The following is a 55,942-nucleotide window of genomic DNA, read 5'->3' as shown; positions in this document are numbered from 1 at the left end:
TGGAACTCGGCGGCAAGGCCCCAGTTGTTGTCTTCCCCGACGCCGACCTCCGCGCGGCCGCCGCCGGCGTGCGAAACGCCGGCTTCTGGAATGCCGGCCAGGACTGCGGTGCCGCCTGCCGCGTGCTCGTCCACGAGTCCGTGGCTGAGGAGTTCACCGAGCACCTGGTACGTGAAGTCGGCACGCTCGTCGTCGGCGTCCCAGGCGCAGGGGACGACGTCGAAATCGGTCCCATGATTTCGCGCCCGCACTTCGAACGTGTGAAGGAATCGCTTGCCGAGGCAAAGGCTGCCGGTCTTCAGGTGGCCATCGGCGGCTCGGCCTTGGATGGCCCCGGCTACTTCATTGAACCCACAGTGATCAGCAACGTGCCGGCCGGGGCGCATATTGCTACCCACGAAATCTTTGGTCCCGTCGTCACCGTCGAGTCCTTCAGTTCCACTGAAGAGGCCATTACTCGAGCAAACGAGAGCCCCTACGGCCTTTCCGCCTCGGTATGGACCCGGGATTCGAGCCTCTCGCTCCGCGTTCCGAAGCAGCTCGATTTCGGCACCGTCTGGGTCAATTCACACCTGGTGCTGGCCTGCGAGGTTCCGTGGGGCGGATTCAAGGGATCAGGCTACGGCCGCGACCTCTCGCTGTATGCCTTGGACGATTACTCCCGGACCAAGCACGTCATGATCAACCACGGCGCATGAGCGTTAAGACCAGCATCGGAGCCCAGCGATGACCACCACGAATCATTCCCACTCCGCGTCGTCGGCGCGCGCCGCGACCCCGTCCGCTCCCTTCGGGACAGACGTAACCTGGACCAACTGGGGCGGCAACCAGAGCGCCACACCGGCCTTCACTGTCCGGCCCCGGAACGAACAGGAAGCGCTCGACGCCGTCCGGTTCGCCATCCGCGAAGGCCTGCCCGTGCGCGCAGTCGGCTCAGGGCATTCGTCCTCACCGCTTGTCCAGACGGGCGGCGTCCTGATGGACATGTCCGCACTCTCGGCAATCACCGGAACCGACCTCACGGGGCGCCGTGCGAGGGCCCTGGCCGGCACCACCATCAACGCCTTTGGCGATCCGCTGTGGGAACAGGGGCTGGCACTGGGCAACCAGGGCGACATCGACAAGCAGCAGATCGCCGGGGCACTCGCGACCAGCACCCACGGCTCCGGAAAGAACCTGGGCAGCTTCTCATCAGCACTGCGTTGGGTCAGGCTGATCAACGGCTACGGCGAAATCGTCGAAATCGGTGAAGGGCAGCTCCGCGAACTCAGGGCCGCCCAGGTCGCTTTGGGGACGCTCGGAATCTTCCTGGAAGTCGAACTGGCGGTCGAGGACCGCTATTACCTGCAGGAGGAGATTACCTATCCCACGTGGGCGGAGACCGCGGCAACCTGGCAGGCCGACATCGACGGGAACCGACACTACTCGTTCCTCTGGTGCCCGGACGACGATTCCTGCGAGCTCCTGGACCTGCCCGGTTCGCCGGGCCAGAGCATGGCAAACCGCAGTTACACCAAGCGGTACAACATCGCCCAGGTCAAGGACGAGCGTGAAATTTCCCGCACGGAAGGTGCCCGGCTGGACCGGTCGTACCGCATCTACCCGGGCGGATTCACCACACCGTTCCATGAACTCGAGTACTTCGTTCCCAGCGAACACGGCTTGGAGGCCGTCCAGGCTGTCCAGGATCTGATCCGCACCAAGCATTCCGACCAAAAGTACCCCGTAGAGGTCCGCTGGGTGAAAGCCGACGAAGGTTACATGTCCCAGTTCCAAGGACGCGACACCACCGTGATCACCCTGACCACCGAACCTGGGACCGACTACTGGCCCTTCTTCCGGGATGCGGATGCGGTGCTGCAGGAATTCGAGCCACGCGCACACTGGGGAAAGATCCATTTCATGACGAGGAGCCGCTTGGAGCGTCTCTACCCGGAGCTTGACACCTTCATCCAGATACGCCGGGAGTTCGACCCCCGCGGCATGTTCCTTAACGACCACACTCGTGCGCTCGTTGGCTAATCAGCCATCTAGGTCAAATCGGCAATTCCGGCGTATGCCCCCAAATCGTGACCGGGGCATACTGCCCGCCCTGCCACAACCAATGGGGAAGAGAAGACATGAGCCATTTTCAGGACAAGACCTACCTTGTCACCGGAGCCAGTTCCGGCATAGGTCTCGCGACCTCTCGGGCCCTTCTGGCGCAAGGGGCAAAGGTTGCGGCAGTCGGTCTCCCGGACCGTCTGCTGGATGACGCAAAACGCCAACTGTCGGGTGCTGTGATCTTCATCGAAGCCGACGTATCTGAGTCCCTGCAGGTCGATAGCGCCTTCGCCCAGGCCGAGGCAGAACTCGGACCACTGAGCGGGGCCTTCAACGCCGCAGGAGTCTCCAGTGTTGCGCCCATCGCCGAAACGTCCGACGAGCTGTGGCAGAGACTGATCCGGGTGAACTTGACCGGCACTTTCCACTTCGCCCGGGCAGCGGCGCGAACACTCACATGCAACGGCGGTGGATCGCTCGTCTGCACTGCCAGCGAGCTATCCCTTGTCGGCCAGGCAGGCTACACGGCATACACCGCGACCAAGGGCGGCGTCCTTTCGATGATGCGGTCTTTGGCCGCCGAACTCGCACCGGCCGGCGTCCGGGTCAACGCACTGTCGCCGGGCACGACAGATACCCCGATGCTTACGGCCGAGTTCGCGAACGAAGAAGAACGCGCCAGAGACGAAGCGTCCGTACCACTTGGCCGATTCGCCCTGCCTGAGGAGATTGCAGCCGCTGCGCTGTGGCTACTGGGTCCTGAATCCTCATATGTCACGGGAACAAACCTTGTTGTCGACGGTGGTCGAACCACGACGTTCCCGCTTGGGCATTGAATCCCACATCCAACGCACCTACTGAAAGGCAATATCACATGAGCTCTGTTCTGGTCACAGGTGGTGCCGGATTCACCGGACGCCACATAGTCAACCAACTCGCCGACGCCGGCCATCAAACGGTCAGCTACAACCGGGACTTCATCGAGGCGCCACGCCCCGATGTAGTTTCCGTCCAGGGCGAACTGTTTGATATCCCTCGTCTCCTCGAGGTATTCAAGGAGCACGACGTCGACACCATCGTCCATACCGCAGCCATATCCCACCCGACCTATTCCCTGAGCTTTCCCCTGGCTACGTTTGCTGCCAACGTCGAGGGAACGGTGGCGGTTTTCGAGGCGGCACGACTCCACGGCGTCAAACGGATCATCAACTTCTCTTCCGAGTGCGTGTACGGAAAGACCTCAGCACCGGTAGTTCTCGAATCGGAGCCAGTAAATCCGACGACGCCTTACGCCGTGACGAAGGTTACCGGGGAATGGCTCGGACAGGTCTATGGCGAGAGGTATGGAATCGACGTCATCTCCCTGCGCATCGGCCAGGTTTACGGACCCGGAAACCGCATGGATGAAGTCATGCGGGATATTATGCGCGGCGTAGTCCGCGACGGTTCATTCTCACAGGACCACGGAGCCGACCACCGCTACAACCTTGTATACGTCCGCGACGTCGCTCTTGCCATCCTGGCGGCAGTCCAGGCACCAGAAACGGCCTCGGCCAGGCCCCTGGCGTACAACATCTCCGGCAGCGAGTACTGGACACTCAGCGACGTAGTCAAAGAAGTTCGGATCGCATTCCCGGACGCCACTGTGGAGATCGGGCCCGGGACGGATCCAACCCTGGACTTGCAGGGCCACTTCAGCATCGCTTCCGCAGCCGCGGATCTCGGCTACGAATCGGCCTGGCCGCTGCAGCGGGCCCTCGGCGATTACGCCGACTGGCTCTCCACCCATGACTTCTGACCCATTTCTTCTGACCCATAGGGACGAACATGACATTCGATAAAAGCGGCTGGAGGCAGGGGGCGGCCTGCGTTGCCGCGTTGACCTTCGACGTCGACGCCGAGTCCCCCGTCCTGGCCGCCGGCCGGCGCTATGCCGACAATGCGATGGCGATGACTCACCAGGCGTTCGGACCCAAGGTGGGTGTTCCCCGGATTCTCCAGATGTTGAAGGACGTGGAGCAGCCGGCGACATTCTTCATTCCAGGCGTAACCGCGGAGCGATATCCCCGCATGGTTGAACAGGTCCTGGAATCGGGTCATGAGATCGCGCACCACTCACACACTCACCGCACCGCGGTGAACATGAGTTTCGACGACGAACGCGCCGACTTCGATCTGGCGCTGGCTGCACTCGGGCGCTTCGGCATTTCTCCAAAGGGGCACCGCGCCGCGCTGTGGGAGCCCTCGTGGCAGACACCCTCGTTGGTGGCTGAATACGGGTTGAAATACGATTCCAGCCTGATGGATGCGGACGTCCCGTATCTCATTGAAACCCCCGCAGGCACAGTTGCGGAGCTCCCCCCACATTGGAGTCTGGATGACTGGGAGCAGTATGCCTTCCTTCCGGAACCCAAGATCGGTGAAATCATCCAGTCGCCACTTGTCGTGGCGGACATGTGGATTCACGAGATCGACGCAATGCGACGTCATGGTGCTCTTTTCATGCTCACCTGCCACCCGTTCCTCACTGGGCGGGCAGGACGGCTGGAGGCGCTGCGGACCGTTATCGAAACTGCGCTGGAACGAGGCGACGTCCGCTTCTCGACGTGCGAAGCGCTCGCGGAAGCGGCACTCGGTGACCCTGGATTGAGTGCCGAGCCACTCAATCCAGTTACAGCGTCCGCGGAGCTCTACCCGGACTACTGAATCCGGACTAGTGAGCCGTGAGACACGGCGAACATTGATGATCCCAAAACACAACAGGCCAAGGGCGAAGCCCTTGGCCGCGCATCAGCCACGCCCGCCGCGCGTTGTGAAGCTTCCACCCTAAGACCGTCCCAGCGAAAGAAGGCTCATAGCAATGAACTCCCCGTCCCAGCTGTTGTCGGACGTACCTGGTCCAGCACAGACGCCTGATCCTGAATCCCTCCAACTCAAACGGGAGATGGGGTTCTGGTCCTCCTTCTCGTTGGCGTTTGCCTTCATGTCCCCAATTATCGGCTTGTACGGAGTATTTGGCTTGGCCCTGATGGCCGCAGGGCCGGCCTTCTGGTGGGGTCTGTTGGTCGTCCTCTTGGGCCAGGCCCTGGTGGCGGCCGTACTTGCCGAGCTCGCTTCACGTTGGCCTGTTGCCGGCGGGGTCTGCCTTTGGTCCAGGTCCCTTCTCGGGCACACCTACAGCTGGTACGCAGGATGGACCTACATCTGGACCCTCATCATCACAGTTGCCGCTGTGGCCTTCGGTGGAGGCACATTTCTGGCCTCATTGCTCGGCATCGAACAGCCTGACACGACAACGAAGATCGTGCTGGGCGCCGTCATCCTATTGGTGAGCACCATAGCCAACTCCGCCGGACGGAAATGGCTGAGTCTGCTGGTGACTGTGAGTATCGTGTGCGAGGTCATCGCGAGCCTCGGAGTCGGGTTGGTACTCATCATCTTCCATCGCCGAAATTCCCTCAGCACCATCCTGGAGTCTTTCGGAACCGCACCGGACACCACCGCCTATGTCTTTGGGCCTTTCCTTGCCGCAGTGGCAATTATCGGATGGTCGTTTGTGGGATTTGAAAGTGCGGGCGCAATAGCCGAGGAAGTTCGATCTCCCGAACGCAAGGTGCCGCGGGCAGTACTGACGTCCCTGGTCACGGTGGCATCTGTCATCACGTTTTCGTGCCTGGCCCTGCTCCTCGCAATCCCTGATATTGGTGCCGCCATGTCGGGGGCAGACCCGGACCCGATTACGACAACCCTCACTGCCAATCTTGGCGAGGGAATCACTAAACCGCTCCTGGTGACCATCGTCCTGGGATTCATCGCAGGGACAGTGGCGCTCCAGGCAGCTGTATCTCGGTCGATTTTCGCATTCGCCAGGCTGGATGCCCTACCTGCGGCCAAGTTTCTGAGGCGCCTCAGCAAGACAGACCGGCTGCCCATCAACGCACTCTTAGTCTCTGCGGTCGCTTCAATGATTGTTCTTGCCCTGTCGGCATCACAGGTTTATGGCGCCCTCATTGCGTTTGCGACGGCCGGCTTCTACGTGGCATTCATCTTTCCAGTGCTGGCCGCCCTGGTAGTTCGGCTGAAAGGAGCGTGGAAGGCCGGACCCTTCAGCCTGGGAGTTCTTGGCCCAGTAGTGAACGTGGCCGCGCTGCTGTGGTTGGGTTTTGAGATCGTCAATATCGCTTGGCCTCGGCAGCCAGAAGCGCCCTGGTACCAGAACTACGCAGTGATTGTAGTTTTCGTGATCCTTGGCCTGGCGGGTTTTGCGGTGGAGAGGCATCTGCGTCGACGCAATGGCGCCCACCTGGCGACGGAGACGGAGAGAGAGTCAGAGCCGGAACTGCTGAACGTCGGACCGTGAGCGCCGCCCGGCCTCCGTCCCGGTGATTTTGCCGGGAGGAGGGGTTTTTCATGCCCGGACATGGGGCGCGGCGGGCCGGCGTCTGGAACTCAGATGCAGGACTTGTTGTAGTCGAAGCCGCCCGAGATGTACTGGGCCATGGTGACTTTCCCGCCGCCTGTCAGCGGCGCGGCCGAACACATGCTGCTGGCGTTTTGGAGGGAGCTCCCGCCGGCGAGCCAGCTTCGTTGGGCGTAAAGGCTGCTTGTCGAGGGCACCGCGCCGACGATCTGTGCCCATTGGTAGCCGGTTGAGTAGAGCCCTGTTTTGGCGCCGATGCTGGCAAAGTAGGTGGCCATGCCCTCCAGATCGGCTCTGTTAGCGGCCTTGTTCGTTGACCAGGAGTTTTCGGTCTCGACGTCCAGCCACCAGGTGTAGGAGGCCGGGTTCTTGACCCCGCGGATGTTGGCGTCGTCGTAGGCCTTGGCGTATCCGTACATATAAGAGCACGCCGAGCCGACCGACCCCTTGGTGCACTGGCCGTACGGGTTGGCCACGGTCTTCCCGGCATAGGTGTTGCTGATGGGCCACCAGGAGCCGGCGGTCCCCGGGTTTCCGGTGTTTACGTACAGGGCCACGAGGGGCTGGCCGGTCCCGCCGGTGGACGTGGCGGCCCAGGACAGCTGGGTGGCCAGGCACGAGTTGGTGTTGTTCGCCAGACCGTTGTTCACACCGATGATCGCGAAGCTCTGACCCTTGGGCAGGGGTTTGCCACACTGCGGCCAGGACACGTCGACGCCGGGTCCCGCGGGCGTGACTGCTGCTGTGCCGGCCGAAGTCCTCGCGGCGGTGGTGTAGCCGGCCTTCGTTCCGGTGACGGTAACGGTGAGGGCCTTGCCGGTCTGGGCTGCGGCGGGTTTGTAGGTGGCGGCGGTCGCGTCCATGACGACGACACCGTTGGCCTTCCACTGATACTTCAGGGTGACCGGTGCCGGACCCCAGATGCCCGGGACCGCGGTCAGGGTGTAGCCGACCTTTGTCATGCCGGTGATCGTCGGCACAGGGGCCGGCCCGAGCGAGCCGGCGGCGATGGCTGCGGTGGGGGTCGAAGTCTTCGAGGCGGTGGTGTAGCCGGCCTTCGTTCCGGTGACGGTGACGGTGAGGGCCTTGCCGGCCTGCGCCGCGGCCAGTTTGTAGGTGGCGGCGGTCGCGCCGATGACGACGACACCGTTGGCCTTCCACTGATACTTCAGGGTGACGGGTGACGGACCCCAGATGCCCGGGACCGCGGTCAGGGTGTAGCCGACCTTTGTTTTGCCCGTGACCGTCGGCACAGGGGGCGTCTTCAACGGCGCGGCGGACGCTACACGTACCGCCGTCGTCATATCCGGCGCTGCGGATGCCGGGGCAAGCGGTGCCAGGCAAAGCATCATGACCACAACCAGGAACAACGGAATTGATAGAGGCCGGACACGGTCGAATAGCAGCATAAAAATTTCCCCCAAATTGCCGCGCCCGGAACAGGCTGCGCTAGAGCCCGCAGAAATGCAGACAGCGTGAATCTAGCACGGGGAGGTGTTCCTCAACATGCAATGGCAGCTTTGCGGGCGACGGACGCACGCAAAAACCCGCCGGCTCCGAGCTCACCCGGGCCGGCGGGTCCTTACTGCGAGGCTACTCCGGAACCACCAGCGCCGGGGTGTCCTTCCGGATGGTCTCGCCCCGGAAGAAGCCCGGATGCAGCTTTGCGGTCACGAGCATGACCACGACGCCGAGGGCGAGGATGCCGATGCCCAGGATGAACACCAGGCCAACCCCCAAGACCTCGGAGCCGCTGCCGAACTCCGGTGCCCAGCTGTCCACGGCGGTCTGGAAGAAGACCACGGTGAGGACCAGGCCGCCCAGGACCGGGAACAGCAGCCGCATGAAGAAGTTGCGGACGCTTACGAACAGGCTGTGCCGGAAGTACCACGTGCAGGCGAACGCCGTGAGGGCGTAGTAGAAGCAGATCATCAGGCCCAGGGCCATGATGGTGTCGTTGAGGACGTTTTCGCTGACCACCTTCATGACGGCGTAGAAGCCGCCGGACAGCAGGCCGGCGATCACCGTGGCGTAGCCAGGGGACCCGAAGCGCTTGCTGACGGATGCGAAGCGCGGCGGCAGCGCCCCGTAGTGCCCCATCGCCAGCAGGCTGCGGGCGGGGGAGGCCATGGTGGACTGCAGGGAGGACGCGGTGCCGGAGAGCACGGCCAGGGACATCAGGATGGCCAGCGGACCCATGACGGGGGAGGCCAGTGCTGCAAAGATGTTCGCCTGGTTGTCCGGGTTGTTCAGGCCGATGCCGTCGGCTCCGGTGCCGGCCACCATCATGGTAGCCACGATCACGGCGAGGTAGAGCGCCAGGACGGCGACCGCCGTCGTGGTTCCCGCCCGCCCGGCGGTGCCCCGGCCGCCCTTGGTTTCCTCGTTCACGGTGAGGCAGACGTCCCAGCCCCAGTAGACGAAGACGGCCAGTGACATGCCGGCGGTGAACTGCTCGAAGCTCTCGATCTTCGCCGGGTTGAACCAGTCCCAGCTGAACGCGAGCGATGTGCCCGCATCACCGGAGGCTGCATGGCCGAGCGCCATGATGATGAAGACGGCCAGGACCAGCACCTGGAATCCGACCATGCTGTACTGCACGAGCTTGGTGGCGTGCAGGCCGCGGTAGCTGACCCAGACGGCGAGTGCCACGAACACCAGGCAGGTAACAATGTTCACGGCCGTGTTCGAAGTCAGGTCCGCGAGTTCGGGGTTGTTGAACACCTGGGCCAGGAACAGATAAAAGAAGTCCACCGCGACGCCGGCGAGATTGGACAGGACGATGATGTTGGCGGCCAGCAGCCCCCAACCGCCCATCCAGCCGACAAACGGGCCGAACGCCTTGGTGGCCCACGTGAAGGTGGTGCCGCTGTCCGGGGAATCGGCGTTGAGCTCGCGGTAGGCGAACGCCACCAGGATCATGGGGATGAACGCGACGATGAAGATCGCCGGCAACTGCACGCCCACGGCGCCGACGGCCGGTCCCAGCGAACTGGTGAGGCTGTAGGCGGGCGCCACGGAGGAGATGCCCAGGACCACGACGGCGAGCAGGCCCAGCTGGCCGCCCTTGAGCCCCTTGCCCGTGATGCCGTGTTTGGAACCGGCCGGATCGACGACGTCGTGTGTGGTGGTGCCGTCTTCACGGCCGATAGTTTGACTCATGGCTGACCTTTGTTCTGGGAGGCGGACGGTTGCTGTTGGGTGATGCAGTGGATGCCGCCGCCGCGGGCGAAGAGCTCGCGGGCGTCGATGCCCACCACTTTGCGGCCGGGGTAGGCGTCGCCGAGGATGCGCAAGGCTTTTTCGTCTATCGGGTCGCCGAACGTGCAGGCGATGACGCCGCCGTTGACCACCAGGTGGTTGATGTAGCTGTAATCGACGAAGCCTTCCTCGTCACTCAGGGTTTCCGGGGCGGGGACCTCGATGATGTTCCATTCGCGGCCGGCCGCGTCCCGGGTGGTGGCGAGGTGGCTGATGATGTCCCGGCTGACTTCGAAATCGGGGTGTGCCGGGTTCTGCTGGGAATGGACCAACACGGTGCCCGGGGACGGGATGGCCGCGACGATGTCGACATGGCCGCGGGTGCCGAACCGTTCCGAATCCCGAGTCAGCCCGCGCGGAAGCCAGATGACGTGGCTGGTGCCCAGGGTCCGGGCCAGTTCTGCCTCGACGTCGGCCTTGCTCAGCCCGGGGTTCCGGCCCGGATCCAGCTGCACCGTCTCGGTGACGAGGACCGTGCCTTCGCCGTCGACGTGGATGCCGCCTCCCTCATTCACCAGCGGCGAGACGAGGTGGCTGGCACCCGAGCGTGCCGCGACGGCAGCTGCGACGAGCGAGTCCTTGTCCCAAGCGGCCCAGTCCTGGCCGCCCCAGCCGTTGAACACCCAGTCCACGGCGCCGAGCCGGCCGCCGTCGTCCACGACGAACGTGGGGCCGATATCCCGCATCCAGGCGTCGTTCAGGGCCGCGGTGACCACCTCGATGTCCGGGTGGAGGTAGCGGGCAGCGGTCTCTGCATCCGCCGGCGCCACCAGCATGGTGACCGGTTCGAACTCCACGACGGCGTTCGCGACGGCGGCCCAGACTGAGCGGGCGGCGTGGGCTTCTGCCTCTGTTTCGCCCAGCGTGTAGCCGCCGGTGGGGAACGCCATCCAGACGCGGTCCTGGGGTGCCGTTTCGGACGGCATCCGCCAGACGCTCATGCCGTGACCTTCTGCGCAGTTTCCTTATGCACAGTTTCCTTCTGCAGGGCCTCATACGGATCGAGGCCGAGCGGGGCGTCGGCGCGAACGGGTTCGGTCAGCCGGGCGTAGGTGTCCGGCCGGCGCGTAGCCAGGAATGGGAAGAGCGTGAGCCAGTCCTTGCGCTGGTCAAGGTCCAGATCCGCGACGAGGACGGCGGATTCGTCGCGAGGTGCCTGGGCCAGGATCCGTCCGTAGGGATCGGAGATGAAGGAGGAGCCGTAGAAGTTCAGCGTGCCTTCACTTCCCCAGCGGTTGGGGACAACCATGAACAGCCCGTTGGCAATGCCGTTGCCCACAATGACCTGCTGCCACAACGGCTGGGTGTCGAAGTCCGGGTGGTCCGGCTCGGAGCCGATGGCGGTGGGGTAGACCAGGAGTTCGGCCCCGCCGAGGGAGTAAATCCGCGCCAACTCGGGGAACCATTCATCCCAGCAGGTGGGCATGCCCAACCGTGCGCCGCCGAGCTCGGCGGGGGAGTGGACCGCGTAGGCGTCATCGCCGTCCGGGCCCTGGCGGAAGAACTTGTCCTCGTAGTAGCCAGCCGTGACGGGGATGTGCAGCTTGTGCGTGCGGGCCAGCAGTTCGCCGTCGGGGGAGACCAGAATGGCAGTGTTCAGGCCCAGGCCGTCGTCAGAACCGTCCGGGTTCTCCGCCTTCTGGTACAGCGAGGCGTGGACGCAGATTCCGTGCCGGCGGGCCGCGTCCGCCGCGAAGCGGAAGGTGGGGCCGGTGAACAGGTCCTCGGCGATGTCCGCGGGCCGCGGGCGCGGGGCCCCGCCGCGGGTGGTGTCATTTTCGGGCAGGGTGTCCGCGGGATACCGGGACAGTGTGAGCTCGGGCAGGAAGACGACGTCGGCCCCCAACCGGGCGGCCCGCCCGATGCCTTCGTCCAGTTCGGCGTGCAGGGCCGCGGCGTCAGGATGCCAGCGGTGCTGCACGACGCCGACCCGCAGTGCCGGCCGGCTGGACGGTGTTGTACGGGCGAGGGAGGGCGGGGTGTCGAGAGACGTGATTTCGATCATGGCTACTCCAGTGAGACGGGGGTCACATAAATGAACGTTGTTCATTTAGTATTGGGGGAATCGCGATGCGGGGCAAGACCTAATATGAATAAAGTTCATTTATTTATCCGCGGGCCTAAGGGTCCGCGTGTCCGGGCGTGCGGCCGGACACGCTGCTGGCCCTCCGTGAACCCTCCGTGAACCCTCCGTGGGCGGCGCTCTGTGGGCGCTCCGTGGGCGCGGGACGTAAGGCCCTAGACCGCGGATTGGACGCGGCAGAGTCTGGGCGTATGACTCAAACGAACCCGGGGGCGGCTCCGGACATCAAGCCCGCCCAACTCAAGGAACAGCCGACTGCAGTGGTGCGTGAGACTGTCCCGATGAATGCGCTCCGGGACTTTTTCGGCCGTGCCTTCGGCGCCGTCATGGGTGCGGTGCAGGAGCAGCATGTCCAGCTGGCCGGACCCCCGTTCGCCCTGTACCGAGGCAAGCCGACCGACGTCGTCGACGTCGAGGCGGGGTTCCCCCTCGCGGCACCCTTCACGAATCCAAGCGGCGCGGAGACTGCTGTTGTCGCCGGGGCACTCCCCGCAGGCCGGGCCTACGAGGCGATGCACATCGGGCCCTACGAATCGCTGCAGCAGACCTACGGCGCGATCATGGCGCGGATGCGGCAGGACGGCGCGAGCCCGGGGGAAGCAATGTGGGAGTACTACCTTACCGATCCCGGCGCCGAGCCCGACCCGGCGAAGTGGCAGACGCTGGTGGTCTGGCCGGTCGCCTGAACTGCCCGCGTGTTGGCCGCGGCCTGGGCCGCGGGCCCTGGCTTCCGCGCCCCCTCCGACTCATTGTGTCTGATTGGCCACACTATTCCTCAACTCCATGCATAATGTCCTAAACTGCTTCACTGAGGTGCCTGAAATGGCGCTGCGCAGCAACGAAAGTGAACCCCGATATGGCTACCGATTACGACGCCCCACGCAAGACAGAAGAAGAATCTCCCGCTGAGTCGCTGGAGGCCCTTCAGGCGTCCCGCAGCGGCGGCGCGCAGACTGCTGTGATCGACGTCGATGAGAATGACACTGCTGAAGGCATCGATCTCCCGGGTGCGGATCTGTCCGGCGAAGAGCTGACGGTCATTGTTGTTCCCGAGCAGTCCGACGAATTCACCTGCTCCTCCTGCTTCTTGGTCCGTCACAGGTCCCAGGTCGCCCTCGAAAAGAACGGCATGAAGTACTGCCGCGACTGCGAAGGCTAAGAGTCTTTCCGCGTTCCGGCTGCTCCGCAGCTGGCGACGTTCCGCTGTTGATAAGACAGCAAGCCGCACGAAGCGCCGGACCTGCGAGGGTGCCGGCGCTTCGCCGTTTGTGGCATAGCCCGCGGCTGCGCGTGTTATCTGTTCGTGAAGGTAGGTCTCGAAATCTGTCTGTGAAATCCGTCCGTGACCAGGAACGGGCCACATTAACAGTTGGGCGCCGATAAGGTTGGGGGCCTCGCCCGCCCGTTCGGCGCCGCCTACGCTGAAAGCGTCTGACCTGCACTGACTGTTCAGCCAGCTCAAGAGCTCAGGCAGCACCAGAGGGTGGCCCGCCGTGAAAAAGATCCAGTTGAAGAAGACCCACGCTTTGCTCGCGGCAGTGCTGATGGCCGCCGGTCTCGGGGTGCTTGCGCCTGCGCCGGCCGCCGGTCTCGGGGTGCTTGCGCCTGCGCCGGCCGCCGCGGACCCGTACTGCGGACAGGTCTGGGGTTCGCTGAGCAAAACGGATCCGGCCATGAGCCAGGCCAAGGTGGTGAACGTGCGGACCGGTCAGCATTACTGTTTTGACCGGCTGGTCATTGATCTCAACGGCCCTGTGGCCGGCTACTCCATCCGCTACGTGCCCGAGGTGGTACAGGACGGGTCCGGCCTGCCGATCCCGCTGGAAGGCCAGGCCTTCATTCAGCTCACGGTCAATGCGCCTGCATATGACGACGCCGGCAAACCCACCTACAACCCGCCGAACAAGAGTGAGCTGACGGACGTGGCCGGCTACCAAACGTTCCGGCAGGTGGCGTGGGCGGGCAGCTTCGAAGGCTACAGCAGCCTGGGCCTGGGGATCCGTGCGCGGCTGCCGTTCCGGGTCCAGACCTTGTCAGGGCCGGGCGCCGGGTCACGGTTCGTGGTGGATGTGGCGCACTTCTGGTGAGGCGGGGCGGCACAGCGCGGAGCTGCGCGCCTTGCCCCGCGGACTGGCTAGAGCAGGCGGGTTGGCTAGAGCGAGCCGAGCTCGGCCCGGAGCGGGAAGTCCCGGCCGTCCAGCACCAGTTGCGTGCAGCGGCCCGTGCCGCGGTTGAGAACAATCGGCGCCATGAGGTTGACCGTCGTGGAGCCGGGGGAGTGGTTGACCACGATCAGCACCTGGGGTGCCTCCCGCTCGTCAAGTTCCAGTGCATCCAGTGATGCTGCCGGGATCGGCGGAGCGTAGCTCGGCGCGAACACGGCGGCGTCGGCCAGGAACAGCCGCACCGGGCTTGACCCGGCCTCCAATGCGTACAGTCCGGCCGCGCCCTCGACGCTCCGCAGCACGAAATCGTGCAGATCCTCGAAGCCTGGCATGGGTGCGGTGAAAGTGACGGGCAGGCTAGCGACGGGAGTGTCCATGACCGGGGTGCTCACCGCAGGAAGTCCATGAGGGTGGGCTGAAGCACCCTGGCCGTCGCGGCGAGGGCCACTTGGTAGTTGGTCTCCTGAAGTTTCAGGTCCATGATGACGCTGCCAAGGTCTGCCGTTTCAATGCCGGTCTTCTGTGCGTCCAAGGAGGCCTCCAGTTCTGTGTTGGCGCTGCCAGCCCGATCCAGCCGCGCCTGGCGCGTTCCAATTTCCGAACGGCCGTTGACGATGTTCTTGAATGCAGTGTCGACGCCCGCCACTCGCGGCGAAATGTCCGTGCCTGTCCGCAAGTCGGCCGCCATCTTGCTGACGATATCGAAGACCGAGCCGTTACCGCTACCGAAGATCGCAGCGCCGTCGGCGTCGACGCGGACGGTTTCGGTGGCGCTGATGCGCCGTTCCACGGGGCTCTTGGGCAGACCGTCGAGCGCGGGAGGGGTGCCTGTGAAGGCACTGGCGGCGTCCGAGCTGCCGGCAAAGATGTTGCGGCCCAGATGCTTGCTATTGGCGATCGAAACCAGGTCCTTGTTCAAGGAGTCCAGCTCGTTGGCGATTGCGTCCTTGCCGGTTTGGTTGAGCGAGCCGTTGCCGGCCAGGACCGTGAGGTCTTTGATCCGGTGCATCACGTTGGTTGCCTGTTCGAGGGCGGAGTCCGCCGCCGTGAGCCACGTGTTGCCATCGTCAATGTTGCGGCCGTACTGAGCGTTGGCGGCGAGGAGCGCGCGGGTCTCGAGGGCCTGCGCGGTGGCGGCAGGATCGTCCGACGGGCGCGAGATCTTCTGGAGCGTGGTCGCTTTTTCCTGCAGCTCGGCCAGCCTGGACTGCTGGGTCTGCAGTGTACGCTGGGCGTTCGCGCTCATGGTCAGGTTTGTTACCCGGTTCAGCATGTGGCTACCTTCCTACCAATCCGGTGCGGTTGATCAGGACGTCGAGGGCTTCGTCGACGGCGGTCATTACCCGGGCCGCGGCCTGGTAGGCGTGTTGGTTGGTCAGCAGGCTGACGTTTTCCTCATCCAAGCTCACTGACGCCTGGGAGGACCGGCTTGTCAGTGCGGATACCTGAGCGGCTTCGGTGAGTGATTCGTGCTGCTGGGCTCCGCGGGACTGAACGCCGATGTTTGTGACAATGCCTGACCAGGCTTTGTCCGGTGAGGTTGAACCGGTGCCGAGTTGCGAGATCTTGTCCGCGATGCTGGTGTCAAGGGGGCCGCCAGTCGATGCCTTGAGGGCGATATCGGCGGTGTTTGCCGGTCCCTTGATGTTCAGCGCGGCGGGGCCGGTGCCGGGGATGGTGAAGAAACCGACGCCGGTGGCGCCGGTGCCCGTGACTCCCGTCGCGTGGATGGGGTTCACGGCCGTAGCGAGGGCCGTGGCGAATTTGTTAAAGGACTCGGCGGCCTCGGCGATGGCGCCACCAGAGCCAGGAGTGGACGGCGGTGTGGCGATGGGCGCCAGCACGGATAATGCTCCGGCGACTTGGCCGCCATCAGGGGTTGCGACTCCAGCCGGGTTCTGCCACACCAACTGCACAGTCGATCCCATCCGATCCGATGGGGAACCCGAGAGAGCGAGCGTCCGCAATGAGCCGCCCGTAACCAGCGCGTTGCCGCCGACAAGGACGTCGACTGTGCCGTCGGATTGCTCGCGGACAGTGCCCCCGACGAGGCCGGCAATCTTGTCCGTGAGCTTGGCCCGTGCATCGATCAGTTCATTGGCCGATCCGCCGGCTGCGAGGGTGGAACGGATAGTTGTGTTGTAAGAAGCGACCTGGGCAGCGGCCGCGTTCACGGCGTCCACATTGTCGGAGGCCTGGGCGCGGGTCCTGCTCCACTGCGAGTCGAGGGCCTGATAGGCGGAGGAGATCTTGTCCGTCACGGAGTTGGCAGCGTTCAGCAGGAGCCCTTTCGGGCCGTCCTCCGAAGGCTGGTTGGCGGCGGCTTGCCAAGCGGACCAAAAGCCCTGCAGCGCGGTCGAGATACCGTTTTCGCCTGGCTCCTGGAGAATTCCTTCAATGCCCTGCAGGGCAGAGGAACGAGCACTCGCGTAGCCAGCCTGGGCTCCGGCCGAGCGAACACTGCCATCGAGGAAGCTGCTGCCGAGCCGCGCGATGGCGTCCACCGAAACACCCTGCCCGGCCTGCAGTGCGCCGCCGCTGAAGAGCCCGCGGGCAGGGGCGGCCAGCGAGGACTGGTCTACACGCTGACGGGTGTATCCCTCGGTGGCGGCGTTGGCGATGTTCTGCCCTGCCACGTTCATGCCCTGCTGGGCGGCGGTCAGCCCACGGTAGGCGGTGTTCAGGGCGCCGAAGGTGCTCATGGTCGCTTCCTTAGAATTGCTGGTCGAAGATGCGGGAGCCGGCGGATTGCCCGGTCTTGCCGTGGGCGTCGTAGGTGCCCGCCGCGGCCGTGGGGTTGAGGTCGGCGAGTGACTCCTGCGTGGAGCGGACCGCTGTGCGCAGATACTGCTCGTTGGAATCCCGCAGTTCCTTGATCAGCGCCGTTTGGCGGGTCAGCGCCGTCAGGTGCGCGGTGAGGACCTCGGCCCAGGCGCCTTCCGGGGCGGCGGCGGCGAGTTCGGCCAGGGAGGCATCGGTGGGGAGTCCCCAGACCTCGGCGACGACGGCGGCTTCAATCGTGCGCGCCAGGCTGGCCTGGGAGAGGTGACCCAGCACCTGCTCCACTTCCTTGGTCCCGTGGGGCAGCCAGCGGGACTTGCCCGAGGTCAGCAACAGCTGTTCTTCCTCAAGCTTGAAAGTCAGAACGTCCAGGAGTTCACGCTCCCGCCACAGCAGGGCTGAAAGTTCGTGGATGGCCATGGTCCGGACGGCTCCCTCATGTGTGAATGGTGCGAGTTACGGGTGTCCCGAGGCGTCTATGTCATCGTGCGGACGATGCGCCAACAGCTGGGCTCGTAGAAACTATCGGCGGGGCCCGAGGATCCGTTAGCGGGAATAAGACTGATAACACGCGAAATTTAGCGGGCGAGGAAATCCAAAAACAATTCTGCATTTCTGCTTACCTGTGCTTCCCAAAGTGCGATAGCTACTGCTGAAGGCCCACGGATGGGCCATCGCTTACAGTCCCACTCACGGAGGAAACATCATGGGCTTCGTCATTAACAACAACCTCGCGGCTAACAACTCGTACCGCAACCTCAACGCCACGCAGTCCGATCTCTCCAAGTCGCTGGAGAAGCTGTCCACCGGTCTGCGCATCAACCGCGCCGGCGATGACGCAGCAGGCCTCTCCATCTCCGAGGGCCTGAAGTCTCAGGTCACCGGTTCGGCGCAGGCCGCCCGCAACGCCCAGGACGGCATCAGCGTCATTCAGACCGCTGAAGGCGCCCTGACCGAGGTCCACTCCATCCTGCAGCGTATGCGCGACCTGGCTGTTCAGGGTGGTAACGACACGAACAACACGGACGCACGTACAGCCATCCAGACCGAAGCCGACGGCCTCGGTAAAGAGCTGGACCGCATCACGACTTCCACCAACTTTGCGGGAATCAAGTTGCTGGATGGTTCCGCGGGCACGGCTGGCGTCATTAGCATCCAGGCCGGCGCCGATGGTGCAGCCGACAACGTAGTTTCTGTCAATCTCGGCAATGCTGCAACCAGCATCAACACCGGAGCTGCGTTCTCGGCCGCAACCGGCGCAGCGGGATTCAAGGTTGGGACGGCGGCTGAAGCAACGCAGACGATCGCCGACCTCGACAAGAGCATCGCGGCCGTATCCGCTCAGCGTTCGGACCTGGGTGCGTCCCAGAACCGTCTGGAGTACACGATCAAGTCCCTGAACATCGCCGGTGAAAACCTGCAGGCCGCTCAGTCCCGCATCGCCGACGTCGACATGGCTCAGGAAATGGTCAAGTTCACCAAGGCCAACATCCTGTCCCAGGCCGGCACCGCAATGCTGGCCCAGGCAAACCAGTCCAGCCAGGGTGTTCTTTCGCTCCTGCGCTAAACCGGTTCCGGCAGTCCGGTAGTCCAGAAATGAGTCTGCCACCCTGATCGGACGAAGAGACACCCCCGATCAATCATGCTGCGGAAGGGCCGGACGATGGCGAAATCATCGTCCGGCCCTTACGTGCAGTATTTGCACTAAAGAAAAAGCGTCAGCAGCAAGCATATTTCGACAGCAAGGGGAGGCAGCGATGGGGATCTCACTGGACGGACTGGCCAGCGGGCTAGACACCACCGCGCTGATTGCGTCCGTGATGCAGGTAGAGGCCATTCCTCAGACCCTGCTCAAGAACAAGTCGTCCGACATTCAGTCCATGGTCTCCGCGCTCCAGGGGCTCAACAGCAAGGTCGCAGCCCTCGCGACTCAGGCCACGGCTGCGGCCAAACCCGGCGCTACGGACCTCTACGCTGCGACTACGAGCAGCGACAAAGTTGCTGCTACGACAACCTCGACGGCAAAAGCTGGTTCGATCGACTTTCAGGTGACTCAGCTCGCGCAGACTCAGGTCACAGTGACGCCCAAAGTGAACGCCGTCGTGGGATGGCCTTACACCACTATGACTATCAACAGCGGGGGCAAGGACTATACGATCGAGCCGCTCGGGAGCAACCTCGACGACGTTGTTAACGCAGTGAACGCCGCGGGCGCCGGCGTGACGGCCAGCAAGGTTTCCGTGGGCGGAGGGGAATTCCGGCTCCAGTTCGCGGCCACGAAGTCCGGCAGTGCCGGTGCCTTCACCATTTCCGACGCCGGCACGGCCTTCACAGACGTCAAGACCGCCCAGGACGCTGAAATCGCTCTCTGGCCGGGCACAAGCGCGGCCCAGACGGTGAAGTCGTCCACGAACACTTTTACGGAACTTCTGCCGGGGGTGTCCATTACCGCCAAAGAAGTGACCTCCGCGCCCGTCACGCTCACAGTTGCCCGCGACGACGCCGGGATCACCAAGCTGGCCTCGGACCTCGTCTCAGGCGCAAACGGCATCTTCTCCCTCGTGGCGAGCAAGACCGCGGTGAGCACCACGACCAACACCAGCGGCACCACCACAAGCGCGGGGATCTTCGCCGGCGACAGCACCGTGCGTTCGGTGAACCAAAGTATTCTCTCGGCCGCATCGCTGCCGGTGGGCACCCCGCCGAGATCGCCGTCGGAAATTGGCATCAGCATCACCAAGACCGGCGCCATGGAATTCGACGCCACCAAGTTTGCTGCCGCCCTCGCCGCCGACCCCGCGGGCACTGCGGCTAAGGTCCAGGAGATCGCCGGGCGCATCGCCACCGCGGCCACCGCTGCGTCGGACAAATACACCGGCACGCTGACCACCACCATCACCGGCCAGCAGTCCGAGGTCCGCGACCTGGCCGATCGGATCAGCGACTGGGACACCCGCCTTGCCTCCCGGAAAGCAACGCTCCAGCGCACCTACTCCGGCCTCGAAGTGGCGCTCAGCAACATGAAGGCCCAGCAGTCCTGGCTCACGTCCCAGCTTTCCGGCCTCTCCTCAGGAAGTAGTTCATCATGACCACCAATGCCTACGGCAATGGTTACGGTACTGGTGGGTTTGGAGGCGCGGCCCAGCGCAACCAGTACCTCGAAGACTCCGTCCTCTCGGCGCCGCCCGCGCGCCTGCTCACCATGCTCTACGACCGCCTCCTGCTGGACCTTGGCCGGGCGGAGACAGCGCAGCAGGGAGCGAACTGGCCCGTCGCTTCGGAAAACCTCCTGCATGCGCAAGCCATCATTGCCGAGCTCGTCTCGTCCTTGAAGACTGATTCCTGGGATGGCGCCGACGGGCTGATCGGCCTCTATAACTACGCCTTTACGGCCCTGGTCAACGCCAACATCCAGCGCGACCCGGCTTTGACCCGCGAAGCCATCGAACTGCTGGAGCCCCTGCGCCAGGCCTGGCACGAGGCCGCGGCCGCCATCCCGGCGCCTGCCGCCGCCAGCCGCGGAACCGCGGCGGCATTCCCCGCCGCAGCCCCCACCGCCTTCTCGGCAGCCGGAGCCTGGAACACCCAGCCCGGTACAGGTGGGGGGAGTCTCGGTTTTGGCTGAGCGGGCTGACGCGGATACCGGCCTTGGGGAAGCCGGTTACAACCACACCGCATCAACCCTGACCGAATCCGCGGCCGATGACACAGCCCTGGCGGCCTGGACGGCTGTCCTGGATGTGCTCGAAATGGCGGTGCAGGCCGCCGAGCGTACCTTGAAGGATCCGCTGGGCCCGCTGTCCTCAGCAGTACCTGACCACGTGGCGCCGCTGCCCGTGGAACGCTGGACACCGCCCACCCGGCCCGGACCGCTGCCGGCGGCTGCGCGGCGTCGCGCCGCCGCCTTGGCCGCCGCCCAGGAACGCGTTGCCCACCGGCTCGATGAGGCCCGTATGGACGTGGCCCGCCAACTCCAGGCGGTGTCCTCGGTACCCGGTGTGGGCGAGTCTTCCGCCGCCATTTACCTCGACGTGAACGGCTGACACTTCCTCAGCTCAAATCTTTGAAAGAACTGTTGTATTTTCGCCTAACGCGGCGCTGACCAGTGCCGATAACCACTGATAGAGCACGGATCGCTCGCTTACCGGCCACGGATCGGCCACCCCCACCTTTCCCAGGCAGGACTCTGTGCTCGAATCCGTGACTTCCGCCGCCCTGGCCAGTGCCATGGACGGGCTGGCATTGCGCCAGCGCACCATCGCGAACAACATCGCGAACGTCAACACGCCTAATTACCACGCGAAGCGGGTCAGCTTCGAAGACGCCCTCGCGGCGTCGGTGAAGTCCGGGGAAGGCCGCGTCCAGGCAACCACGGCGGAGTCCCTGGAACCCACCCAGCTGAACGGCAACAACGTCAACCTGGACACCGAGACCCTGTCCAACATCGACACCGTGCTGCGCTTCCAGTTCGCCGCCCGCGCCGTCAACACCGAATTCACCGCCGTGCGCTCCGCCCTGAGGACCAGCTGATGACCTTCGACGCAATCGGCATCGCCGGCTCCGCACTCACCGTCCACCGCAAGTGGCTCGATGCTGTCTCGGACAACCTCGCCAACATGAACAACGCCTCCGCCACCAGCGGCCCTGCCTTCCAGGCCCGGTACGTCGAGGCCACAGAAGGCTCGGAGGGCTCGGGCGTGTATGTCAAGAGCACCCAGCTCGGTGACGCCGCGGGCAGGATCGTCTACCAGCCGGACCACCCTCTGGCGGACGCCAACGGCAACGTGAAGTACCCGGACATCGACATGGCCGAACAAATGGGCGCGCTCATCATCGCCCAGCGCGGCTACCAGGCCAACGCCCAGGTGGTGGACCGCGCCCGCGAAACTTACATGGCTGCCCTCGAGATTGGACGCTCCTAATGACTGTCGCCCCCATCGCCCCCGTCCCGGGTGTCCTGCCGACGAGTTACGTCGCAGGCGTAGACACAGGAGCGGCCCCCGTTGCCGGCACCGACGGCTCCGCCTTTGCAACCTCCCTCACCGGCGCGGTGGATAACCTCCAGCAGCTGCAGTCGACGTCGAACCAGCTGGCTGTCTCCGCCGTGACCGGGAACCTGGACGACATCCACAACGCCACACTTGCCGCTACCCGCGCCCAGGTGACGCTCGAGCTCATGGCCACCGTGCGCAACAAGGGCGTTGACGCGTTCAACGAGATCATGAGGATGCAGGCCTGATGCCTCCGCAGATAACCGCTTTCTTCCAGCGCTTCGGCGCGAGCCTGAAGAGCTTTACCGCTGGCCAGCGCACCTTGGCCGTGCTTGGCGCTGCCCTGCTGGTGGTGGGCATTGTGGCCTTGTCCGCCTGGCTCACCCGCCCGGTGCTCACCCCCCTGTTTTCGGGCCTCCAGACCACCGACGCCAACGGCATCGTCGAACAGCTCCGCAAAGACAACGTCCCGTACGAGCTCAGCGACGGCGGATCCACCATCCTGGTGCCGCAGGACAAGGTTTACGACGAGCGCCTCAAGGCCGCGGCTGCGGGCCTGCCGACTGCCGCCGCCACCGGGTACTCCCTGCTGGACAAGATGGGCGTGACGTCCTCGGAGTTCCAGCAGTCCGTTACGTACAAACGCGCCCTCGAAGGCGAACTTGCCAGCACGATCTCCGCCATGGACGGTGTGAAAACCGCCGCCGTCCGGCTCGCCATCCCCGAAAAGACAGTGTTTGTGTCCAAGGCCCCGGACACCACCGCCTCGGTGTTCATCGAAACCGACGCCGGCGCCACCCTGTCCAGTGACCGGGTGCAGGCGATCGTCCACCTGACCTCTGCCGCCATCGAAAACCTCAAACCCGGCAACGTCTCCGTGGTCGATTCCCAGGGCAACGTGCTTTCCACCGTTGGCGGCGGGACCGCAGGTTCGTCCACCAAGCAGGCCAGCGACTACCAGCAGCGCACTTCGGATGCCGTCAAGGCCGTCATGGACCGCGTCGTCGGCCCGGGCAACTCCACGGTCGCCGTCGCCGCCGACGTGACGGGCGAATCCGCACAGCAGAAGAGCGAAACCTTCTCCAACACCGCCGGCGCCCTGCCGCTCAGTGAATCGTCCAAGACCGAGAAATACACCGGAACCGGGGGAGGTGCCGCCGGCGTCCTCGGCCCGGACAACATCGCTGTGCCCGGCAGCACCAGCGGCAACGGCAACTTCGATTCCTCCACCGCGACCAAGAACAATGCCGTCAACAAGGTCACCGAGGACCGGGTCATCCCGGCCGGTGCCATCAAGCGGCAGACCATCTCCGTCGCCGTCAGCCAGGCCGCCGCCGGCGGCCTGAACCTCGCTTCGCTGAAGAACCTCGTCACCTCCGCAGCCGGAGCCGACACCGCGCGTGGCGATGTGGTCACGGTTGAGGTTGTCCCTTTCAGCACCGCCGCCGCCGACGACGCCGCCAAAGCGCTCGCCGATGCCAAGGCCAACGCCGAAGCCGAAAAGCAGGCCGCGTTCTTCGGCACCATCATCACCGCAGGCAGCATCCTGCTCGGCCTGCTGATCCTGGCCCTGGTGGTCACGATCATCCTGCGGCGCCGCCAGAAGCGCGAGCCCGTGGACCTCGGCGAACGCCTGGACCTGGAGATCATGCCGGTGGCCCCGCCCGTTGTGGCCCTTCCGCCCGCGCCGGCCACGTCGGCGATCCCGATCACCGCTCTGCCCCCGCTTCCCGGCCCGAGCACCGAGCAGCTGGAATCCGAGCGCCGCCGGTTTGAAATCGACAGCATGGTCGCCGCCAACCCGGAGCGGGCCGCCGACTACCTGCGCAGCCTCATGGATGACAGGCAACCGGTATGAAGCCAACCGATACGCTCCTCACCGGCACCCAGCGCGCCGCCGTCGTCCTGATGCAAATGAGCCCCGAGAACGCCGCCAAGGTCATGGCCCAGTTCACGGACACCGAGGCGGAGGAAATTGCCGGGGAGATCGTCAAGCTCCGCAAGGTGGACCCGGACGTCGCCGAACAGATCATGAAGGACTTCCACCAGACCGCGCTGACCAGCCCGCGCCAGGCCCGGGGCGGTCGGGAGCTCGCCGAGGGCCTGCTGGAGGCGTCTTTCGGCTCGGAAAGGGCCGCCGGACTCATGAACCGTCTCACGGTCAACATGGCCGGCAAGTCCTTTGAGTTCCTCGAAGACATCGAACCCGTGCAGATCCTGGCCCTCATCGACGGCGAACTGCCGCAGACCATCGCCCTGGTCCTCGCCCACCTCAGCCCGCGCAAGGCCTCGGCCGTGATGTCCGGGCTGCCCGGCTCGCTGCGCGCCGACGTCGCCCTCAGCATCGCCACCATGGGATCCGGCGCGCCCGAGGCGATCGGGATCGTCGCCGACACCCTCAAACTCCGCGGCGGCGCCGCCGTGTCCCAGCAGGCCTCCAAGGTGGTCGGCGGCATCCAGCCGCTGCTGGAAATTATCAACCGGACCGACGCCGGCACGGAACGGTCCGTGCTGGACGGCCTGGACCTGCTCGATCCCGACCTCGCGGTGGAGATCCGGGCCCAGATGGTGACGTTCGACGACATCGTGAAACTGGAGCGCCGCGACGTGCAGCTGGTGCTGCGCGGACTCGACGCCGCCGTCCTGGCGATGGCCATGAAGGGCGCCTCCGAGCCGGTCCTGGAAACCATCACCACCAACGTCTCCGGGCGCAACCTGGAAATCCTCGAATCCGAGATCGCTGGCTTGGGGCCGCTGCGGGCCTCGCAGATCGAAGAGGCCCGGGCCGCCGTCGTCCGGTCCATCCGCGAGCTCGAGGCCGAAGGCCAGATCACCATCCAGCGCGGGGACGAGGAAGACTATGTCTACTGACAGCGGCGCTGCCCCTGCCCCCGCGCGCATCGTCTTCCCCTCGCTGCGGGCGAGCGGCCCGGCCGCCGAGCAGGCCGGCTACACCGAGGGCCACGCCGCCGGCTATGCCGCCGGGGTGCGTGCCGCCGCGAAGGAACAGCGCCGCTGGCGGGACCGGATGGCCGCCGAACAGGCCGCCTCCCTGGCCGCCGGGCAACAGGACCTGGACCGTGCAGTGCGCGCCCTTGCCGTCGCGAGGACCGATTTTTCGCACCGCAATGTGCAGGCCCTGCAGGACGCCGAAGAAATCCTGGCCCGCACGGCGCTGGAACTGGCCGAGGCCATCCTCGGCTACGAATTGGCCGAAGGCACCCGGACCGCCCGCGCGGCCCTGGCCCGCGCCCTTTCCGGGAACGACTCCGCCACGGTGCTGGCCATCCGGCTGCACCCGGCGGACATCGATGTCCTCAGCCGGGAAGGCCAGGAACTGCCCGCCGGGCTGCCGCTCATCGCGGACCCCTCCCTGGGCCGCGGCGACGCGAAGGTCGAATACCAGCAGGGCTGGTTCGACGCCAGCCTCCGCACAGCCCTGGGGCGCGCCCGCACGGCACTGTTGGGAGAGTCGCTGGTGGGACAGGATGGACAGACCGGCGCCGATCCTTCCGGCGGCCTTGCCGCCGGAGTTCCCGGTGAATATCCCGGCGGCGCTTACCGGGGCCAGGCATGATCGCCGAGTGGCGCCCGAAGGGTGCCGACTATGCCGCCGCGCTGGCCGCGGCTGCCCCGCAACGCGTCGGCGTCGTCACCTCGGTCATCGGGCTGGGGCTGGAAGTGTCAGGACTGGACTGCGCGCTGGGCGACCTCGTGACCGTGGGGGAGAACCCGGGCCTTGACGCCGAAGTCGTCGCCGCGCTGGACGGCTCCGTGCGCTGCATGCCGCTGGGCCGGCTGGCCGGGGTGGCTGCCGGTGATCCCGTCCGCGCCAAGGGCAGTGCGGTGCTGGTTCCCACCGGGCGGGGTCTGTTCGGCCGGGTCCTTGACGGCCTGGGCCGCCCGATCGACGGCAAGGGCCCGCTGCTCAGCGGACCTCGCGTGCCGATCGACAACGAGGCCCCGAACGCCATGAAACGCGCCCGCATCGACACCGCGCTGCAGACCGGCGTGCGCGTCCTGGACACCATGACGACGCTCGGCAAGGGCCAGCGCATGGGCCTGTTTGCCGGCTCAGGCGTCGGCAAATCCTCCCTGCTCTCCATGATCGCCCGTGGTACCGACGCCGAGGTCTCGGTGATCGCCCTCGTCGGCGAACGCGGCCGCGAAGTCCGCGAGTTCCTCGAGGACGATCTCGGCGCCGCCGGCCTGGCGCGCTCCGTGGTGGTGGTCGCCACCTCCGACGAACCAGCCCTCATGCGCATGCGCGCGGCCTTCACCGCCACCCGGATCGCCGAGTCCTTCCGTGACCAGGGCCAGGATGTGGTCCTCATGATGGACTCCCTCACCCGCGTGGCGATGGCCCAGCGCGAGATCGGCCTCTCGGCCGGCGAGCCCCCGGCCACCCGCGGCTACCCGCCGTCGACCTTCTCCATCCTGGCGCGGCTGCTGGAGCGCGCCGGCACGGCCGAAACCGGCTCTGTCACCGGCATTTACACCGTGCTGGTGGACGGCGACGACCACAACGAGCCCATTGCCGACGCCGCCCGGTCCATCCTGGACGGCAACGTGGTCCTGGACCGCAAGCTTGCCGTCACGGGGCACTTCCCGTCCGTGGACGTGCTCGGCTCCGTGTCCCGGGTGGCCAGCAAGGTCAATTCCCGGCCCCATCTCGAGTCCGCGGCCACGCTCCGCCGGGTCCTCGCGGCCCGCAAGGCGGCGCAGGACCTGATCGACGTCGGCGCCTACCAGACCGGGACCAACCCGCTGGTGGACGCAGCGCTGAACCACGAGCACGACGTCAGCGGTTTCCTCCAGCAGCCGATGGACGAATCCACGGCCCACCCCGAGTCCTGGCAGCGGCTCGGCTACCTCACTTCGATCCTGGGAGCAGCAGCATGAACCGCGAATTCTCTCTTGCTGGCCTTCTGCGCCTCCGCCAGCTCCAGCAGGACCAGGCGGCGACCGGGCTGGCGCGTGCCCGCTCACGTTCCAGCTCCGTGCGGGTCCGCGAAGCCGCCGCCCGCCGCGAGCTGGCGGCCACGGATGACCCCATTTCCAGCTCGGCCTCTTTGCGCGCCGTGGCCGCCGCCCGGTCGTCCTCGCACAGCATGCTCGCGGACCTGCAGAACCTCACGCACCTGGCCGAGGCTGACGAGGCCAAGGCCCGCGCCGCGTTCATCGCTGCACGGACGCGGTCCGTGGGGCTGGAAAAACTGCAGGCCCGCCACGACGCCGAGGTCAACTCCGCGGACCTGCGCGCCGAACAATCGGCCCTGGACGAGATCGCCTCGACGCTCTGGCACCGCGATGAACAGCCGGTGAAACCATGAGCATGACCGAAGCGATCGGCCGGATGCAGGGCATCCAGTCGATGATTGCGGAACTGAGCCGGCCCGCGGCCACGGAAACAAGCGCCGCCAAAGCTGCGGCGGCGACCTCGCTCGCGACCGCCACAGGCACAGGCGACTCCGCCACGTTCACGCAGGCCCTTGCCGCGGCCTTGGGCGGGAACGGCGCAACGGATGTCGCGTCCCTCACGGACGGCCTGAGCCTCGGCACCTCACTGGGACTCGGCGGCACATCGGGACTGGGTAGCGCTGCGGCGGCCGGGACCGCCGCGCTCACCGGCGCCCAGGCCACGGGAACCGTACACACCGGCGGTGCCGCGACGGGCAACGACGTCGTGTCAGTGGCCAAGAAGTACATCGGTGTCCCCTATGTGTGGGGCGGAACCAATCCGGCCACCGGTATGGACTGCTCCGGCTTCACCCAGCGGGTCTTCAAAGACCTCGGTGTGGGGCTTCCCCGCGTGGTGAGCGACCAGATGCGCCAGGGCACCCCGGTGGCGTCCCTCGCCGAGGCGAAACCCGGAGACCTTCTGGTGAGCTTCGGCGGCAACCACATTTCCATTTATTTGGGCAACGGCAAGGCGATCGACGCTCCCGTTCCCGGCAAGACCATCCAGATCCGCGATGCCTGGGAGCAGCAGTCCAACCTGACCTCCATCCGGCGCATCGTTCCCGCAGGGACGGCATCATGAAGGCCGGGGCATCGACTGATTTCGCGGCTGCGCCGGCCGCGGCCATGCTGTCAGCCCGGCAGGGCGCGGAGCCGCGGGCCGGCAACGGAAGCCCGGACGCGGCGTCCTTCGACGCCGTCCTCAACGACGTCCAGGGCGCAGCCAGCAACGGCACCCCTGCCGGGCCGAGCACCGCCACTGCCGTACCGCTGGCCGACGGCGGGGCGACGGAACGTCCGGAGCGCGACGGCGGTAAGGATCTCGCTTCGCCGGCCGGCACCGCCGCGAACCCTGTGACGGCCGACGCCGCCGTTGCTTGGGCCGCGCCGGGGACCGACGCCGCATCGTCCGGCATCGCCAGCCCTGGGTCGGCGCAGTATGCCCCAGCCCAGTACGTTGCGCCCCAGTACGCAGCGGCTCAGCTCTCCTCGGCCCCGTTTGTCTCCTTTACGCAGGCGGGCCCGTCACTGCAGACCGGCGTGTCAGCGCAGGCCGTCGCGCCGGCGTCGGACCGTCACGATAGTCCCCCCGCTTCGGCACAGACCGCCTCTGCCTCCGTAACTGCGGCCGTTCTTCCGGCCGGGGTGCCGGCTGCCGCTGCTCAGGGCCCGATCACCGCGGCCACGGGATTGTCCGCCAGGGGGCGCCAGGCACCGGCCTCCGTCCTCGCTGGGACCATACCGGACCGCGAGCCGCCCGCCGCTGCGGCCGCACAGACCGCGGGCGCCTTTGCCGACGCTGCCGGGGGGTCCGTTGCATCCGGCGGCCTGCAGGTCGCTGCCCAGGTTTCCGCTCAAGTTTCCACCGGGGCAGCTGCGCCGGTCGCTGCCCAGGTTTCCGCTCAAGTTTCCGCCGGGGCAGCTGCGCCGGTCGCTGCCCAGGTTTCCGCTCAAGTTTCCGCCGGGGCAGCTGCGCCGGTCGCTGCCCAGGTTTCTCCACTGGCCACTGCACCTGCCACCGCTGTGGCCTTTGCGCCGGCCTCAACCCTCACCGGCGCGGCGGGGACCACTCCTGCGCCCGGTTCCGCCCCAGTGGCCAGCGGTTCGCCCGAGGCCGCACCTGTCGGCGCAGCCGCGGCAGCCACCGTGCAGGTCGCTTCCGCAGCCTCCGGAACACCGGCCGGGGCGGCAAAGACCGCGCAAGGATTTGGTCCTGTGCTTGAGGCTTCGCCAGCGACCAACGCCGCTGTGACCACCACCGGGGCGGCCTCCGGGCCGGTCGGTAACGGTAACGGTAACGGTAACGGTACCGACGCCGCCGCTGCCACCGCCGCCGTCGCACCGTCCGCGTCCGGGCAAGCCCGCTCCGCCACAGCCGCCAGCGCCACGGCCGCCAGCGCCACAGCCGCCAGCGCCACGGCCGCCAGCGCCACAGCCGCCAGTGCCGTGGGGGGCACCGTGGCTCCGGCGGCCGCTCCGGTGCGCGCCGACGTCCCGGCGCGTCCAGCCGCGGCAGCGGTAGGCAACGCCAAGGCGACATCATCCGATCCGGACAGCGGAGGCCCGGCGCCGGCGCCAATACCCGCCCAGCCGCCTACGGCCGCAACTGTTGCTCAGCCCGCTGGCCAGCCCGCTGCCCAGCCAGCGTCACCGCCTGCGTCCCAGCCGGCTCCCCATTTCGCGGCACCCCTCCAGCCTCAGCTGGCCAAACCGCTCTTCACACTCGTGGGGGCGCCGCACGGCCAGCACATCATGACCCTCAAGGTCAGCCCGGAAGATCTCGGCCCACTGACGGTCCGTGCCCAGATCGACGCCGCGGGCGTCCGCATTGAGCTCTTCGCCCCGGGCGACGCCGGACGTGAAGCGGTCCGCGGCATCCTGCCCGAACTCCGCAAGGAACTCCACGGCGCCGGATTCGGCGCCAGCCTTAGCCTGTCCGATCACAGCGGTCCGGGAAGCTCCGGACAGAGCGGGGGCCACAACGGCGCCGGCCAGGACCGGGCAGGCACCGGCGCCCAGTTCGCCGCCGGCCGTGACCCCGGCGGCGGCGGCCCCGGCCCCGGCGGCCGGAACGGGCAGTCCGAGCCGAAGCCCGGACACCGCTGGGACGCGTTGGCCGATGATCAAGCAATACGCACCGCCAGGATACTGAACGGCCCTCAAACCACCCTCGACATTCTTGTCTGACACGAAGGAACGCGACTTATGACGATTCAGCCGATCGCATCCCAGCCGGTAACGGCGGCAGGGGAGGCCTCTCAGGCATCCGCCGTGCGGACACCCTCGCAGAGCATGGATGCCAACGTGTTCATGTCCCTGCTCGTGACGCAGCTCAAGAACCAGAACCCGAGCGCGCCCATGGACACCAACCAGATGATGAGCCAGACACTCCAGCTCTCCATGATGGAAAAAATGACCGAGCTGACCACGAACAGCAAGGAGGGCTTCTCCCTCCAGATGCGGACAGCAGCGGCCCAGCTGATCGGCCATTCAGTCGGCTACACCCTCGCGGACGGCACCACCGGGACCGGCATCGCCAGTTCCGTCAGCTATGCGGGCTCGGTCCCGTCCGTCATGATCGGCGACCTCGCCGTTCCCCTCGACTCCGTCACCGGGCTTACTGCTCCGGCCGCTTCCTAACCAGTTCTTCACCCGTAGAAAGGCAGTTCCCATGCTCCGCTCGCTGTACTCCGGAATCTCGGGCCTTCGCGCCCACCAGACCATGCTGGACGTTACCGGCAACAACATCGCCAACGTCAACACCGCCGGCTTCAAGGCCTCTTCCACCCAGTTCCAGGACACCCTGTCCCAGCTGCAGCAGGGCGCCACCGGCCCGCAGCCCGCGGCCGGCGGCAGCAACCCGGCCCAGATCGGCCTGGGCGTCCGGGTTGCCGGTGTCAGCACCAACTTCGCCCAGGGCTCCTCGCAGAGCACCGGCCGGGCCACAGACCTGATGATTTCGGGTGACGGTTTCTTCGTCACCAGCAAGGGCGGAAGCCAGCTCTTCACGCGCGCCGGTGCGTTCAGCCCGGATGCGGCTAACCAGCTGGTGAGCCCCGACGGCGGTATCCTGCAGGGCTGGACAGCCACCAACGGCGTGATCAACGCGGGGGGCCCCGTCGGCGACATTACGCTGAACCCCAACACCATGGTGGCCAAGAAAACAGACACGGTGACGCTGGACGGCAACCTGCCCAGCGACTACACGGGCGCTCCCATGGACCGCGTCGTCAAGGTCTACGATGGCGCCGGGGCCGAGCGAAGCCTGACGCTGACTTTCACCAAGACGGCGGGTGGTTGGGCCGCTTCCGACGACGGCGGCGCCACCACCAAAATCACCCTTGCGCAGGGGACCGACGGCACCCTGACGCCCAGCGGCCCCTTCGTCAACGGCACCGGTGCGAACGCGATCACCGTGGATCTCTCCAAGGTCTCCGGCTACGCCACCATGAGCTCGCTGGCCGTCAGCGGCCAGAACGGTGCCGCCGTCGGCAAGCTTGAGTCCTACACACTCGGCAACGACGGCTCCCTGATCGGATCGTTCAGCAACGGCATCAAGCAGGTCCTGGCCAAGATCGCCCTTGCCAAGTTCACCAACCCGGCCGGCCTGGAGAAGGCCGGCGGCTCCTCCTACGTGGCAACCGGCAACTCCGGCGGCGTGCAGCTCGGTGCCGCGGGCGACCCCGGCCTCGGCACCCTGACCGGTGGCTCGCTGGAAATGTCGAATGTTGACCTGTCGCAGGAGTTCACCAACCTGATCGTCGCGCAGCGCGGCTTCCAGGCCAACGCCCGCATCATCACCACTTCGGATGAGGTCCTGCAGGAACTGACGCAGCTCAAGCGCTAGCTCCTCTAGCCCCCGCCCTCCGCGTTGCCCTATCACCTCCGGCTGTCATTTGCCACCCCCGTAGCAGCGATACCTGATAGGGCAACGGGGCCGGTGAGGCAGGGGCTGAGGGCTTGGGGCCGGGGTGAGGGCAACGGGGCCGGGGCCGGCGCCGCTCGCCGTCAGGCGGCCTGCCAGGACACGGGAAGCTGCTTCACGCCGTAGACGATCGTGCTTTCCATCCGCTCCAGCTGCGCCTCGGGATCCACGGCCAGCCCGGGCAATCGGGAGAGCGCGGCCTGCAGCGCGATCCTGGCCTCGAGCCGGGCCAGGGGAGCGCCGAGGCAGAAGTGGACGCCCTGCCCGAAGGCGAGGTGGCGGTTCGGTGAGCGTCCGACGTCGAACACCTCCGGGTGCGGGAACTGCTCGCCGTCACGGTTCGCCGAACCGATCCAGGCCACGATCGGCGACCCCGCCGGAATGGGCACCCCGCGCAGCGTCGTGTCGACGGCCGAGATCCGGTACATGGACTGCACGGGGGAGCGGTACCGCAGCACTTCTTCGATCGCCTGCGGGAGCAGAGCCGGCTCGGCGATCAGGCGCTCCGCTGTACCCGGCGCTTCGGTGAAGCACAGCACCGCATTGCCGATCAGATTAGTGGTGGTCTCGTTGCCGGCAACGAGCAGGAGGGCGCAGAATCCGAGCAGCTCGATGACGCTGAGCTTCTGCCCGTCGATCTCGGCGGCGAGGAGCGCGCTGATGAGGTCGTTGCCCGGCCGGCGCCGCCGCTGCTCGATCATGACCATGAAGTACTCCGCCATTTCCCGGTGCGCGGCCATGTGCCCGGTCTCGTCGGCGCCCGGGCGGGTCTGGCTCACGATCACGTCCGACCACTGCTTGAACCGGTCCCGGTCCGCGGCCGGGATGCCCATCAGCTCCGCGATCACGATCACCGGCAACGGATAGGCTAACTGGTCGATCAGGTCCGCGGCGCCGGCACCGACTACCGGGTCCAGCAACTCGTCGGTGAGTTCCGAGATCCGCGGGCCGAGCGCTTCCACTGACCGTGGGGTGAACGCCTGGGACACCAGGGAACGCAGCTGGCGGTGCCTGGGCGGGTCCGTGTTAATCAGGCTGGCGGCGAAGAGCTGGCCCGTTTCGGAGGGGTTGTCCCCGCCGATCCGAGAAGAAAACGTGGCGTGCTCGGACAGGACCCGCTGCACGTCGTCGTAGCGGAACACGTGCCACACCCCGGTCTCCTGATCCTGGAAAACGGGTTCGTTGTGCCGCATAGCTTCGTAGCGGGGAAACGGGTTCAACGGCTGCTCCAGAGCCGGAAATGGCACCATGGCTGGCCTTCCTGACGAGGCGGACGGCCGTCGCTTCCTGGCACTGGACCAACTGCAAGGGACGAATTGCCGCAGAGCAGGCGTCCAACGGGGCGGGCCGCGGGGCCCCGTCAGCTCCCACCCTAATACCGACCAGCAGCCTTGGCATGGGGATTCCGGCCCACCTCGGCCACCGATCGGAACCGGCGCGTTACCAAGGCGCCTAACGAAGGGGCCGCTCCTGCCGACAGTACGGAGGAGAACACCCTTCCCCTCACAGAGCAGAATCGGCCCATGATCGTCGTCACACGCCTGAACGGAACGCGCTTCGCGGTCAATCCGGACCTCATTGAACGCATCCACGAGAGCCCGGATACGCATTTGGTGACGCTCGACGGCGCCGCCTACGTGGTGCTGGAAAGCCTCGCCGAAGTGGTCGAGCTCATCGCCGACTACCGGGCGTACATCCTGAGCAAAGCCCGGGACTTTCCGGCCATCACCGGATATCCGCTCAGCCTGGTCCGGACCGACGATCAGGACGACGACCCCTCCGACGACGGCGCCGGCCCCACGGCGCCCGCGCAACCCAGAAAGTAACGATGGATCCCGCAACAGTCATCGGACTGCTCCTCGCCTTTGGCTCCGTTATCGCCATGGTGTCGCTCGAGGGCGCCAGCCTGTCAGCGCTGCTCCTCCCCGCCCCCATGATCCTGGTCTTCGGTGCCACGCTCGCCGTCGGGATCGCCGGAAACACCATCAAGGATGTTCTCCAGGCCTTCAAGGCCCTCCCCAAGATGTTCCTCGGCAAGACCGCCAAGCCGCAGGAAAGCATCGACCAGATGGTCCGCTTCGCCGAAAAGGCCCGCAGCGAGGGCCTGCTGTCCCTGGAAGAGGAAGCGGCCAGCGTCAAGGACCCCTTCCTGGCCCGTGCCCTGCAGAACATAGCCGACGGCACCGACGCCGAGGACCTCCGGATGCTGATGGAGGACGAGATCGATTCGAAGGCCCGCAGCGACCATGCCGACTCCAAATTCTTCGCGAGCCTCGGCGGCTACGCTCCCACAGTGGGCATCATCGGCACCGTGGTGTCCCTGACCCACGTCCTGGAAAACCTCTCCACGCCGGACCACCTGGGCCCGATGATCGCGGCAGCCTTCGTCGCCACCCTGTGGGGCCTGCTCTCCGCCAACTTCATCTGGCTTCCGTTCAGCGCCCGGATGGCCCGGCTCTCGGAACTGGACATCGAACGGATGACGCTGCTCATGGAAGGCATGCTGTCGGTCCAGTCCGGAGCGCAGCCGCTGCTGCTCGCCGAACGGCTCCGCGCCATGGTCCCGGAGCACCAGCTCAAGAGCTCCGGCAGTGGCGGCAAGAAGGCCGGCACGGACAAGTCCGACAGGATGGACGAGGCCGCGTGAGCCCCCGGCGGCGCGGGCGGAAGAAGCCGGAAGAACACCACGTCGACGAACGCTGGATGGCGTCTTACATGGACATGGTCACCGTGCTGATGTGCATGTTCATCGTCCTGTTCGCGATGTCCACCGTGGACGCCAACAAGTTTGAAAAGCTCCGCAACTCCCTGGCCACGGGATTCGGCGCGGTCGCGTCGGAAACCGTGGACACGGCGTCGGGCACGGTGGTGCCGCCTGAACTCGTGAACGAGGACCTGGAGGCGTTCGCCGCCGTCAAGGGCGCGGTAACCGCTTCCCCGGAGAAAAACATGGCTGAAGCGGTCAAGGAAGTAGACAAGCTCAAAGAGCTGCAGAAGAAAATGCAGGCCGGGCTGGCGGCCGCCGGGCTGAGCGAGAACGTCGAGTTCCAGATTGACCAGCGCGGCCTGACGGTCAAGCTCGTCGGATCACAGGCCTTCTTCGAACCCGACCGGCCCGAGCTCACCTCCCGGGCCACTCGAGTGCTGCAGGTCATCTCCCCGGTCCTGAAGCCGGCTCACATGGAAATCATGGTCGAAGGCCACGCCGCGAACGGCATCACGGCCTACCCCTCCACCTGGGAACTGTCCTCGGCGCGCGCCGTCAACGTCCTGCGGTACATGGTGGACAACGGCCGCATTGCCCCCGGCACCATCGGCGCCGTCGCGTTCGGATCGGCCCGCCAGGTCAACGACGACTCCACCCCGGCGCTCATGGAGCGGAACCGCCGGGTGGACATCGTGGTCATTTCCGACAAGCCGGACGTCGTCAGGGCGCTGATTCCCGAGGCCTTGAAACAGAGCGAGAAATAGGCGGGCATTGCCTTCGGGTTTTGCCTGCGGGTATTGCCTAAGCTGGATTGCTTACGCCGCGAGTTCCCTTGCCGATAGTGGCAACCGTGAGTGTTTTGGATGAGCGGGAAGTGGCACGGGAGCGGACCGTCAGCGTCTATGACTTCCGCCGTCCCGCGACGCTCGCCCGCGAACACAGCCGAGTGCTGGAGCTTGCCTTCGAAACCTTCGCCCGCCAGTGGGGCACGCAGCTCACCGCCAAGGTCCGCGTCAAGTCCGTGGTGCGCCTTGAAGACGTCAGCATGCTCAGCTACGACGAGTACGCTGCTTCGCTGCCCGCCGTCACGGCCATGGTCCTGTGCACCGTGGAGGCCCACGATTCCAAGCTCGTAGTGCAGTTCCCCGGCCCGGCCGCCCTCGGCTGGGTCAACCGCATGCTCGGCGCCTCCGCCGATTCGCCCATGCCGGACCGCAAGTTCACCCAGATCGAGCAGGCGCTGATCAAGGGCCTCATGGACGAGGCCCTCGAAGACCTCGGCTACTCCTTGGGCCCGCTGCTCAGCGAGACCGTCCGGGTGGACACGATCCAGTACAACTCCCAGTTCGCCCAGGCCGCCGCGCCGAGCGAACTGATGATCGTCGCCTCCTTCACCATGAGCGTCGGCGACGTCAACGCCCCCGCCACCCTGGCCGTTCCGGCCGGCATCCTGCTGGGACGGCTCAAAAAGGTCAACCCGACCGACTCCCGCGACGACGCCCCCGCGCGCATCAGCGCCCAGTTGGAGCAGGTGCCAGTGGAACTGTCGGTACGGCTCTCGACGTCGTTCGTTACCCCGAGCCAGGTCCTGGGACTCGCCGTCGGCGACGTCCTGACGCTGCCGCACCTGGAAAACCGGCCCTTTGACCTCACTCTGGACGGAACCCGGCTGGCCACCGCCGCCCCGGCCCGCAACGGCTCCCGCGCGGCCGCAGTAATTGTCACAATCGAGGAGAACCAACGATGAGCATCACCCTGACCAAGCACGAATTGTCGGCGGAACGGCTCGTCGAGGAGCTGCCGAGTCCGGTGGCCCTGAAGGTTGTCGCTCTGGTGCCTGCCCGGTCCGCGGCGGCCTACGCCCGGCAAGCGGTCACGGCGACCTTCGTCGGCGCGGTGACGGCCGACCTCGCCCTCATGCTTAGCGACCGCACCTTCCTTGACGAGGCCGCCGGGGCAGGGTCCCAGCTGGGGCACGTCTCCGTGACCGACGTCCTGCGTCCCGCGATGGAAAGCGCCAGCTCGGTCTTCGGCGCCGGTGTCCTGTCCGACCTGCGCGAATCCGACGTCTCCGGGCTCCTCTCGGACCCCGACACGGCTGTCTTTGAACTCTCCGACGGCAGCAACGCCGCGGCCTGGTTTGCTGTGCGGCTCCGTGAGCACGGCAACAGCCAGGACCGCGCCGGGGACTTGTTCGCCGGCGGCGACACGGTGGCCGGCCGGCTCGGCCGCATCAACAACATTGAAATGGCCCTGACCGTGGAGATCGGACGCACCCGGATGTCGGTCCGGGACGTGCTTTCGCTGGAGCCGGGCAAGATCATCGAACTGGACCGCTCCGCCGGCGCCCCGGCAGATGTCCTGCTCAACGGCCGCCTGATCGCGCACGGCGAAGTTGTGGTCCTCGACCAGGACTACGCGGTGCGGATCACCCGGATCCTCGATGTCGCCGAGGGGCTCAGCTGAATGGACGCACTGATCCTCGGGCTACGGGTAGTCGTGGCCCTGGGCGCGGTGCTTGGCCTCATGTGGTTCCTCCAGCGCCGGCTGGGCCAAGGCGCCGGGCGGCGCCGGGCTGACCGCGCCTTGACCATCGTCAGCCGGCAGAGCCTCGGACAGAAAGCCTCCGTTGTGGTGGTCGACGCCGCCGGGCAGCGCTTCCTCCTGGGCGTCACCGAGCACGCCGTCAACGTCCTCCACACAGGGGACATCCCGCCCGAACCCGTAGAAGTCCCGGTCCCCGGCATCAGCCGCGGCCTCGGCGATTTCGCCCGGATCCTCGCCGAGGCCAGTCCGCTCGCCGGAAACCACTTCAGCAGCCAGCCGGCCGGGCCCCCCGGTGACGGCGCCGACGGCGCGGATGACGCCGCCGACGGCGTCCTGGACCTGCCGCCGTCCCGCCGCAGTTCCCTTCACCGCAACTCCCATGCCCGCGGCCCCGCCGGCCCCGCCGGCCGCGGCGGCGCAAGCGGCGCGTCGGGCCATCCGCCCTTGCACGGCTCCATCCTGGCCGGCTCCACCTGGAAGCAGGCTGCCGCCGCTCTCAGGAGCGGACGCCGCAATTGATCTTCCCGCTCGCCACCGGCACCACCCGTCCGCGAACAGTTGTCGCACGATCCCTCAGGCTCTTGGGCCTGGGGGTCGCCGTCGTGCTGTTTGCCGTCCTCCTGCTGTGGCTCAACGCCCCGGCCGGCCACGCCGCACCCATCGACCCGGTGGCGCCGGTGCCGCCGACCGACCCTGGCACTCCCGACGGCGGGAACGTCAACATCCAGATCAACGGGATGGACGGCAAACCCTCCACCGCAGTCCTGACCCTGATCGGGATTACACTCCTGGCCGTTGCGCCCTCGCTCCTGCTGATGATGACGTCCTTCACCAAGATCTTTGTGGTCCTGGCGATGACCCGCAACGCGCTGTCCCTGCCGTCCATCCCGCCAAACCAGGTCCTGGCCGGGCTGGCCCTGTTCCTCTCGATCTTTGTGATGTGGCCCGTCATCAACGAGATGAACAATCTCGGCATCCAGCCCTACCTCAACGGCAAGCTGGACTTCAACGGTGCGGTCAGCGCCGCGTCGGGCCCGCTGCAGCACTTCATGCTCGCCCACACGCGGGAAGAGGACATCGCCCTGATGTCCCGCGCCGCCGGCGCCGAGAACCCGGCCACTCCTGAGGCCGTCCCGCTGCAGACCCTCATCCCGGCGTTCATGATCTCCGAACTCCGGGCCGCGTTCATCATCGGCTTCGTCATCTTCATCCCGTTCCTCGTGATCGACCTCGTGGTGTCCGCTGCCCTGATGTCCATGGGCATGATGATGCTGCCGCCGGTCATGATCTCGCTGCCCTTCAAAATCCTCCTGTTCGTCCTCGTGGACGGCTGGGGCCTGATCATCACCGCGCTCGTCCAGAGCTATGCGGGTTCAGGATGAACGCCAACGCGGTCCTGGACATCTGCCTCCAGGCCATGATTGTGGCCGCGAAGCTCTCCGCTCCGGTACTGGTCACGGCGCTGGTGGTGGGCCTGGCAATCTCCCTGCTGCAGTCCATCACGCAGCTGCAGGAAGCCACCCTGTCCTTCGTGCCGAAGGCGGCCGCGGTGGCCGTGGCCCTGATCGTCTGCGGACACTGGATGATCTCGGAGATGGTCGCGTTCACGAACGACCTCTTCGCGAAGATCCCGTCCCTGCTCGGAGGCCTGTGAGGTGGGCATCCCCATCGACCCGACCTGGCTGGAAGTACTGCTGCTGGCTACGGTCCGGATGACTGCCTTCCTGATCGTGGCACCGCCCTTCTCCCACCAGGCCTTTCCGGGGCGCGTGAAGGCCATGCTGGGGCTGGGGCTGGGCCTGGCGGTGACGCAGCGCATGGTCGGCGGCTACACGCCCCGCGACACCGCCGGGTTCGTCACCGGTGTGGTCCTGGAGCTCGTCACGGGGCTCGTCCTGGGTTTCCTGGTCCTGGTGATCTTCTCCGCTATCCAGTCCGCCGGCAGCCTGATCGACCTTTCCAGCGGATTCCAGATGGCGCAGGCCTTTGATCCCCAAATGATGGTCAACGGCGCTCAGTTCACCCGGCTTCTGCAAATGGCGGCGCTGGCCCTGTTGTTCGCCTCTGACGGCTACCAGCTGGTCATCACGGGCCTCACCGGCAGCTTCGCGGCCCTGCCCCTGGCCGGGGGTATAGACCTGGCCCAGCCGGTGCAGGCCATCATTGCGGCAGTGTCCGGCATGTTCCTCGCTGCCGTGCAGATCGCTGGCCCCCTCCTGGTGGTCCTGTTCCTTGCCGACGTCGGCCTCGGCCTGCTGACCCGCGTGGCGCCGGCGCTGAACGCGTTCTCGCTCGGTTTCCCGCTCAAGATCCTGCTCACCCTGATGCTGGCCGGCTTCATGTTCCTGGCGCTGCCCCGGATCGTTTCCAGCCTCGCCGGGCAGGCGGCCAAGGCCGTGCTGGGGGTGGGCTGATGGCGGATTCACAGGAAAAAACCGAGCAAGCCACCGACAAACGGATGAAGGAGGTCCGCTCCAAGGGCCAGCTGTCCCGTTCCCAGGACCTCACTGCGTGGCTCGGGGTCGGCGCGGCCGCGCTCATGCTGCCCAGCACGGTGGACCGTGCCGCCAACGCCGCCACAGACCAGCTCTTCAGCGTCCGCGGGATCATGTCCGCCCCGGATCCCGGCAAAGCCGTCCGGGCGCTGGAAGATGGCTTCGCGTCCATCGCCGGGATCATCGGACCCTTGCTGATCGTCGTGTTCCTGGCTGTCCTCGCAGGTTCCGCCCTCCAGGGCGGTGTCCACCTGAAGAAATTTAGGCTCGAATTCGAACACTTTAACTTGCTCGGCGGGATCAAGCGGCTTTTCGGCGCCCAGGCGGTGTGGGGTGGCCTCAAAGCGCTGCTGAAGGCCACCGTCGTGGGGCTGGTGCTGTACAGCGTGGTGCAGGGGCTGGTCCCGGTGCTGCTGACCGCGGGAGGACTGCCGGTTGCCGGCGTCACGGCCGCCGCGGCGGGCGGCGTTGCATCACTGGTCCAGTTCGCGGTGGCCGCCGGAATCGTGCTGGCCGCGGCCGACTTCTTCGTCGTGATGCGGCGCAACCGCAAGAAGACCCGGATGTCCAAGAAGGAAGTCCAGGACGAGAACAAGAGCAGCGAGGGCGACCCGCTCATCCGGTCCCAGCGCCGGGCGCGCCAAATGGCCATGAGCCGCAACCGCATGATCGCCGCCATCGGAGATGCCGACGTCGTCCTGGTCAACCCCACGCACGTGGCGGTGGCGCTCAAGTACGATCCCGGCAAGTCCGCGCCCCGCGTGGTGGCCAAGGGCTCCGGCCATGTAGCTGCGAGGATCAGGGAAGAGGCCGAACAGAAGAGCGTCCCCATGGTCCAGGACATCCCGCTGGCCAGGGCCCTGCACGGGGCCTGTGAGCTGGGGGACGAGATCCCGGTGGACTTTTACCGGGCGGTGGCCGGAGTCCTTGCTTTCGTCATGGCTCTCAAGGCCCGGGGTGCCGGCGCCGGGATGCACCGCATGACCAGCCCGGCCGCGGCCATATGAGACGCGACGGGCAGCACACCGTGAAACACGGCAAGCACCACAGCACGCAGCACACCGTGACGCGCGGCATGAACACTTTGGGAACCAGCGTCTGTGAAAGGACCGCACCATGAACAACAGGCTGAACCGGCTGGCGGTGCCCATCGGCATCGTGGGGATCGTGCTCCTGCTGGTGGTTCCCGTGCCCGCGCCCCTGCTCGACTTCCTCATTGTCTGCAACATCCTGCTGGCGCTGCTGGTCCTGCTGACCAGTATGTTTGTGAAGAAGCCGCTGGACTTCTCCGTGTTCCCGTCCCTGCTGCTCGTCGCCACGCTGTTCCGGCTGGGCCTCAACGTCGCCTCCACCCGCCTGGTCCTGGGCAACGGATACGCCGGGCAGGTCATTGAGGCCTTCGGCAAGGTCACGGTGGGCGGCTCCATGATCATCGGCGCCGTCGTGTTCCTCATCCTCGTCGTGATCCAGTTCGTCGTGGTCACCAAGGGCGCCGAGCGCGTGGCCGAGGTTGGCGCGCGGTTCACCCTCGATGCCATGCCCGGCAAGCAGATGGCAATCGACGCCGACCTCAACGCCGGACTCCTCACCGACACCCAGGCCAGGGAGCGGCGCGCCGAGGTCTCTGCCGAGGCCGATTTCTACGGTGCCATGGACGGCGCCTCGAAGTTCGTGAAGGGCGATGCCATCGCGGGCATCATCATTATCATCATCAACTTCATCGGCGGCATCGCCATCGGCATGCTGCAGCGCGGCATGGAAATCGGCGATGCGCTGAACACCTACGGCCTGCTGACCATGGGCGACGGGCTCGTGACACAGATCCCGGCGCTGCTTATGGCCGTCTCTACCGGCATGATCGTGACCCGGTCCAACGCCGAGTCGGACATGGGCCGGACGGCCTCCACGCAGCTGCTGCAGTCACCGAACGCGCTCATGATCGCCGGCGTCGCCGCCGTCGCCATGGCCTTGATTCCCGGCATGCCGCCCCTGCCGTTTGTCCTCGTCGGCGCTGGCCTGATCATTGCCTCCCGCCGGACCGCCGCAAACCAGAAGCAGGCGGAGACAGCCCGGGAGGCTGAGTCGACCGCGCTGAACTTCCCGGAAATGGATCCCAACGAGAAACTGCTGGAGGACATGCGCGTCCACCCCGTGGAGATCCTGCTGGCACCTGACCTCGTGGACATGGTCTCCGGCGCGTCCGACGACCTCCTGGCCCGGGTCCGGTCCCTCCGACACAAGATCGCCATGGAACTGGGCCTCGTCATCCCGCCCGTGCGCACGAGGGACAGCGTGGACCTGCCGCCGGCCACCTATTCCATCCGGATCGCCGGCGTGGAAGCCGGGCGCGGCACGGCCCCGAGCGGCCAAATGCTGGCGCTGGGCGAGAACCTGGACTCGCTGCCCGGCCCGGCCATGATCGAGCCCGTGTTCGGCCTTGCCGGCAAGTGGATCCCGGGGGAAATGCGCCACAACGCCGAAATGACGGGCGCCACAGTGATCGACCGGGTCTCCGTCCTGGTCACCCACCTGTCCTCGATCGTCTCGGCGAACGCTGCCCGGCTGCTCTCCCGCGAGGACGTCCGCGTGCTGACCGAGGGCGTGCGCAAGCAAAGCCCCTCCGCCGTCGACGAACTGACCCCGGCCCTGCTCTCCCTGGCCGAGCTGCAGCGGGTCCTCCAGGGCCTCCTGGATGAGCAGGTGCCCATCAACGACCTCGCCCGGATCTACGAGGCCCTCACGCTCCGGGCCAAGATTTCCACGGACCCGGAATCGCTGGTGGAAGCCGCCCGGCAGGCCCTCGGCCCCGCCCTTACGGCCAAGTTCATGGACGGGCCCGTGCTCAACGTCATCATGATCGACCCCGTCCTCGAACAACACATGCTCGAGGACATGCGCCCCGCGGAAGGCGGCAGCCAGATCGTCATGGGGCAGGACAAGCTCGATGCCGTGCTGCGCTCGGTCGGCTCCGCCGTCGACGCAGCGGCGGCCGCCAACCGCCAGGCCGTGCTCGTGTGCGCACCGGCGCTCCGGCCCGCCATCCACCGCCTCATCGGTGCGCAGCCCGGGTCCGTGCCCGTGTTGTCCTACCGCGAGGTGACCTCTGCCAACGTCCGGATCGAAACAGTAGGAGTGGTGCGCCATGCCGAACCGCTATCGGCTTAAGGGAGCCTCGCTCGAGGAAATCCGCCGCAAGGCAGAACAGCTGTACGGACCCGCGGCCCGAATCGTGTCCGCCGAACGCGTCATCAGCCCGGGAATCGCCGGGCTCTTCGCCCAGGACCGCTACGAGGCCATGATCGAGATCCTGTCCAAGCACGAGGTGATCACCGGCGAGGTAGTGCCCGACGCCGACATCCTGGCCGGGGCCGAGCCGGGCACGGCGGCCAGTGGTCCGGCAGGGGGTCCCGCAGGGGGTCGCGCCGGGGAGAAGACTTCCGGGAAGGACGACGCCGGCACGGCTTCCGCAACGCCGGCCCGGCCGGCAGTCCAGGCCGGAGCGCCGGCGGGCCCTGCGACGGCACCGGCCGCCCCCGGCCCGACCCATCACCTGCCGTCCCATCAGCTCCCGTCCCATCACTTTCAGGGCGCCGCCATCGCCGCACTGCTGGAAGAGGCAGACGCCGTTGAGCTGAGCCTGCACCGGCCCGCAACTGTCGGCGTATCCACAGAGTCGCGGGACTTCGCTGAAATTCTGGAACAGCTCGGCGCCGGGCTCCGGACCCCGGCGGAACCGGCCGCCGCCGCCGGTAACCCCGGGCGGCCGGCACCCTCCGTCGATCCGGGCCCCGCTGCCGTACCGCCCGCTGCCGGACCTTCCGCAGCCAGCGACGCCGGTCGGCTGGCCTCCGCTTCCGCGCCGCCCGCCGCGCCGGGCAGCGCGTCGGGCCGTGCGCCGGACGCACCGGCTCCGCTGACCGGCGTCGGCGATCTCGTGGTCCTGATCGGGCTGGGGGAGGACGCCATGGACGCCGCCCTGACAATGTCCATGGCGGCCGGCGGTGCCGATGTGCGGACCGCCGGCGAGCTCTCCGCGTATGGCCACCTGCATGTGGACGGACGCCAAAGCGCCACGGCCGCGCGCGCCCACGCCGTGGTGACGGAGCGCACGGTCCTGGTGGCGTTCGGACTCGGCAGAGCCCGCAACGCCCTGGCCCGCGTGCAGTCCGTGGCCGCGCTCTCGGCCGACCAGGTCTGGGTGGTGGTCGACGCCGGACGCAAGCATGAGGACACGGCACGCTGGGTCAGCGTGCTGTCCGCCCAGCTCAACGTCAGTGCCGTAGCAGTGGTCGGCGCCGCGGAGACCGGGTCACCTGAAAGCGCCAGCGGCCTGGGACTGCCCGTGGGCTGGATCGACGGGCGCCCGGTGGGGCCGGATCCGACATGGCAGAACCGGCGGGAATCGTCCGACGCTCCCCGCGCTGAAGGGTAGATTGAGAGGATGCTGGTACTTACACGCAAGCCGGGCGAACAGATCATGATCGGCGACGGCATCGTCATCACGGTTCTGGAAGGCCGCGGCGACGGTGTTCGGATAGGCATTGAGGCACCCCGCGGTGTGCCCATCCAGCGCCGGGAAGTCATCGAAGCCATCGCGGCGGCAAACCTCGCGGCGGCGGAAGCTGGCCCAGACGCCGAGGACGCGCTGCGCGGGCTCGTTCCCCCGCGCGCCACTCCCGCCGAGGGCTGAGGACCCGGATCAGTCCTGGTCCCCGCCCAGATACTGGGCCAGGAGCGGCTGGGCTGAACGCCGGACCACGGCCACGGACCTCTCCAGGTTTCCGCCCGTGGTTAGCTGATCCAGCAGCCCTGCCGTCCCCGCCGGACCGGGGCGTCCCGGCAGGGGAAGCGTCTGCAGTGCCTCTTCGTTCACGCGGGCGGCCTCGCCAAGCCGGGCCAGAAGTGCGTGCAGGGCCTCCAGATGCTCGCGCAGGATCTCGGACCAGGGCCCGGCGGGTGCGGCCGCAATCAGTTCGACGAGCGTGGTCTGCGCCGGCAGGCCCCACTGGGCCGCCACGGCGGCAGATTCAACACTCCGGGCCAGGGCTTCGAAGCGCAGGCGGTCCAGTACGGTTTCAATCTCGGAGGCCATGAAGTTCAGCCATTCCAGATTCCCGGCCACGATGTGCAGATGCTGCGTTTCCAGCCTGAACAGGAGCAGCTCCAAGTGCCGCCGTTCCTGCCACAGTGCCGCGGAGAGATCGCTTGCGCTCATTGGCCCCATTCTCTTTGCGCCCCGTGAATCACAGCAATAGGGGCGGTCACCGCATTTTTTGCCAAGCTTTTCCCTGAGGGTACACGCAGATCTTGGATCAGGTGATAGGTTTCCTCCATGGGTGCTGCGCCCTACTTGCGACCGTTGACTCCAATGGGGGGAGCGCCGGTCGATTTGGGTGCGGCTCTCGGCGTTTTAAGGGTCTATGACCCTTCGGATCCGGTCTCATGGGGGGACACAGTATTGAATCGCGTGGAACGCAACGAGATGGTCACGCAGCACCTTCCGCTGGTGGGGTATCTCGTTTCAGATTTGTGCTCGAAGGCGTCACACCTTTCTCGCGATGACTTGGCCTCGGCCGGTGCTATTGCCCTGATAACGTCGGCCGATTCGTTCGACCCGGACCTCGGGGTGCCCTTCGGCGCGTTCGCCCGCCGGCGCATCCTTGGCGCCTTCGCGGACGAGATGCGGGCCAGCGACTGGGCCACCCGCTCCGCCCGACGGCGGATCAAGGAAACCATGTCCGTGCAGGAAACCCTGGCGTCCGCCCTGGGCCGCACCCCCACAGTGGAGGAGATCGCCTCCGCGCTGGGCGTCCAGCAAAGCGTTGTGGAGGCCGCGCTCGCGGATGCCTCGCGCACGCTGACACCCCTCGATGAGGCCGTGGTAGATACCCTCGCCGCCGAAACCCTCACACCGGAACACTCCCTGCTCGCGGACGAACGGCTCCAGTACCTGCGGGCGGCCGTGAAATCCCTCCCGGAACGGATGCGCTACGTTGTGGAGGAGATCTACTTTGGCGACCGGACGGTCAAAGACCTGGCCGCGGAACTCGGATCCACGCACGCGGCGGTGTCCCAGCAGCGTTCGGAGGCCATCCGGCTGATGCGCGACGGACTGACCGCACACTACGCCGACGACCCCGAGCAGCCGTTCGAACCCCAGTCCAGGATCACCCCGAGGCGCCGCAACGACTACCTCGCGCAGCTCTCCCAGTCCACCTCCGGCGGCATCACGCGGGCCGTGTTCACGCGGGGGCCGGCCCTCAATGAGGCAGTCTAAGCATCTCCGGAACGATTAGTAAGCCGACTTAGTAAGCTGACCGAGAAATTCCTCCCCGAACCATCGCGGGCCGTCGCTGCCCTGCGGTAGCGTCGGAAGCATCGGCCGGGGTGCCAGCAAATGGCGCCCGCGGCCCGCAAGGTACCGGTTCTATCGAGGAGGATGCATGAAAGCAACACCTACACTGACGGCCAACCTGCAGGCAGTCTTAGTGGACCTGATCGAACTCCACGTTCAAGGCAAACAGGCGCATTGGAACATCGTTGGGACTAATTTCCGGGATCTTCACCTCCAGCTGGACGAGATCGTCGACGCCGCCCGGGAATTCGCGGACGACCTCGCCGAGCGCATGCGCGCCCTCCACGCCCTGCCGGACGGCCGCAGTTCCACGGTTGCCAAGTCCACGGCACTCGCCGAGTTCCCCACCGGCCTGATCAACACGAAGGACGCCATCGAGCGGATTGTCGCGGCCCTTGAGGCGGCCGTCGGCACAATGCGCAAAGTGCACGATGAAGTGGATGAGGAAGACCCCACCACCGCTGACCTCCTGCACGCATTCATTGCCAAGCTTGAGCAGTATGCCTGGATGGTGAATGCCGAGACCATGCGGGCAAACGCCAGCGTGACCACTCCGGACAACAAGTAGGGACAGGCTCCCAGCGATCCGCCCGTAACAAATCACCAGCGTCCGGTGCCGGGTTTCTCCCGGCACCGGACGCCTTTGTTTAAGCTATTTGGCCTTAGGCACCGTCCGCAGGACAACTGCGGCGAGGACGCAGGCCCCGGTCATCAGGACCAGCGCGATTGACGCCGTGACGTGGACACCAGAGTCGAAGGCCGTGCGTGCGGCCGCCGTCACTGCTTCCGCCAGGGGAGCCGGAAGCATCCGGGCGAGCTCCACCGCGCCGGCGAGGGTTTCACCGGCCTGGCTGGTGGCCGCGGCCGGGGCGAGCTCGGCCACACCAGCGGGGAGCCGGAGGTTGCCCTGGTAGGAGGCGGTCAGGATCGAGCCGAGGATCGCCGTGCCCAGCAGGGACCCCACTTCGTAGCCGGTCTCGGAGATGGCCGCGGCGGCCCCCGACTTGTCGGCAGGCGCCGCGCCCAGGATCAGGTCATTTGAGATCGTCTCCGCGGCGCCCACCCCCAGGCAGAGAACCATCAGCGCGGCCAAAAGCAGGGACGGGCCGTGGCTGTGGTCGCCGAATGCCACCAGGAAATAACCCGCCGCGCTCAGCAGCAGCCCGCCGGCCACAACAAAGCCGGGCCGCACCTTGCGCACCAGCGGCACCACCAGCAGCCCCGCAACAACAGTGGCGATGAGGGCCGGGACCATGGCGACCCCGGAGGCCGAGGGGGACTGGCCCTCCAGCAGCTGCAGGTGCTGGGCCAGGAACAGAATGAAGCCGTTGAAGGAGAACAGCGCCAGGACGTTGGCAATGATGGCCGTACTGAAGACCGGGTTGCCGAAGAGGCTGACATCGAGCATCGGCGCCGTACTGTGGTCTGTCCTGTGGACACGGGCAAGTGCGCGCTGCCGCCGGATGAACACATAGCCCATGAACAGGCCGGCTCCGATGCTCGCGAAGGCCTCTGGTGCAGGACCGTGGGTGGCGAGCGTCTTGATTCCGTAGACGACGGGCACCATGACCAGCAGGGACAGCACAATGCTGGGCACGTCCACGCGGCCGGGCCTCGGGTCGCGGGATTCCGGTATCAGCGCCGGACCGAGCAGCAGCAGGGGCAGGATGATCGGCACCGCGACCAGCAGGACGGCGCCCCACCAGAAGTGTTCCACCAGCCAGCCGCCGGCAATCGGGCCGAGGGCGGCGCCGCCGGAGAAGCCTGCGGCCCAGATCGCCACAGCCAGCCGGCGCCGGTTGGGCTCCGGAAAGATGTTGCGGATCAGCGAGAGTGTGGACGGCATGAGCATGGCGCCGAAGAGGCCAAGCCCGGCGCGGCCGGCGATCAGCCATTCGGCGCTCGGTGCGAACGCCGTCGCGGCCGACACCGCGGCAAAACCTGCGCTGCCCACGAAGAGCAGGCGACGCCGTCCGATCCTGTCGCCCAGGGAGCCCATCGCGACCAGCAGTCCGGCCAGGACCAGGGGATAGGCATCGACGATCCAGAGCAGCTCGACGCCGGAGGCGTCCAGGCTGGTGGCGATGGCCGGCAGGGCGAACGTCAGGGCGGTGTTGTCCACGGCCACGAGCAGGACGGGGAACATCAGCAGGGCCAGCGCCACCCAATCGCGCCACGGGGCGCGGGGGCCGGTGCCCGCCAGGGTGCTGTTGACGGCGGTGATCGATGGGATGCTCATAAGACGTAACTATACCGTCTGGACGGTACAGTTAAGAAATGCGCAGCCGGACAGGCATGATGGGAGGCATGCCCAGGAAACCTGTCGCCCGCGAGGCCGTCCTTGATGCCTTCGAAGCGCTGCTCATCGAAGTCGGTGAACGCGCCGCGACGCTGGACGCCGTCGCGCGCAGGGCCGGTGTCTCCAAGGGCGGCCTGCTCTACCACTTCCCGACCAAGGAAGCGATGATCGCGGTCCTGCTGGAACGGCTGGACCGGCATCTGGCTGCCGATGTTGCCGCCATGGCAGCGGCCCCCGAGGGGGCGGCGGCGTACTTCATCAAGTCCTCGGTGTGGGCGGACACGCCCATGGACCGGGTGTTCGTGGCGGCGACGAGGCTGGCCGAGGTGGCGCACGGGGAGACCCTCCGCCGCTTCGCTGCCGCCCAGACGAGCTGGCTGGAACTGCTGGCGGCCGACGTCGGACCCGCCATGGCGAAGGCCGTCCTGTACATGGGGGACGGGCTGTACTTCAATGCCATGCTGGGCCGGGGCCCCGGCGGGCCGCTTCCGGAGGTCGAGGCGGAGGTCGAGAGCCTCCTCGCCGCCGTCGAGCGGCTGCGCCGCTGACGCCGAGGCCCACCGCCCCACTCACACCGAACTCGCCGCCCACCCCGGCGAAGCTCCGCCGAACTCGCCGGCCACCCCCGCCGAACTCGCCGGAACCGCGTGGCGTCGCCGAAAGGTTACGGCGCCGCCGGCGCTGTCCGGCGAATTCGGGTTCGCGGACTCACCCGGTGCGGCTTCTCGCCCGTAACCTGGGTGCGCCGGTCGCTGGGAGTTTGCGGACGCGCGCCCGGCATAGGACAATGAGAGCTGTGACTGTTGTCACCCCCAATTGAATACGCCTTTGATCTGCGGCGGGAGAGTCCTGCAAGTAGGTACAAGCAGGCGCCGTAGGAGCAAATCCTCCCCAGGAATCTCTCAGGCCCATGTACCGCCGCGGCAAGGCATCTCTGGAAAGTAGCAGGCGTGTCCCGGACATGCTGTGCTCACCGACGGTGCAAGCGGAGCCCTGAAACTTAGGCTGCGCGGAAACTCTCAGGTCCAATACAGAGCGGGGAGGAACCCGAATCAATGTGGCGTACCCTGCGCCGCCTGAGTTATGGAGTTCCTTGTGACTGTTACCCCAGCCTCCACGTCCTTCGTTGACCGGCACATCGGCGCGCGCCGCCAGGCCGACGTCGACGCCATGCTGAAGGCTGTCGGCTACGACACCGTCGACGCCCTGGTGGACACCGCCGTTCCGAAGGACATCCGGCAGGACTCCGATCTCGCGCTCGCCGCCGCCCTCAGCGAAGTTGAAGTCCTCGCCGAGCTGCGTAAGCTGGCCGCGAAGAACAAGACCGCCGTGCAGATGATCGGGCAGGGCTACTACGACACGCTCACCCCGCCGGTGATCCGCCGCAACATCCTCGAAGCCCCGGCCTGGTACACCGCGTACACGCCGTACCAGCCGGAGATCTCCCAGGGCCGGCTCGAGGCCCTGCTGAACTTCCAGACCATGGTCCAGGACCTCGTCGGCCTGCCGATCGCCAATGCCTCCCTGCTGGACGAAGCCACCGCGGTCGCCGAGGCCGTGCTGATGATGCGCCGCGCCAACAAGACCGTAGGTCAGAAAACAGGGGCCCACGACGGCAAGACCGTCCTCGACGCCGACTGCCTCCCGCAGACCATCGCCATCGTCAAGGGCCGCGCCGAAGCCCTCGGTTTCGAGGTCGAGGTCGCCGACCTCTCCAAGGGCCTGCCCGAGGGCGTCATCAACGGCGTCGTCCTGCAGCAGCCGGGTGTCTCCGGCCGCGTGTTTGACCACACCGCCGTGATCGCCGACGCCAAGGAACGCGGCGCCCTCGTCACGGTCGCCGCCGACCTTCTTTCCCTGACGCTCATCACGTCCCCGGGCGAGCAGGGCGCGGACATCGCCGTCGGCTCCGCCCAGCGCTTCGGCGTGCCGCTGTTCTTCGGCGGCCCGCACGCCGCATACATGGCCGTGCAGAAGGGGCTTGAGCGCTCCATGCCCGGCCGCCTGGTGGGTGTCTCCAAAGACAACGCCGGCGTCCCGGCCTACCGCCTGGCCCTGCAGACCCGCGAGCAGCACATCCGCCGCGAAAAGGCCACGTCCAACATCTGCACCGCCCAGGCCCTGCTGGCCATCGTGGCTTCCTTCTACGCCGTCTACCACGGCCCCGACGGCCTGAAGGCAATCGCCGAGACCGTCCACGTCCACGCCAAGACCATCGCCGCCGCCCTGAAGGCCGCCGGCCTTCAGGTGCTGCACACCTCCTTCTTCGACACCATCACCGTCTCCGTGCCGGGCCGGGCAGCAGAGATCATCGCGGCCGCCGACGCCAAGGGCGTCAACCTGCGCGCCATCGACGCGGACACCGTCGGCATCTCCGCCGATGAGGCCACGACCGTGGAAATCGTCGCCGACGTCATCGCCGCGTTCGGCGCGTCCGTGACTGACTCGACTGAAGGGTTCGGCCTGGACCCCGCCGTCGAGCGCACCTCCGACTACCTGCAGCACCCGGTGTTCAACACGCACCGCTCCGAAACCCAGTTGCTGCGCTACATCCGCCGCCTCTCGGACCGTGACCTCGCCCTGGACCGCACCATGATCCCGCTGGGCTCCTGCACCATGAAGCTGAACGCCACGGCCGAGATGGAAGCCATCTCCTGGCCGGAGTTCGCCTCCATCCACCCCTTCGCCCCGGAATCCCAGACCGCCGGTTGGCGCGAACTGATCGAGGACCTCGAAGCCCAGCTGACCGAGATCACCGGCTACGACCAGGTCTCCATCCAGCCCAACGCCGGATCCCAGGGCGAGCTCGCCGGCCTGCTGGCCATCCGCGGCTACCACCTCTCCCGCGGTGACGCCCAGCGCAACGTCTGCCTCATCCCGGCCTCGGCCCACGGCACCAACGCCGCCTCCGCAGTGCTGGCCGGCATGAAGGTCGTCGTCGTGGCCACCGCCTCCGACGGCACCATCGACCACGCGGACCTCACGGCCAAGATCGAGGCCAACAAGGACGCGCTGTCCTGCATCATGATCACCTACCCGTCCACCCACGGGGTGTACGACGCCGACGTCCGCGAGGTCTGCGACGCGATCCACGCCGCCGGCGGCCAGGTCTACATCGACGGCGCCAACCTCAACGCCCTCGTCGGGCTGGCCCAGCCGGGCATGTTCGGCGGCGACGTTTCGCACCTGAACCTGCACAAGACCTTCTGCATCCCGCACGGTGGCGGCGGACCGGGCGTTGGCCCGGTTGCTGCCAAGGCCCACCTGGCACCGTTCATGCCGGGCGACGCTGCGGACCCGGCCAACGGCGCCGACGGCACCCCGATCTCCGCCTCCCGCTACGGCTCCGCCGGCGTCCTGCCGATCTCCTGGGCCTACGTAAAGCTCATGGGCGGCCAGGGCCTTACTGAGGCCACCAAGTCGGCGCTGCTCGCGGCGAACTACATCGCGGCCCGCCTGAATGACTCCTTCCCGGTGCTCTACACCGGCGAAGGCGGCCTCGTGGCCCACGAGTGCATCCTGGACCTGCGCGAACTCACGGCCAAGACCGGCGTGACCGCCGAGGACGTGGCCAAGCGCCTGATCGACTACGGATTCCACGCCCCCACCCTCGCGTTCCCGGTGGCCGGCACCCTGATGGTGGAGCCCACCGAGTCGGAGGACCTCGGCGAGATCGACCGCTTCATCACGGCCATGGTCGCCATCCGCGCCGAGATCGACCAGGTGGCCAACGGCGACTTCACCGTGGAGCACAGCCCGCTGCGCAACGCCCCGCACACCGCCGCTGCCGTCATCAGCACGGACTGGACCCGCGAATACCCGCGTGAGCAGGCCGTCTTCCCGGTCCACACGCTCAGGCAGGACAAGTACTTCCCGCCGGTCGGCCGGATCGACGGCGCCGCGGGGGACCGCAACCTGATCTGCTCGTGCCCTCCCCTCGAAGCCTTCGAGGACCACTCCGACGACTCCGCCAACTAAGGACAGCCAACGATGACTGAGAACTACACGGCCCTGTACGAAGAGCACAAGAAGCTCGGTGCCTCCTTCACGGACTTCGGCGGCTGGCAGATGCCGCTGAAGTACAGCTCCGAACTCGCCGAGCATCACGCCGTCCGCAAGTCCGCGGGCCTGTTCGACCTCTCCCACATGGGCGAAGTCTGGGTCACCGGCCCCGACGCCGCAGCCTTTCTGGACTACGCCCTCGTGGGCAAGATCTCCGCGATGGCCATTGGCAAGGCCAAATACTCGCTGATCTGCAACGAGGACGGCGGCATCATCGACGACCTCATCACCTACCGTCGTGGCGAGCAGAAGTTCCTGGTGGTCCCCAACGCGGGCAACGCCAAGGTCGTGGCTGCTGCCATGGCTGAGCGCGCTGCAGGCTTTGAGGTCACGGTCCAGGACGCCTCCGCCGAGACCTCGCTGATCGCGGTCCAGGGTCCCAAGGCCCAGGAGATCCTGCTGCGTCTGGTTCCCGCCGCACAGCACGAACTCGTCACTGGCCTGAAGTACTACGCCGCCGTGGACGTCCCCTTCATGTTCGGCGGCGCCAGCCAGGACCTCCTGCTGGCCCGCACCGGCTACACCGGTGAAGACGGCTTCGAGATCTTCGTCGCGAACAACGACGCCGCCGCCCTCTGGCAGGCGCTCGTCGCCATTGCCGAAGACGGCGAGCTGACCCCCGCCGGGCTCGCATCCCGCGATTCGCTCCGCCTCGAGGCGGGCATGCCGCTCTACGGCAACGAGCTCTCCCTCGAAGGCGATCCGTTCGCCGCCGGCCTGGGCCCCGTCGTCGCGCTGTCCAAGGAAGGCGACTTCATCGGCAAGGCCGCTCTGGCCGCCAAGAAGGAAGCCGGCGCCGGCGCCACGACGGGCCGCAAGCTCGTCGGGCTCAAGGGCCTCGGACGCCGGGCCGGCCGCGGCCACTACCCGGTCCTCAAGGACGGCAACGTCGTCGGCGAAGTCACCTCCGGCCAGCCCAGCCCCAGCCTCGGCTACCCGGTCGCGATGGCCTACGTCGACGTCGAGCTCACCGAGCCCGGCACCGCCCTGGACATCGACCTCCGTGGCAAGGCCGAGCCCTTCGAAGTGGTCGCACTGCCTTTCTACAAGCGCCAAAAGTAGCCCGACAAGTACCTCAGCGGACCAACCGCTTCAGCGGTTCCCGGTTCCGGGGCTGGCTTGCCCCGGTTTTCACGCGTGCTCGCTCGTTTGAGCCGCCGTCCCCCTAGCCTCGCAAGCTCGGCCAGGGAACCCCGACGGCGGTCACTCGCTTAGACGCACGCTTTCGAAAACCGCGGCCAGCCAGCCCCTCGAGGACGAGTCACCTTTGAGACGACCCACCAACCGGGACCGACGGGAACCGGCGCCTTCGAAAGCCAAGGTGCTGGGGATATACCGCCTACCGCGGCTCTGGGTTGTCCCAAGCTCGATCATTGGGGGTTGAGCTTGATGACACCCTTGGAGCCAAGAAGCAGCCCAGCTCTAGAAGAATACGAACGGCCACTGTTTCTTCCGAGGAACCGTTGGCCCCGAAAACTGTTGGCCCCGAAAACTGAATTTTTTTTGATAGCGGCAGGGGAGCGAATTCCGGAAGCGTGCGTCTAAAGGAGCGTCGCGTCCGCCCAGCGGGCGCCTTCGCGACCGAGCACGCGTGGGCCCACGCCATTCGGGTTCCCTGGCCGAGCTTGCGAGGTTAGGGAGATGGCGGGGAGGAATTCGGTTTCCGGCCGCGTAACCCGGCCACGGTCAGTAAGTTACCCAGCGACAATTGATTTAGCCCACGACTTTTCAAACGTAAAGGAAAAACACATGGCAAAAGTTGCCCCTGAACTGCAGTACTCCGACGAGCACGAGTGGGTTGCGCGGGAGGCCGGGAACGTCGTGTCCATCGGTATCTCCGCCGTGGCCACGGACGCCCTCGGCGACATCGTCTACGTGGACCTGCCCGAGGTCGGCTCCGCGGTGACCGCGGGGGAGACCTGCGGTGAGGTCGAGTCGACCAAGTCCGTGTCGGACCTCTACGCGCCGGTCACCGGCGAGGTGGTGGAGATCAATGACGACGTCGTTTCCGATCCGGCGTTGATCAACAGCGATCCCTACGGGGCCGGCTGGCTGTTCAAGGTCGCCGCCGAATCAGACGGCCCGCTACTCTCGGCAGAGGACTACGCTTCGAAGAACGGTGGCGAGCTGTGAGCGGGGCAGCGACGGGGACGGTGGCGTTTGAGCAGGTCGTTTCCGCGAGCCTGGACGCGGAGTTGTCCGCGCTGGATCCGGAGATCGCCGCGAGGATCGACGCCGAGCTCACCCGCCAGCGCGACGGGCTGGAGATGATCGCCTCGGAGAACCACACGGCCAGGGCTGTCATGCAGGCGCAGGGTTCGGTGCTGACCAACAAGTACGCCGAGGGCTACCCGGGCAAGCGCTACTACGGCGGCTGCGAGCACGTTGACGTGATCGAACAGCTCGCGATCGACCGGGTCAAGGCCTTGTTCGGCGCGGAGTACGCCAACGTCCAGCCGCACTCGGGCGCGCAGGCCAACGCTTCGGTCATGCATGCCCTGATCCGTCCGGGCGACACCATCATGGGCCTGAACCTGGCGCACGGCGGGCACCTGACGCACGGGATGAAGATCAATTTCTCCGGCCGGCTCTACAACGTCATCCCGTACCAGGTCCGCGAGGAGGACCACCGGATCGACATGGCCGAGGTGGAGCGCCTGGCCCTGGAGCACAAGCCGGCCCTGATCGTTGCCGGCTGGTCCGCGTACGCGCGGCAGCTGGACTTCGCCGAGTTCCGCCGGATCGCCGATTCGGTGGGCGCCTACCTGATGGTGGACATGGCCCACTTCGCCGGATTGGTGGCGGCCGGGCTGCACCCGAGCCCGGTCCCGCACGCCCACGTCACCACCTCCACGACGCACAAGACCCTCGCCGGTCCGCGCGGCGGCATCATCCTGTCCAACGACGCCGAGATCGCCAAGAAGATCAACTCGGCGGTGTTCCCCGGACAGCAGGGCGGCCCGCTGGAGCACGTGATCGCGGGCAAGGCCGTGGCGTTTAAGATCGCCGCGTCCCCGGAGTTCAGGGAGCGCCAGGAGCGTGTCCTGGCCGGTGCCAGGATCCTCGCCGAGCGTCTGGTCCAGCCGGACGTGAGGGCGAAGGGGATCAACGTGATCTCCGGCGGCACCGATGTGCACCTGGTCCTGGTGGACCTGCGCGAGTGCGAGCTCAACGGGCAGGAAGCCGAGGACCGGCTCGCGGACATCGACATCACCGTCAACCGCAACGCCGTCCCGTTTGATCCGCGTCCGCCGATGGTCACCTCGGGGCTGCGGATCGGCACCCCGGCGCTGGCTACCCGCGGCTTCGGCGAGGCAGCCTTCGCCGAGGTGGCGGACATCATCGCCGAGGCTTTGACCGCCGACGCCGGCGCGGACCTGTCCGGCCTGCGCTCCCGGGTGGAGGCCCTCGCCGCCGCCCACCCGCTCTACCCCTCGGTTGATAACCTCGCCTAAGCGACGTATGACTGAAGTAAGACACGACGCCGGGCGGGCCGCGGCCACAAGCCGCCGCCCGGCGTCGTGCACCGGCGGCACGCACCGCCTACCCGCGGCCGGACCGCCTTCCGGCAAGACCCTCTGCCGGGCCACAGCAAGACCTAGTAAGGAAACCGACAATGGCTGTTGGAGTCTTTGACCTTTTTTCCATCGGAATAGGGCCCTCGAGCTCGCACACCGTGGGGCCCATGCGGGCCGCCGCCGTCTTCGCCGAAGAACTCAAGTCCCGCGGCAAGCTGGCAGAGGTGGCGTCGCTGCGGGTGGACCTCTACGGCTCCCTCGCTGCCACGGGCCACGGCCACGGCACCATGACGGCCATCCTGCTCGGACTCGAGGGCTTCCACCCCGAG

The 55,942-nt window shown here is 66.7% G+C and carries 57 protein-coding genes and 1 riboswitch (1 of these 58 cut by a window edge); of the genes, 46 read left to right on the top strand and 11 right to left on the bottom strand.

Annotated elements, in window-relative coordinates:
* The 6 genes from M2428_RS20395 to M2428_RS20370 form a co-directional block, all read left to right on the top strand.
* Positions 1–698: the end of an aminobutyraldehyde dehydrogenase gene (locus M2428_RS20395; protein WP_277527794.1), read on the top strand. It extends 805 nt beyond the left edge of the window; the window shows 698 of its 1,503 coding nt (coding positions 806–1,503); its start codon lies off the left edge, out of view; its stop codon occupies positions 696–698.
* Positions 699–726: 28 nt separating this feature from the next.
* Complete coding sequence (locus M2428_RS20390) at positions 727–2,022, top strand: D-arabinono-1,4-lactone oxidase (protein WP_277527793.1); 1,296 nt, start codon at positions 727–729, stop codon at positions 2,020–2,022.
* A gap of 98 nt (positions 2,023–2,120) precedes the next feature.
* Complete coding sequence (locus M2428_RS20385; RefSeq protein ID WP_277527792.1) at positions 2,121–2,879, top strand: SDR family NAD(P)-dependent oxidoreductase; 759 nt, start codon at positions 2,121–2,123, stop codon at positions 2,877–2,879.
* A 38-nt stretch (positions 2,880–2,917) separates the two neighbouring features.
* On the top strand, positions 2,918–3,841 hold the full coding sequence (locus M2428_RS20380; protein WP_277527791.1) for an NAD(P)-dependent oxidoreductase: 924 nt from the start codon (positions 2,918–2,920) through the stop codon (positions 3,839–3,841).
* Between the two features lie 29 nt (positions 3,842–3,870).
* Entirely contained in the window at positions 3,871–4,749 is an 879-nt protein-coding gene (locus tag M2428_RS20375; RefSeq protein ID WP_277527790.1) for a polysaccharide deacetylase, read from the top strand.
* A 154-nt stretch (positions 4,750–4,903) separates the two neighbouring features.
* Positions 4,904–6,403: an amino acid permease gene (locus M2428_RS20370; protein WP_277527789.1), complete on the top strand. Its 1,500-nt coding sequence runs from the start codon at positions 4,904–4,906 to the stop codon at positions 6,401–6,403.
* Positions 6,404–6,492: 89 nt separating this feature from the next.
* Here M2428_RS20370 and M2428_RS22280 read toward each other — a convergent pair whose 3' ends face one another.
* The 4 genes from M2428_RS22280 to M2428_RS20350 form a co-directional block, all read right to left on the bottom strand.
* Entirely contained in the window at positions 6,493–7,872 is a 1,380-nt protein-coding gene (locus M2428_RS22280; protein WP_346780765.1) for a hypothetical protein, read from the bottom strand.
* Positions 7,873–8,056: 184 nt separating this feature from the next.
* Entirely contained in the window at positions 8,057–9,625 is a 1,569-nt protein-coding gene (locus M2428_RS20360) for an APC family permease (RefSeq protein ID WP_277527788.1), read from the bottom strand.
* Positions 9,622–10,665 carry an agmatine deiminase family protein gene (locus M2428_RS20355; RefSeq protein ID WP_277527787.1) on the bottom strand — a complete coding sequence of 348 codons (1,044 nt, stop codon included), beginning with the start codon at positions 10,663–10,665 and terminating at the stop codon, positions 9,622–9,624. Before M2428_RS20355 ends, M2428_RS20360 begins: the two co-directional genes overlap by 4 nt.
* Positions 10,662–11,729, bottom strand: a complete 1,068-nt coding sequence (locus M2428_RS20350) for a nitrilase-related carbon-nitrogen hydrolase (protein WP_277527786.1) — start codon at positions 11,727–11,729, stop codon at positions 10,662–10,664. The genes M2428_RS20355 and M2428_RS20350 overlap by 4 nt, the downstream gene beginning before the upstream one ends.
* A 269-nt stretch (positions 11,730–11,998) precedes the next feature.
* On the opposite strand from M2428_RS20350, the gene M2428_RS20345 reads away from it, so the two are divergent.
* From M2428_RS20345 to M2428_RS20335, 3 genes are all read left to right on the top strand, one after another.
* Positions 11,999–12,493 (top strand): GyrI-like domain-containing protein, encoded by a 495-nt coding sequence (locus tag M2428_RS20345; protein WP_277527785.1) that lies wholly within the window; start codon positions 11,999–12,001, stop codon positions 12,491–12,493.
* Between the two features lie 170 nt (positions 12,494–12,663).
* Complete coding sequence (locus M2428_RS20340) at positions 12,664–12,966, top strand: DUF4193 domain-containing protein (RefSeq protein WP_277527784.1); 303 nt, start codon at positions 12,664–12,666, stop codon at positions 12,964–12,966.
* Between the two features lie 385 nt (positions 12,967–13,351).
* Positions 13,352–13,894, top strand: coding sequence for a hypothetical protein (locus M2428_RS20335; RefSeq protein WP_277527798.1), 543 nt, complete (start codon positions 13,352–13,354; stop codon positions 13,892–13,894).
* 65 nt (positions 13,895–13,959) lie between these two features.
* Here M2428_RS20335 and M2428_RS20330 read toward each other — a convergent pair whose 3' ends face one another.
* Genes M2428_RS20330 through M2428_RS20315 form a run of 4 tightly spaced genes read right to left on the bottom strand, consistent with a single transcriptional unit; the run spans position 13,960 to position 17,173 of the window.
* On the bottom strand, positions 13,960–14,364 hold the full coding sequence (locus tag M2428_RS20330; RefSeq protein ID WP_277527783.1) for a flagellar assembly protein FliW: 405 nt from the start codon (positions 14,362–14,364) through the stop codon (positions 13,960–13,962).
* Positions 14,361–15,245: a flagellar hook-associated protein FlgL gene (flgL, locus tag M2428_RS20325; RefSeq protein ID WP_277527782.1), complete on the bottom strand. Its 885-nt coding sequence runs from the start codon at positions 15,243–15,245 to the stop codon at positions 14,361–14,363. The genes M2428_RS20330 and flgL overlap by 4 nt, the downstream gene beginning before the upstream one ends.
* 4 nt (positions 15,246–15,249) lie before the next feature.
* Entirely contained in the window at positions 15,250–16,674 is a 1,425-nt protein-coding gene (flgK, locus tag M2428_RS20320) for a flagellar hook-associated protein FlgK (RefSeq protein WP_277527781.1), read from the bottom strand.
* Between the two features lie 10 nt (positions 16,675–16,684).
* Positions 16,685–17,173 (bottom strand): flagellar protein FlgN, encoded by a 489-nt coding sequence (locus M2428_RS20315; RefSeq protein WP_277527780.1) that lies wholly within the window; start codon positions 17,171–17,173, stop codon positions 16,685–16,687.
* Between the two features lie 286 nt (positions 17,174–17,459).
* Here M2428_RS20315 and M2428_RS20310 point away from each other — a divergent pair, with 286 nt between their 5' ends.
* The 16 genes from M2428_RS20310 to M2428_RS20235 all read left to right on the top strand — a co-directional run bounded on the left by M2428_RS20310 (position 17,460) and on the right by M2428_RS20235 (position 31,552).
* A complete protein-coding gene (locus M2428_RS20310) occupies positions 17,460–18,320 on the top strand; it encodes a flagellin (protein WP_277527779.1) in 861 nt (286 codons plus the stop codon).
* A 190-nt stretch (positions 18,321–18,510) separates the two neighbouring features.
* Positions 18,511–19,842, top strand: a complete 1,332-nt coding sequence (gene fliD, locus M2428_RS20305) for a flagellar filament capping protein FliD (RefSeq protein ID WP_277527778.1) — start codon at positions 18,511–18,513, stop codon at positions 19,840–19,842.
* Positions 19,839–20,378 carry a flagellar export chaperone FliS gene (fliS, locus tag M2428_RS20300; protein WP_277527777.1) on the top strand — a complete coding sequence of 180 codons (540 nt, stop codon included), beginning with the start codon at positions 19,839–19,841 and terminating at the stop codon, positions 20,376–20,378. Before fliD ends, fliS begins: the two co-directional genes overlap by 4 nt.
* Positions 20,371–20,796, top strand: a complete 426-nt coding sequence (locus M2428_RS20295; protein ID WP_277527776.1) for a hypothetical protein — start codon at positions 20,371–20,373, stop codon at positions 20,794–20,796. The genes fliS and M2428_RS20295 overlap by 8 nt, the downstream gene beginning before the upstream one ends.
* 145 nt (positions 20,797–20,941) lie before the next feature.
* Positions 20,942–21,283, top strand: a complete 342-nt coding sequence (gene flgB, locus M2428_RS20290) for a flagellar basal body rod protein FlgB (protein ID WP_277527775.1) — start codon at positions 20,942–20,944, stop codon at positions 21,281–21,283.
* On the top strand, positions 21,283–21,675 hold the full coding sequence (locus M2428_RS20285; protein ID WP_277527774.1) for a flagellar basal body rod C-terminal domain-containing protein: 393 nt from the start codon (positions 21,283–21,285) through the stop codon (positions 21,673–21,675). The genes flgB and M2428_RS20285 overlap by 1 nt, the downstream gene beginning before the upstream one ends.
* Entirely contained in the window at positions 21,675–21,992 is a 318-nt protein-coding gene (gene fliE, locus M2428_RS20280; protein WP_277527773.1) for a flagellar hook-basal body complex protein FliE, read from the top strand. The genes M2428_RS20285 and fliE overlap by 1 nt, the downstream gene beginning before the upstream one ends.
* Positions 21,992–23,602, top strand: coding sequence for a flagellar basal-body MS-ring/collar protein FliF (gene fliF, locus M2428_RS20275; protein ID WP_277527772.1), 1,611 nt, complete (start codon positions 21,992–21,994; stop codon positions 23,600–23,602). The genes fliE and fliF overlap by 1 nt, the downstream gene beginning before the upstream one ends.
* On the top strand, positions 23,599–24,615 hold the full coding sequence (gene fliG / locus M2428_RS20270) for a flagellar motor switch protein FliG (RefSeq protein WP_277527771.1): 1,017 nt from the start codon (positions 23,599–23,601) through the stop codon (positions 24,613–24,615). The genes fliF and fliG overlap by 4 nt, the downstream gene beginning before the upstream one ends.
* Positions 24,605–25,321 (top strand): FliH/SctL family protein, encoded by a 717-nt coding sequence (locus M2428_RS20265; protein ID WP_277527770.1) that lies wholly within the window; start codon positions 24,605–24,607, stop codon positions 25,319–25,321. The genes fliG and M2428_RS20265 overlap by 11 nt, the downstream gene beginning before the upstream one ends.
* Positions 25,318–26,646, top strand: coding sequence for a FliI/YscN family ATPase (locus tag M2428_RS20260; protein ID WP_277527769.1), 1,329 nt, complete (start codon positions 25,318–25,320; stop codon positions 26,644–26,646). Before M2428_RS20265 ends, M2428_RS20260 begins: the two co-directional genes overlap by 4 nt.
* A complete protein-coding gene (locus M2428_RS20255; protein WP_277527768.1) occupies positions 26,643–27,077 on the top strand; it encodes a flagellar FliJ family protein in 435 nt (144 codons plus the stop codon). Before M2428_RS20260 ends, M2428_RS20255 begins: the two co-directional genes overlap by 4 nt.
* A complete protein-coding gene (locus M2428_RS20250; protein WP_277527767.1) occupies positions 27,074–27,787 on the top strand; it encodes a C40 family peptidase in 714 nt (237 codons plus the stop codon). The genes M2428_RS20255 and M2428_RS20250 overlap by 4 nt, the downstream gene beginning before the upstream one ends.
* Positions 27,784–29,892: a flagellar hook-length control protein FliK gene (locus M2428_RS20245; protein WP_277527766.1), complete on the top strand. Its 2,109-nt coding sequence runs from the start codon at positions 27,784–27,786 to the stop codon at positions 29,890–29,892. The genes M2428_RS20250 and M2428_RS20245 overlap by 4 nt, the downstream gene beginning before the upstream one ends.
* Before the next feature lie 18 nt (positions 29,893–29,910).
* The gene (locus M2428_RS20240) at positions 29,911–30,345 is read left to right on the top strand and encodes a flagellar hook capping FlgD N-terminal domain-containing protein (protein ID WP_277527765.1); all 435 of its coding nucleotides are present in this window, start codon (positions 29,911–29,913) and stop codon (positions 30,343–30,345) included.
* 31 nt (positions 30,346–30,376) lie between these two features.
* Positions 30,377–31,552, top strand: coding sequence for a flagellar hook protein FlgE (locus M2428_RS20235; RefSeq protein WP_277527764.1), 1,176 nt, complete (start codon positions 30,377–30,379; stop codon positions 31,550–31,552).
* A gap of 161 nt (positions 31,553–31,713) precedes the next feature.
* Here the strand turns inward: M2428_RS20235 and M2428_RS20230 are convergent, their stop codons facing one another.
* Positions 31,714–32,880 (bottom strand): cytochrome P450, encoded by a 1,167-nt coding sequence (locus M2428_RS20230; RefSeq protein ID WP_277527763.1) that lies wholly within the window; start codon positions 32,878–32,880, stop codon positions 31,714–31,716.
* Between the two features lie 273 nt (positions 32,881–33,153).
* On the opposite strand from M2428_RS20230, the gene M2428_RS20225 reads away from it, so the two are divergent.
* The 13 genes from M2428_RS20225 (at position 33,154) to M2428_RS20165 (ending at position 44,069) form a co-directional block, all read left to right on the top strand.
* Complete coding sequence (locus M2428_RS20225) at positions 33,154–33,456, top strand: flagellar FlbD family protein (RefSeq protein WP_277527762.1); 303 nt, start codon at positions 33,154–33,156, stop codon at positions 33,454–33,456.
* 2 nt (positions 33,457–33,458) lie between these two features.
* Positions 33,459–34,277, top strand: coding sequence for a MotA/TolQ/ExbB proton channel family protein (locus tag M2428_RS20220; protein WP_277527761.1), 819 nt, complete (start codon positions 33,459–33,461; stop codon positions 34,275–34,277).
* Positions 34,274–35,101, top strand: a complete 828-nt coding sequence (locus M2428_RS20215) for a flagellar motor protein MotB (protein ID WP_277527760.1) — start codon at positions 34,274–34,276, stop codon at positions 35,099–35,101. Before M2428_RS20220 ends, M2428_RS20215 begins: the two co-directional genes overlap by 4 nt.
* An 86-nt stretch (positions 35,102–35,187) precedes the next feature.
* Positions 35,188–36,084, top strand: coding sequence for a flagellar motor switch protein FliM (locus M2428_RS20210; RefSeq protein ID WP_277527759.1), 897 nt, complete (start codon positions 35,188–35,190; stop codon positions 36,082–36,084).
* Complete coding sequence (gene fliN / locus M2428_RS20205) at positions 36,081–36,803, top strand: flagellar motor switch protein FliN (protein ID WP_277527758.1); 723 nt, start codon at positions 36,081–36,083, stop codon at positions 36,801–36,803. Before M2428_RS20210 ends, fliN begins: the two co-directional genes overlap by 4 nt.
* Positions 36,804–37,403 carry a flagellar biosynthetic protein FliO gene (gene fliO / locus M2428_RS20200; protein ID WP_277527757.1) on the top strand — a complete coding sequence of 200 codons (600 nt, stop codon included), beginning with the start codon at positions 36,804–36,806 and terminating at the stop codon, positions 37,401–37,403. It abuts the gene before it with no gap.
* Positions 37,400–38,266 carry a flagellar type III secretion system pore protein FliP gene (gene fliP, locus M2428_RS20195; RefSeq protein WP_277527756.1) on the top strand — a complete coding sequence of 289 codons (867 nt, stop codon included), beginning with the start codon at positions 37,400–37,402 and terminating at the stop codon, positions 38,264–38,266. The genes fliO and fliP overlap by 4 nt, the downstream gene beginning before the upstream one ends.
* Entirely contained in the window at positions 38,263–38,538 is a 276-nt protein-coding gene (gene fliQ, locus M2428_RS20190) for a flagellar biosynthesis protein FliQ (protein WP_018775799.1), read from the top strand. Before fliP ends, fliQ begins: the two co-directional genes overlap by 4 nt.
* A 1-nt stretch (position 38,539) precedes the next feature.
* Entirely contained in the window at positions 38,540–39,298 is a 759-nt protein-coding gene (locus M2428_RS20185; RefSeq protein ID WP_277527755.1) for a flagellar biosynthetic protein FliR, read from the top strand.
* Positions 39,298–40,386 (top strand): EscU/YscU/HrcU family type III secretion system export apparatus switch protein, encoded by a 1,089-nt coding sequence (locus M2428_RS20180; RefSeq protein ID WP_277527754.1) that lies wholly within the window; start codon positions 39,298–39,300, stop codon positions 40,384–40,386. Before M2428_RS20185 ends, M2428_RS20180 begins: the two co-directional genes overlap by 1 nt.
* Positions 40,387–40,495: 109 nt before the next feature.
* Positions 40,496–42,544 carry a flagellar biosynthesis protein FlhA gene (locus M2428_RS20175; protein ID WP_277527753.1) on the top strand — a complete coding sequence of 683 codons (2,049 nt, stop codon included), beginning with the start codon at positions 40,496–40,498 and terminating at the stop codon, positions 42,542–42,544.
* Positions 42,522–43,811 (top strand): hypothetical protein, encoded by a 1,290-nt coding sequence (locus tag M2428_RS20170; protein WP_277527752.1) that lies wholly within the window; start codon positions 42,522–42,524, stop codon positions 43,809–43,811. Before M2428_RS20175 ends, M2428_RS20170 begins: the two co-directional genes overlap by 23 nt.
* 9 nt (positions 43,812–43,820) lie before the next feature.
* A complete protein-coding gene (locus M2428_RS20165) occupies positions 43,821–44,069 on the top strand; it encodes a carbon storage regulator (protein WP_277527751.1) in 249 nt (82 codons plus the stop codon).
* 9 nt (positions 44,070–44,078) lie between these two features.
* On the opposite strand, the gene flgN is transcribed toward M2428_RS20165, so the two are convergent.
* Positions 44,079–44,594: a flagellar export chaperone FlgN gene (gene flgN, locus M2428_RS20160; protein WP_277527750.1), complete on the bottom strand. Its 516-nt coding sequence runs from the start codon at positions 44,592–44,594 to the stop codon at positions 44,079–44,081.
* A 243-nt stretch (positions 44,595–44,837) separates the two neighbouring features.
* On the opposite strand from flgN, the gene M2428_RS20155 reads away from it, so the two are divergent.
* Entirely contained in the window at positions 44,838–45,656 is an 819-nt protein-coding gene (locus M2428_RS20155) for a sigma-70 family RNA polymerase sigma factor (RefSeq protein ID WP_277527749.1), read from the top strand.
* A gap of 166 nt (positions 45,657–45,822) precedes the next feature.
* A complete protein-coding gene (locus tag M2428_RS20150; RefSeq protein ID WP_277527748.1) occupies positions 45,823–46,302 on the top strand; it encodes a DNA starvation/stationary phase protection protein in 480 nt (159 codons plus the stop codon).
* Positions 46,303–46,386: 84 nt separating this feature from the next.
* Here the strand turns inward: M2428_RS20150 and M2428_RS20145 are convergent, their stop codons facing one another.
* Entirely contained in the window at positions 46,387–47,973 is a 1,587-nt protein-coding gene (locus M2428_RS20145; RefSeq protein WP_277527747.1) for an MFS transporter, read from the bottom strand.
* 68 nt (positions 47,974–48,041) lie between these two features.
* On the opposite strand from M2428_RS20145, the gene M2428_RS20140 reads away from it, so the two are divergent.
* The 6 genes from M2428_RS20140 to M2428_RS20115 form a co-directional block, all read left to right on the top strand.
* Positions 48,042–48,581 carry a TetR/AcrR family transcriptional regulator gene (locus M2428_RS20140; protein WP_277527746.1) on the top strand — a complete coding sequence of 180 codons (540 nt, stop codon included), beginning with the start codon at positions 48,042–48,044 and terminating at the stop codon, positions 48,579–48,581.
* Between the two features lie 281 nt (positions 48,582–48,862).
* Positions 48,863–48,961, top strand: a riboswitch (glycine riboswitch).
* A 155-nt stretch (positions 48,962–49,116) separates the two neighbouring features.
* Positions 49,117–52,011: an aminomethyl-transferring glycine dehydrogenase gene (gene gcvP, locus M2428_RS20135; protein ID WP_277527745.1), complete on the top strand. Its 2,895-nt coding sequence runs from the start codon at positions 49,117–49,119 to the stop codon at positions 52,009–52,011.
* Positions 52,012–52,023: 12 nt separating this feature from the next.
* Complete coding sequence (gene gcvT / locus M2428_RS20130) at positions 52,024–53,157, top strand: glycine cleavage system aminomethyltransferase GcvT (protein WP_277527744.1); 1,134 nt, start codon at positions 52,024–52,026, stop codon at positions 53,155–53,157.
* 687 nt (positions 53,158–53,844) lie between these two features.
* Entirely contained in the window at positions 53,845–54,228 is a 384-nt protein-coding gene (gene gcvH, locus M2428_RS20125; protein WP_277527743.1) for a glycine cleavage system protein GcvH, read from the top strand.
* Positions 54,225–55,550, top strand: a complete 1,326-nt coding sequence (glyA, locus tag M2428_RS20120) for a serine hydroxymethyltransferase (protein ID WP_277527742.1) — start codon at positions 54,225–54,227, stop codon at positions 55,548–55,550. Before gcvH ends, glyA begins: the two co-directional genes overlap by 4 nt.
* Positions 55,551–55,711: 161 nt before the next feature.
* Positions 55,712–55,942, top strand: a 231-nt coding sequence (locus tag M2428_RS20115) for a serine dehydratase beta chain (protein ID WP_277527741.1), incomplete at its 3' end; no start/stop codon positions are given.

Origin of the sequence: Arthrobacter sp. ES3-54, assembly GCF_029504395.1 — a bacterium.
Taxonomy (GTDB): Bacteria; Actinomycetota; Actinomycetes; order Actinomycetales; family Micrococcaceae; genus Arthrobacter.
The sequence above is the reverse complement of the archived record's forward strand: the minus strand, read 5'-3'. Positions and strand labels throughout refer to the sequence as shown.

Excerpts from the sequence above, each read along its gene's own strand:
- M2428_RS20310 (WP_277527779.1), top strand. The coding sequence starts at position 17,460 with ATGGGCTTCGTCATTAACAACAACCTCGCGGCTAACAACTCGTACCGC.
- fliS (WP_277527777.1), top strand. The coding sequence starts at position 19,839 with ATGACCACCAATGCCTACGGCAATGGTTACGGTACTGGTGGGTTTGGA.
- M2428_RS20315 (WP_277527780.1), bottom strand. The coding sequence starts at position 17,173 with ATGGCCATCCACGAACTTTCAGCCCTGCTGTGGCGGGAGCGTGAACTC.
- M2428_RS20265 (WP_277527770.1), top strand. The coding sequence starts at position 24,605 with ATGTCTACTGACAGCGGCGCTGCCCCTGCCCCCGCGCGCATCGTCTTC.
- M2428_RS20240 (WP_277527765.1), top strand. The coding sequence starts at position 29,911 with ATGACGATTCAGCCGATCGCATCCCAGCCGGTAACGGCGGCAGGGGAG.
- M2428_RS20350 (WP_277527786.1), bottom strand. The coding sequence starts at position 11,729 with ATGATCGAAATCACGTCTCTCGACACCCCGCCCTCCCTCGCCCGTACA.
- M2428_RS20285 (WP_277527774.1), top strand. The coding sequence starts at position 21,283 with ATGACCTTCGACGCAATCGGCATCGCCGGCTCCGCACTCACCGTCCAC.
- flgL (WP_277527782.1), bottom strand. The coding sequence starts at position 15,245 with ATGCTGAACCGGGTAACAAACCTGACCATGAGCGCGAACGCCCAGCGT.
- gcvP (WP_277527745.1), top strand. The coding sequence starts at position 49,117 with ATGGAGTTCCTTGTGACTGTTACCCCAGCCTCCACGTCCTTCGTTGAC.
- M2428_RS20230 (WP_277527763.1), bottom strand. The coding sequence starts at position 32,880 with ATGGTGCCATTTCCGGCTCTGGAGCAGCCGTTGAACCCGTTTCCCCGC.
- M2428_RS20355 (WP_277527787.1), bottom strand. The coding sequence starts at position 10,665 with ATGAGCGTCTGGCGGATGCCGTCCGAAACGGCACCCCAGGACCGCGTC.
- gcvT (WP_277527744.1), top strand. The coding sequence starts at position 52,024 with ATGACTGAGAACTACACGGCCCTGTACGAAGAGCACAAGAAGCTCGGT.
- M2428_RS20375 (WP_277527790.1), top strand. The coding sequence starts at position 3,871 with ATGACATTCGATAAAAGCGGCTGGAGGCAGGGGGCGGCCTGCGTTGCC.
- fliN (WP_277527758.1), top strand. The coding sequence starts at position 36,081 with ATGAGCATCACCCTGACCAAGCACGAATTGTCGGCGGAACGGCTCGTC.
- M2428_RS20250 (WP_277527767.1), top strand. The coding sequence starts at position 27,074 with ATGAGCATGACCGAAGCGATCGGCCGGATGCAGGGCATCCAGTCGATG.
- M2428_RS20380 (WP_277527791.1), top strand. The coding sequence starts at position 2,918 with ATGAGCTCTGTTCTGGTCACAGGTGGTGCCGGATTCACCGGACGCCAC.
- M2428_RS20140 (WP_277527746.1), top strand. The coding sequence starts at position 48,042 with ATGCCCAGGAAACCTGTCGCCCGCGAGGCCGTCCTTGATGCCTTCGAA.
- fliO (WP_277527757.1), top strand. The coding sequence starts at position 36,804 with ATGGACGCACTGATCCTCGGGCTACGGGTAGTCGTGGCCCTGGGCGCG.
- M2428_RS20385 (WP_277527792.1), top strand. The coding sequence starts at position 2,121 with ATGAGCCATTTTCAGGACAAGACCTACCTTGTCACCGGAGCCAGTTCC.
- M2428_RS20145 (WP_277527747.1), bottom strand. The coding sequence starts at position 47,973 with ATGAGCATCCCATCGATCACCGCCGTCAACAGCACCCTGGCGGGCACC.
- fliD (WP_277527778.1), top strand. The coding sequence starts at position 18,511 with ATGGGGATCTCACTGGACGGACTGGCCAGCGGGCTAGACACCACCGCG.
- fliG (WP_277527771.1), top strand. The coding sequence starts at position 23,599 with ATGAAGCCAACCGATACGCTCCTCACCGGCACCCAGCGCGCCGCCGTC.
- M2428_RS20220 (WP_277527761.1), top strand. The coding sequence starts at position 33,459 with ATGGATCCCGCAACAGTCATCGGACTGCTCCTCGCCTTTGGCTCCGTT.
- M2428_RS20235 (WP_277527764.1), top strand. The coding sequence starts at position 30,377 with ATGCTCCGCTCGCTGTACTCCGGAATCTCGGGCCTTCGCGCCCACCAG.
- M2428_RS20150 (WP_277527748.1), top strand. The coding sequence starts at position 45,823 with ATGAAAGCAACACCTACACTGACGGCCAACCTGCAGGCAGTCTTAGTG.
- M2428_RS20180 (WP_277527754.1), top strand. The coding sequence starts at position 39,298 with ATGGCGGATTCACAGGAAAAAACCGAGCAAGCCACCGACAAACGGATG.
- M2428_RS20360 (WP_277527788.1), bottom strand. The coding sequence starts at position 9,625 with ATGAGTCAAACTATCGGCCGTGAAGACGGCACCACCACACACGACGTC.
- M2428_RS20165 (WP_277527751.1), top strand. The coding sequence starts at position 43,821 with ATGCTGGTACTTACACGCAAGCCGGGCGAACAGATCATGATCGGCGAC.
- M2428_RS20340 (WP_277527784.1), top strand. The coding sequence starts at position 12,664 with ATGGCTACCGATTACGACGCCCCACGCAAGACAGAAGAAGAATCTCCC.
- M2428_RS20170 (WP_277527752.1), top strand. The coding sequence starts at position 42,522 with ATGCCGAACCGCTATCGGCTTAAGGGAGCCTCGCTCGAGGAAATCCGC.
- gcvH (WP_277527743.1), top strand. The coding sequence starts at position 53,845 with ATGGCAAAAGTTGCCCCTGAACTGCAGTACTCCGACGAGCACGAGTGG.
- M2428_RS20345 (WP_277527785.1), top strand. The coding sequence starts at position 11,999 with ATGACTCAAACGAACCCGGGGGCGGCTCCGGACATCAAGCCCGCCCAA.
- M2428_RS20245 (WP_277527766.1), top strand. The coding sequence starts at position 27,784 with ATGAAGGCCGGGGCATCGACTGATTTCGCGGCTGCGCCGGCCGCGGCC.
- fliF (WP_277527772.1), top strand. The coding sequence starts at position 21,992 with ATGCCTCCGCAGATAACCGCTTTCTTCCAGCGCTTCGGCGCGAGCCTG.
- flgK (WP_277527781.1), bottom strand. The coding sequence starts at position 16,674 with ATGAGCACCTTCGGCGCCCTGAACACCGCCTACCGTGGGCTGACCGCC.
- M2428_RS22280 (WP_346780765.1), bottom strand. The coding sequence starts at position 7,872 with ATGCTGCTATTCGACCGTGTCCGGCCTCTATCAATTCCGTTGTTCCTG.
- fliQ (WP_018775799.1), top strand. The coding sequence starts at position 38,263 with ATGAACGCCAACGCGGTCCTGGACATCTGCCTCCAGGCCATGATTGTG.
- M2428_RS20335 (WP_277527798.1), top strand. The coding sequence starts at position 13,352 with ATGGCCGCCGGTCTCGGGGTGCTTGCGCCTGCGCCGGCCGCCGGTCTC.
- M2428_RS20260 (WP_277527769.1), top strand. The coding sequence starts at position 25,318 with ATGATCGCCGAGTGGCGCCCGAAGGGTGCCGACTATGCCGCCGCGCTG.
- M2428_RS20255 (WP_277527768.1), top strand. The coding sequence starts at position 26,643 with ATGAACCGCGAATTCTCTCTTGCTGGCCTTCTGCGCCTCCGCCAGCTC.
- fliE (WP_277527773.1), top strand. The coding sequence starts at position 21,675 with ATGACTGTCGCCCCCATCGCCCCCGTCCCGGGTGTCCTGCCGACGAGT.
- flgN (WP_277527750.1), bottom strand. The coding sequence starts at position 44,594 with ATGAGCGCAAGCGATCTCTCCGCGGCACTGTGGCAGGAACGGCGGCAC.
- M2428_RS20225 (WP_277527762.1), top strand. The coding sequence starts at position 33,154 with ATGATCGTCGTCACACGCCTGAACGGAACGCGCTTCGCGGTCAATCCG.
- M2428_RS20175 (WP_277527753.1), top strand. The coding sequence starts at position 40,496 with ATGAACAACAGGCTGAACCGGCTGGCGGTGCCCATCGGCATCGTGGGG.
- M2428_RS20390 (WP_277527793.1), top strand. The coding sequence starts at position 727 with ATGACCACCACGAATCATTCCCACTCCGCGTCGTCGGCGCGCGCCGCG.
- M2428_RS20370 (WP_277527789.1), top strand. The coding sequence starts at position 4,904 with ATGAACTCCCCGTCCCAGCTGTTGTCGGACGTACCTGGTCCAGCACAG.